This is a genomic window from Novosphingobium flavum (assembly GCF_014230315.1).
Lineage (GTDB): Bacteria > Pseudomonadota > Alphaproteobacteria > Sphingomonadales > Sphingomonadaceae > Novosphingobium > Novosphingobium flavum.
This window is the reverse complement of the sequence record NZ_JACLAW010000006.1, coordinates 165,557-223,227: the sequence shown is the minus strand read 5'-3', so window position 1 is coordinate 223,227 and position 57,671 is coordinate 165,557. Positions and strand designations below refer to the sequence as shown.

At 61.5% G+C, this 57,671-nt stretch carries 51 protein-coding genes and 1 pseudogene (2 of these 52 running past the window's edge); 19 read left to right on the top strand and 33 right to left on the bottom strand.

The annotated features are described in order from the left end of the window. A protein-coding gene (locus H7F51_RS09505; protein ID WP_185664010.1) for a Rossmann-like and DUF2520 domain-containing protein crosses the window boundary here: on the top strand, positions 1-640 show its 3' portion. The gene continues 221 nt to the left of window position 1, outside the view; 640 of the gene's 861 nt are visible here — the last part of the coding sequence; the start codon falls outside the window, past its left edge; its stop codon occupies positions 638-640. A 394-nt stretch (positions 641-1,034) separates the two neighbouring features. Here the strand turns inward: H7F51_RS09505 and H7F51_RS09500 are convergent, their stop codons facing one another. Next, positions 1,035-1,646, bottom strand: coding sequence for a GTP pyrophosphokinase (locus H7F51_RS09500; RefSeq protein ID WP_185664009.1), 612 nt, complete (start codon positions 1,644-1,646; stop codon positions 1,035-1,037). After that, positions 1,643-2,659 (bottom strand): hypothetical protein, encoded by a 1,017-nt coding sequence (locus H7F51_RS09495; RefSeq protein WP_185664008.1) that lies wholly within the window; start codon positions 2,657-2,659, stop codon positions 1,643-1,645. Before H7F51_RS09495 ends, H7F51_RS09500 begins: the two co-directional genes overlap by 4 nt. Before the next feature lie 114 nt (positions 2,660-2,773). On the opposite strand from H7F51_RS09495, the gene H7F51_RS09490 reads away from it, so the two are divergent. From H7F51_RS09490 to H7F51_RS09475, 4 genes and pseudogenes are all read left to right on the top strand, one after another. After that, entirely contained in the window at positions 2,774-3,829 is a 1,056-nt protein-coding gene (locus H7F51_RS09490; RefSeq protein ID WP_185664112.1) for a hypothetical protein, read from the top strand. 161 nt (positions 3,830-3,990) lie between these two features. Next, entirely contained in the window at positions 3,991-5,130 is a 1,140-nt protein-coding gene (locus H7F51_RS09485; protein ID WP_185664007.1) for a hypothetical protein, read from the top strand. 157 nt (positions 5,131-5,287) lie between these two features. Then, positions 5,288-5,461 (top strand): annotated as a pseudogene (locus tag H7F51_RS18810) (DUF3363 domain-containing protein); the annotation flags it as partial. Positions 5,462-5,548: 87 nt separating this feature from the next. After that, the gene (locus tag H7F51_RS09475) at positions 5,549-9,325 is read left to right on the top strand and encodes a hypothetical protein (protein ID WP_185664006.1); all 3,777 of its coding nucleotides are present in this window, start codon (positions 5,549-5,551) and stop codon (positions 9,323-9,325) included. 311 nt (positions 9,326-9,636) lie between these two features. Here the strand turns inward: H7F51_RS09475 and H7F51_RS09470 are convergent, their stop codons facing one another. Both H7F51_RS09470 and H7F51_RS09465 read right to left on the bottom strand, forming a co-directional pair. Then, positions 9,637-13,242, bottom strand: coding sequence for a YobI family P-loop NTPase (locus H7F51_RS09470; RefSeq protein ID WP_221774078.1), 3,606 nt, complete (start codon positions 13,240-13,242; stop codon positions 9,637-9,639). Between the two features lie 167 nt (positions 13,243-13,409). Beyond that, a complete protein-coding gene (locus H7F51_RS09465) occupies positions 13,410-14,516 on the bottom strand; it encodes a Fic family protein (protein WP_185664005.1) in 1,107 nt (368 codons plus the stop codon). 232 nt (positions 14,517-14,748) lie between these two features. Between H7F51_RS09465 and H7F51_RS09460 the strand changes: the two genes are divergently transcribed. Further along, entirely contained in the window at positions 14,749-15,381 is a 633-nt protein-coding gene (locus H7F51_RS09460; RefSeq protein WP_185664004.1) for a tyrosine-type recombinase/integrase, read from the top strand. Positions 15,382-15,686: 305 nt separating this feature from the next. On the opposite strand, the gene H7F51_RS09455 is transcribed toward H7F51_RS09460, so the two are convergent. Continuing rightward, a complete protein-coding gene (locus H7F51_RS09455) occupies positions 15,687-16,583 on the bottom strand; it encodes a hypothetical protein (RefSeq protein ID WP_185664003.1) in 897 nt (298 codons plus the stop codon). Between the two features lie 602 nt (positions 16,584-17,185). Here H7F51_RS09455 and H7F51_RS09450 point away from each other — a divergent pair. From H7F51_RS09450 to H7F51_RS09440, 3 genes are all read left to right on the top strand, one after another. After that, positions 17,186-18,856, top strand: a complete 1,671-nt coding sequence (locus H7F51_RS09450; protein WP_343061258.1) for a Hachiman antiphage defense system protein HamA — start codon at positions 17,186-17,188, stop codon at positions 18,854-18,856. After that, positions 18,857-21,046: a DEAD/DEAH box helicase gene (locus H7F51_RS09445; RefSeq protein WP_185664001.1), complete on the top strand. Its 2,190-nt coding sequence runs from the start codon at positions 18,857-18,859 to the stop codon at positions 21,044-21,046. Positions 21,047-21,248: 202 nt separating this feature from the next. Beyond that, a complete protein-coding gene (locus H7F51_RS09440) occupies positions 21,249-22,271 on the top strand; it encodes an IS110 family RNA-guided transposase (RefSeq protein WP_185663984.1) in 1,023 nt (340 codons plus the stop codon). Positions 22,272-22,733: 462 nt separating this feature from the next. Here the strand turns inward: H7F51_RS09440 and H7F51_RS09435 are convergent, their stop codons facing one another. Continuing rightward, positions 22,734-22,994, bottom strand: coding sequence for a hypothetical protein (locus H7F51_RS09435; RefSeq protein ID WP_185664000.1), 261 nt, complete (start codon positions 22,992-22,994; stop codon positions 22,734-22,736). Positions 22,995-23,088: 94 nt separating this feature from the next. Continuing rightward, positions 23,089-24,135 carry a glycoside hydrolase family 76 protein gene (locus H7F51_RS09430; RefSeq protein ID WP_185663999.1) on the bottom strand — a complete coding sequence of 349 codons (1,047 nt, stop codon included), beginning with the start codon at positions 24,133-24,135 and terminating at the stop codon, positions 23,089-23,091. A gap of 258 nt (positions 24,136-24,393) precedes the next feature. On the opposite strand from H7F51_RS09430, the gene H7F51_RS09425 reads away from it, so the two are divergent. Further along, positions 24,394-26,022, top strand: coding sequence for a DUF389 domain-containing protein (locus H7F51_RS09425; protein ID WP_185663998.1), 1,629 nt, complete (start codon positions 24,394-24,396; stop codon positions 26,020-26,022). Positions 26,023-26,090: 68 nt separating this feature from the next. Here the strand turns inward: H7F51_RS09425 and H7F51_RS09420 are convergent, their stop codons facing one another. From H7F51_RS09420 to H7F51_RS09395, 6 genes are all read right to left on the bottom strand, one after another. Next, positions 26,091-27,431: a DUF4118 domain-containing protein gene (locus H7F51_RS09420; RefSeq protein WP_185663997.1), complete on the bottom strand. Its 1,341-nt coding sequence runs from the start codon at positions 27,429-27,431 to the stop codon at positions 26,091-26,093. A 22-nt stretch (positions 27,432-27,453) separates the two neighbouring features. Continuing rightward, positions 27,454-28,731, bottom strand: coding sequence for a Na+/H+ antiporter NhaA (nhaA, locus tag H7F51_RS09415; RefSeq protein WP_246448112.1), 1,278 nt, complete (start codon positions 28,729-28,731; stop codon positions 27,454-27,456). A gap of 94 nt (positions 28,732-28,825) precedes the next feature. Then, entirely contained in the window at positions 28,826-30,202 is a 1,377-nt protein-coding gene (locus H7F51_RS09410) for an alpha,alpha-trehalose-phosphate synthase (UDP-forming) (RefSeq protein ID WP_185663996.1), read from the bottom strand. After that, positions 30,199-31,983 (bottom strand): glycoside hydrolase family 15 protein, encoded by a 1,785-nt coding sequence (locus H7F51_RS09405; protein WP_185663995.1) that lies wholly within the window; start codon positions 31,981-31,983, stop codon positions 30,199-30,201. Before H7F51_RS09405 ends, H7F51_RS09410 begins: the two co-directional genes overlap by 4 nt. Next, positions 31,980-32,723, bottom strand: coding sequence for a trehalose-phosphatase (otsB, locus tag H7F51_RS09400; protein ID WP_185663994.1), 744 nt, complete (start codon positions 32,721-32,723; stop codon positions 31,980-31,982). The genes H7F51_RS09405 and otsB overlap by 4 nt, the downstream gene beginning before the upstream one ends. Before the next feature lie 49 nt (positions 32,724-32,772). Beyond that, positions 32,773-33,306, bottom strand: a complete 534-nt coding sequence (locus tag H7F51_RS09395) for a hypothetical protein (RefSeq protein WP_185663993.1) — start codon at positions 33,304-33,306, stop codon at positions 32,773-32,775. Positions 33,307-33,842: 536 nt separating this feature from the next. On the opposite strand from H7F51_RS09395, the gene H7F51_RS09390 reads away from it, so the two are divergent. Further along, entirely contained in the window at positions 33,843-34,781 is a 939-nt protein-coding gene (locus tag H7F51_RS09390; protein ID WP_185663992.1) for a hydrogen peroxide-inducible genes activator, read from the top strand. Positions 34,782-34,808: 27 nt separating this feature from the next. Here H7F51_RS09390 and H7F51_RS09385 read toward each other — a convergent pair whose 3' ends face one another. After that, entirely contained in the window at positions 34,809-36,107 is a 1,299-nt protein-coding gene (locus tag H7F51_RS09385) for a chloride channel protein (RefSeq protein ID WP_185663991.1), read from the bottom strand. A 343-nt stretch (positions 36,108-36,450) separates the two neighbouring features. Here H7F51_RS09385 and H7F51_RS09380 point away from each other — a divergent pair, with 343 nt between their 5' ends. The 3 genes from H7F51_RS09380 to H7F51_RS09370 are packed head-to-tail and all read left to right on the top strand — an operon-like array spanning position 36,451 to position 37,367. Further along, the gene (locus H7F51_RS09380; RefSeq protein ID WP_185663990.1) at positions 36,451-36,825 is read left to right on the top strand and encodes a hypothetical protein; all 375 of its coding nucleotides are present in this window, start codon (positions 36,451-36,453) and stop codon (positions 36,823-36,825) included. After that, positions 36,826-37,101 carry a DUF5985 family protein gene (locus H7F51_RS09375; RefSeq protein WP_185663989.1) on the top strand — a complete coding sequence of 92 codons (276 nt, stop codon included), beginning with the start codon at positions 36,826-36,828 and terminating at the stop codon, positions 37,099-37,101. Further along, a complete protein-coding gene (locus tag H7F51_RS09370; RefSeq protein WP_221774077.1) occupies positions 37,101-37,367 on the top strand; it encodes a DUF5985 family protein in 267 nt (88 codons plus the stop codon). The genes H7F51_RS09375 and H7F51_RS09370 overlap by 1 nt, the downstream gene beginning before the upstream one ends. Before the next feature lie 50 nt (positions 37,368-37,417). On the opposite strand, the gene H7F51_RS09365 is transcribed toward H7F51_RS09370, so the two are convergent. Further along, on the bottom strand, positions 37,418-38,755 hold the full coding sequence (locus H7F51_RS09365; protein WP_185663988.1) for an SLC13 family permease: 1,338 nt from the start codon (positions 38,753-38,755) through the stop codon (positions 37,418-37,420). Between the two features lie 57 nt (positions 38,756-38,812). Here H7F51_RS09365 and H7F51_RS09360 point away from each other — a divergent pair, with 57 nt between their 5' ends. Further along, positions 38,813-39,691 (top strand): hypothetical protein, encoded by an 879-nt coding sequence (locus H7F51_RS09360; protein WP_185663987.1) that lies wholly within the window; start codon positions 38,813-38,815, stop codon positions 39,689-39,691. 50 nt (positions 39,692-39,741) lie between these two features. Here H7F51_RS09360 and H7F51_RS09355 read toward each other — a convergent pair whose 3' ends face one another. After that, positions 39,742-40,299 (bottom strand): DUF305 domain-containing protein, encoded by a 558-nt coding sequence (locus H7F51_RS09355; RefSeq protein ID WP_185663986.1) that lies wholly within the window; start codon positions 40,297-40,299, stop codon positions 39,742-39,744. Positions 40,300-41,111: 812 nt separating this feature from the next. Continuing rightward, the gene (locus H7F51_RS09345; protein WP_185663985.1) at positions 41,112-42,761 is read right to left on the bottom strand and encodes a GH35 family beta-galactosidase; all 1,650 of its coding nucleotides are present in this window, start codon (positions 42,759-42,761) and stop codon (positions 41,112-41,114) included. Positions 42,762-43,101: 340 nt separating this feature from the next. On the opposite strand from H7F51_RS09345, the gene H7F51_RS09340 reads away from it, so the two are divergent. After that, a complete protein-coding gene (locus tag H7F51_RS09340) occupies positions 43,102-44,124 on the top strand; it encodes an IS110 family RNA-guided transposase (protein ID WP_185663984.1) in 1,023 nt (340 codons plus the stop codon). A 442-nt stretch (positions 44,125-44,566) separates the two neighbouring features. On the opposite strand, the gene H7F51_RS09335 is transcribed toward H7F51_RS09340, so the two are convergent. The 7 genes from H7F51_RS09335 to H7F51_RS09305 all read right to left on the bottom strand — a co-directional run bounded on the left by H7F51_RS09335 (position 44,567) and on the right by H7F51_RS09305 (position 50,141). Next, entirely contained in the window at positions 44,567-44,995 is a 429-nt protein-coding gene (locus H7F51_RS09335; RefSeq protein WP_185663983.1) for an OsmC family protein, read from the bottom strand. A gap of 456 nt (positions 44,996-45,451) precedes the next feature. After that, positions 45,452-47,428, bottom strand: a complete 1,977-nt coding sequence (gene rlxS / locus H7F51_RS09330) for a relaxase/mobilization nuclease RlxS (protein ID WP_185663982.1) — start codon at positions 47,426-47,428, stop codon at positions 45,452-45,454. Positions 47,429-47,692: 264 nt separating this feature from the next. After that, positions 47,693-48,049 (bottom strand): hypothetical protein, encoded by a 357-nt coding sequence (locus H7F51_RS09325; protein WP_246448061.1) that lies wholly within the window; start codon positions 48,047-48,049, stop codon positions 47,693-47,695. A gap of 218 nt (positions 48,050-48,267) precedes the next feature. Continuing rightward, positions 48,268-48,867: a lytic transglycosylase domain-containing protein gene (locus tag H7F51_RS09320; RefSeq protein ID WP_425491019.1), complete on the bottom strand. Its 600-nt coding sequence runs from the start codon at positions 48,865-48,867 to the stop codon at positions 48,268-48,270. Then, a complete protein-coding gene (locus H7F51_RS09315) occupies positions 48,864-49,448 on the bottom strand; it encodes a S26 family signal peptidase (protein WP_185663980.1) in 585 nt (194 codons plus the stop codon). The genes H7F51_RS09320 and H7F51_RS09315 overlap by 4 nt, the downstream gene beginning before the upstream one ends. Continuing rightward, positions 49,435-49,674, bottom strand: coding sequence for a helix-turn-helix domain-containing protein (locus tag H7F51_RS09310; RefSeq protein WP_185663979.1), 240 nt, complete (start codon positions 49,672-49,674; stop codon positions 49,435-49,437). Before H7F51_RS09310 ends, H7F51_RS09315 begins: the two co-directional genes overlap by 14 nt. A 167-nt stretch (positions 49,675-49,841) precedes the next feature. Then, positions 49,842-50,141, bottom strand: a complete 300-nt coding sequence (locus H7F51_RS09305; protein ID WP_072597733.1) for a DUF736 domain-containing protein — start codon at positions 50,139-50,141, stop codon at positions 49,842-49,844. Between the two features lie 254 nt (positions 50,142-50,395). Between H7F51_RS09305 and H7F51_RS09300 the strand changes: the two genes are divergently transcribed. Both H7F51_RS09300 and H7F51_RS09295 read left to right on the top strand, forming a co-directional pair. After that, a complete protein-coding gene (locus H7F51_RS09300; RefSeq protein ID WP_246448060.1) occupies positions 50,396-50,881 on the top strand; it encodes a thermonuclease family protein in 486 nt (161 codons plus the stop codon). A 143-nt stretch (positions 50,882-51,024) separates the two neighbouring features. Next, positions 51,025-51,237 carry a hypothetical protein gene (locus H7F51_RS09295; RefSeq protein ID WP_185663978.1) on the top strand — a complete coding sequence of 71 codons (213 nt, stop codon included), beginning with the start codon at positions 51,025-51,027 and terminating at the stop codon, positions 51,235-51,237. Between the two features lie 21 nt (positions 51,238-51,258). On the opposite strand, the gene H7F51_RS09290 is transcribed toward H7F51_RS09295, so the two are convergent. From H7F51_RS09290 to H7F51_RS09270, 5 genes are all read right to left on the bottom strand, one after another. Next, positions 51,259-51,660 carry a hypothetical protein gene (locus H7F51_RS09290; RefSeq protein WP_221774076.1) on the bottom strand — a complete coding sequence of 134 codons (402 nt, stop codon included), beginning with the start codon at positions 51,658-51,660 and terminating at the stop codon, positions 51,259-51,261. Between the two features lie 117 nt (positions 51,661-51,777). Then, the gene (locus tag H7F51_RS09285; RefSeq protein ID WP_185663977.1) at positions 51,778-53,535 is read right to left on the bottom strand and encodes a ParB/RepB/Spo0J family partition protein; all 1,758 of its coding nucleotides are present in this window, start codon (positions 53,533-53,535) and stop codon (positions 51,778-51,780) included. Positions 53,536-53,625: 90 nt separating this feature from the next. Further along, the gene (locus H7F51_RS09280; RefSeq protein WP_185663976.1) at positions 53,626-54,060 is read right to left on the bottom strand and encodes a DUF2958 domain-containing protein; all 435 of its coding nucleotides are present in this window, start codon (positions 54,058-54,060) and stop codon (positions 53,626-53,628) included. Next, complete coding sequence (locus H7F51_RS09275; RefSeq protein WP_185663975.1) at positions 54,057-55,028, bottom strand: ArdC family protein; 972 nt, start codon at positions 55,026-55,028, stop codon at positions 54,057-54,059. The genes H7F51_RS09280 and H7F51_RS09275 overlap by 4 nt, the downstream gene beginning before the upstream one ends. Positions 55,029-55,396: 368 nt before the next feature. Further along, positions 55,397-55,627, bottom strand: coding sequence for a hypothetical protein (locus H7F51_RS09270; protein WP_343061257.1), 231 nt, complete (start codon positions 55,625-55,627; stop codon positions 55,397-55,399). Between the two features lie 116 nt (positions 55,628-55,743). Here H7F51_RS09270 and H7F51_RS09265 point away from each other — a divergent pair, with 116 nt between their 5' ends. Next, entirely contained in the window at positions 55,744-55,977 is a 234-nt protein-coding gene (locus tag H7F51_RS09265; RefSeq protein ID WP_185663973.1) for a helix-turn-helix transcriptional regulator, read from the top strand. Between the two features lie 39 nt (positions 55,978-56,016). Here the strand turns inward: H7F51_RS09265 and H7F51_RS18895 are convergent, their stop codons facing one another. The 4 genes in view from H7F51_RS18895 to H7F51_RS09245 are tightly spaced (at most 49 nt apart) and all read right to left on the bottom strand, a layout consistent with a single transcriptional unit that may run on beyond the window. Next, on the bottom strand, positions 56,017-56,511 hold the full coding sequence (locus H7F51_RS18895) for a DNA -binding domain-containing protein (RefSeq protein ID WP_185663972.1): 495 nt from the start codon (positions 56,509-56,511) through the stop codon (positions 56,017-56,019). 49 nt (positions 56,512-56,560) lie between these two features. After that, positions 56,561-56,746: a transcriptional regulator domain-containing protein gene (locus tag H7F51_RS09255; RefSeq protein ID WP_185663971.1), complete on the bottom strand. Its 186-nt coding sequence runs from the start codon at positions 56,744-56,746 to the stop codon at positions 56,561-56,563. Positions 56,747-56,756: 10 nt separating this feature from the next. Then, complete coding sequence (locus tag H7F51_RS09250; RefSeq protein WP_185663970.1) at positions 56,757-57,623, bottom strand: phytanoyl-CoA dioxygenase family protein; 867 nt, start codon at positions 57,621-57,623, stop codon at positions 56,757-56,759. Beyond that, positions 57,620-57,671, bottom strand: partial view of an acyl-homoserine-lactone synthase gene (locus H7F51_RS09245; protein ID WP_185663969.1) — the 3' portion only. Its footprint extends 554 nt past the window's final position; only the last 52 of its 606 coding nucleotides appear in the window; the start codon falls outside the window, past its right edge; its stop codon occupies positions 57,620-57,622. Before H7F51_RS09245 ends, H7F51_RS09250 begins: the two co-directional genes overlap by 4 nt.

Below are 57,671 nucleotides of genomic sequence, written 5' to 3'. Positions count from 1 at the left end.
TCCCGGCATTGTCGAAGTGATTGGGACGGCAGGGTCGCTGGCCCATGCCCCGCTGATTTTCCACGTCAGCGGCAGCACGGGCAGCGCCGTCCTTGACCCGCTATGCGCGCAAGGCGCCCGTACTGCAGCCATCCATCCGGCGATGACCTTTACTGGAGCCCCCGAAGTCGAAGTTCGCCGCATGAAAAGCGCGTGCTTTGCGATTACCGCTCCGGATGCCGCGATCAGCCACGCCCGTCAGGTTGTCGGTGGACTGGGCGGGACCGCCATCGAGATCGCCGAATACAATCGCCCGCTCTATCACGCTGCGCTGTGCCATGCGGCGAACCACCTCGTCACCCTCTTCACGGGCTCGTTGCGAATGCTGGGTGCCGCAGGCGTTGATGATGCCGCGCGCGTCATCGCGCCACTGGCTTACGCTGCCCTCGAGAACAGCATTGCGCAGGGGTTCGACGCTTTGTCCGGCCCGGTCCTGCGTGGGGATACCAAAACCGTCAGGAATCATCTGGCGGCACTTGAACACGCTTGTCCGGAAACCTTGCCCACCTATCGCGCCATGGCGCTGGCCACCCTCACGGAACTGGAACGCGAGGGCGGAGAACGCACGAGATCGGCGTTACATCGCCTGCTGGACGATTAGCGCCACGGCCCCCAAACGCCGACGTCACAGCAGCGCCTGAAATCCTTCGACAAAACCGGCCCTACAATCACCGAATTTTGGGGAACCTTGTATGACCGGCTTTGGGACTTTGCCCTCGGTCCGCTTCGGAGCGCCGAAACAGGAATCCGGACACTCGGGTCGCATCTACGTGATGACAACAGCGCCGCCTTTCCAGACATTCAAGGCTTCGCTGCCGCTCCTTGAAGCCAGCCCTTCATTCATCAACCCGGCGTATTGGCGAGAACGACCGTCTGCGGGGGAGCTAGACATTGCCTGCGCATTGCGCATCGCGAGGCGCACAAGCGCCTCGGACGGATGGTGATTGTCAGCTGGACTTTCAGGCTGCGGAAACGGGAGCAGGAACAGAAGCTAGCTAGTTTGCGTGCCTTTTCTGAAACAGCTCATTGAAAACGCGATCGGCCCCCCACGCCTGCGCGGACGTGAACGCTAGTTGACGAAGTTCGTCGCTCTCAAGCGGCTGTTGGCCAGGCTTATAACCAAGGTCATGATTGGCTTCCGACCAAGCGTGCTGAAATAGCGTCTTGATTTGCAGCTCGAAGCAAAAAGGTACGAGCCCTTGATCGAAACCCGGATCGATCAGGTCGACCGGAAATAGCAACACGTGATGATTGCCAAAATAACCAAACTCCCAGTCATTTTCGGGAAGCATGTTCTTTGACTCAATCGCGTGGAAATATCGCTGCACCTCGTCGGAAATACGCTCCACGTCGTCCTTGTAGAAGGTAATGATACGCGCGCCGATCTGATCTTGAATCTGGTGTATTGGATCTTCGTACTTAGGAATTCCAGCACTTGTTAGAGTCGTGGCCTTTCCCATGAAGCGGGCTATAGATTTCGGCCGCGTCGAAATGCGATCAATGCGTGGTTGGTCCGATAAGATGTCCTTCAAAAATTCCTCGAGCTTGTTAGCGATCGGGAACAGAACCTTATCGTAACGGGTGCGATACTGCCCCTCGATGGTCATCGCCCCTTCTCCAGCTTTTCGCTTACGACGGCTCCTACGGTGCTGAATTTAATTTTCTCTCCGTCAGCCACCGCCTCGTGCTCGAAGACCTCGTCAAACGAGCCGGCATCGGCTGTAAGCATGGCGCCATTGTCGAGCTCAACGGTTCGAAGGGGCAACTGCTTCTTGAATTCCTCTGCATTGAAAAGGAAGTTGTCGGTGGCGAGATCTGGCCGATCTAGCTGCCCGATCACCGCCGACTTGGTATTCGGTGTAAATCCAAATTTTTCGCAGAACCCTTCAACGCTGATCGGGTCCGGTCCAAGGCCACTGGCGAGCGTAGCTGCAGCGGTAATCTGCTGCTTGATCTCGAGATCGTTTGTGGCCTTGATTGCCTTTTTCAGGGCAACCGCCAATCGACGTGTGCCGAATGCGGGACTGGTAATGAAGTCGGATAGAAGGAAATCCTTCACCCAGTAGTCCGAGGAATCGAGGTCCTGGCTGTTAATCTGCTTATCGACCGCCATCCCATTCCAAAATCCGCCCTGAAACGAGGAGTGCCTGTAGACCACTGCCTTGTATGAGTGAGCGTTTTTCATAAAGACGCGGTCGATGAACTCCACCGTCAGCATGTCGGCTGCTTCGCTAACGAGCACACCATTGTTGGCGCGGAATCGTGAGATAACCACTTTGTGGTCGGTGCCTTCCATCCCCTTGATTAGGAAGAGCAGGCCCAGTCCCGAGCGACGGGTCGTAACCAAGCCCAGTTGCTCGGCGAGACTGCGCCCAAGTTCCACGCTGGGCGCCGCCCCATAGGCCGTCAGCATGTTGCGCCTCGCATTGGCCTGGCCCCCGCTGGCGTCCTTCTTGAAGGCAATGCCGATATTACATTCGGTATCAGCCTTCTCGTAGACGCTCTTCAACAGTTCAAACATTTCGCCTTCATGGGGAACCAGACTTCCCACGATGGCTGCCGGCTCCGCTTGATTTTTGTTCGGGTGAACCAGATACGTGTGCACGATCTCGATCGGCAAGTTGAGCCCCCTCCTGGCTTGGCCTTGAATTGACACTACAAAAGCAATCGCCGCGAAACAAGTATATGCAGCGGAATGACCGATTGAACATCCACCAGCAAACGGACTTGCACCATGAGCGCCTCGAGTGATCTTCATATCGAGACGATGAACCTTGCCTCAGATTGGACAAGGCTTGTCGGAAACATCCTAAACCAGCGCCAGATCGGACAGGCGGCCGCGCAGAAGCCGGATGAAGCCCCCTCTGATGAGGAGGAATGGGCGATGTTTCAATACGCTCCCGATCTTGCGTTCACGCCGATCGGAGCGACTGACGCGACGGCAGTCGAAATCAAGATGCTACGGTGGCGCAAGAATTGGCTTGGGAGGGTCGGTGGTGCGGTCGCGCATATGGAGCAAATACTCGCTCACGGCTCCTTCCCGCGCGGCATCATCCTCTTCACTGCCGCAATCTCGCCCGAATGGCTCGCTGAGTTGAACGACGGATCGAGCGATCTGGTCGAGGTCTGGGACCTCGCGAAGTTGCGCGAGATGGCCTCCCTAGACCCCGAGCTCAGCGATGCGCTCGAAGAGCTAGCCGCAGAGACGATGCTCGACGGACCGGCGCCCGAGCGAATGCCCCGACGGGAGGCGGCTCCCGGCGCGACAATCGCTGCGCGGCTACGCGACACCGAGCCGGGGACGGCAGGATGGCGGGCGTTTGAAGTCGGATGCTATGACGCGATCCGCCTCCTGTTCGGCCGCGAATTGCAGAACCTTATCACTCAACAAAAGAGTGATGACGGCTTGAGCAAAATGGATCTGATCGGACGCATACGCAGCGAACCGAATACATTCTGGTCGATAATCGCGGGCGACTTTGTAAGCCGATACGTTGTTTTTGACGCGAAAAACTATGTGGAACCAATTGGTCAGGCGCAAATCCACAGTACAGCAAAATATTTGATGCGTAACGGCCTGAGAAAGGTTGCGATTCTTTTGACCCGCCAAGGTGCCAGCGAGAGCGCAAGGCAAGCGAGCGCGGGATACTTGCGTCATGATGGCTTTCTGATGCTCACCCTCAATCTTGCTGATCTCTGCCTGATGCTTGAAGATTTTGATACCGGTACAACGCCCGAGAATCTCCTATTTGAGCGGATGGATGAAGCGCTCATGGCACTCAACCGTTAAGTCTGCGCTCGGCCATTACCAGGAACTTGGAAAACGACTTTGACGCCGAACCAAACCCGTGCCTGATGTAAGGAAGCATAGCGGCGGGGCAAGGGTGCCACCGCGCGACTGAACCATCTTCGTATCGCGATTGGTGATACGATACGGCTTGGGGGAGCGACGTGGCTAAGGAATTCAATCCCGGAAATCTCGTTATCGTCGGCGCAGGCTTCTCGCTGAATGCCGGCCTTCCCCTTGCGGGCAGCTTTACCAAGCAACTCCTCAACCTCGGGCGGGTGGCGGTCGATGGCCCGAGCGCCCGACAGATTTCCTACATCAAGAGTTTTGCCGATCGGGTCTTCGGCGAAGGTGCGCCGCGCACGGCCGATGAGTGGCCCGACTTGGAGGACATCTTCACGCTTGTCGACCTTTCGGCGAACACCGGCCACCATCTAGGCCCGCATTTCTCTGCTGCCGACCTTCGCATCGTGCGCCGCGCGATCATCGTCCGGATGATCCGCATGTTGTCGCAAGCCTATGCTCGCAAGCAGCGCAAGCCCGACGCCGGATGGCGAGCACTGGAGAGCTTCTTTGGTGGATTTCGCGCCGACATCAGCGCGGTTCTCAGCATGAACTGGGACACGGTGTTCGAGCGCGGCATGGCGCGTGCGCAGACGATCCGCCGCATTGATTACGGCTGTCATGCGCGGGCAGTGACGTTTGATGACAAAGGTCTCGTCAATCGCCCGCTCAGCGGCGAAACCCTTCATATCCTGAAGCCGCACGGCTCCGTGAACTGGCTCTATTGCGACGCCTGCCGCGAGACGTTCTGGGTTCCACCGAGCGATACCGAGATGGTGGCACAGACCCTCTTTCGCCGACAGGACTGGGCGGCCCTGCCTGCGCCCAAAACCGCCAAGATGCCTGCAATCCGAAGTCCCGGCTGCCCCCATTGCAAGACCAAAAGCCTCGGCACGCGCTTCGCGACCTTCAGCTATCGCAAGGCGCTCGATTTTCCGATGCACTCTGCAAGCTGGCGGACAGCGGAGCAGTATCTCAAGGGAACCGCCGACTGGGTGTTCATCGGCTATTCGATGCCCGCGGCCGACTTTGAGTTCAAACATCTCCTGAAGCGCGTTCAGCTCACCGAGGGCGAGCGACCCGATATAACCGTGATCACTGGCGGCGCCGATGCCGACGCCACCGTCAATCGGTTCAAGAAGTTCTTCGGCGACGTGAAGGGCAAACGCTTCTTCTTCACGAACGGCCTGGATAGCGCGGCGCTCAAGCATCTCGAGACGATTCAGGTGCTCCGCACCTAGCAGAAATCGCGCGGATTGCGGCCCAACAGCCTCTCCGCCGGATCGCGCGGGTCGGGCGCCTGGCCGTGCCTCACGACATCGGGGCGGCTGACCCGGTAAACATCACTCTGCTCATGCAGCGTGAACGCTCCGCCCGGCAGCTCGAACGCCCCGAGGTCAACGGGACGAGGGCCGGTTCACCCGCGCGATCGACGCGCCGGGCGGAGAGTTCACGCTGGTCGAGAAGACGCGCGAGTTCACGCTCGTGCCGTGGCGACCGGCGCTGGAGCGCCAGCTCGGCAAGCCCGTCGCCGGCATCATGCGTGGCGACGGGATCAACTGGCAGTTCGGTCGCGGCCGGGGCGGACCAATTATCAGTTCACCGCTCTTTGTTCTCCCGCATGCTCTCCTATATTTGACGAAAGGGGCTTGGGGGACGATGTTCGAAATTACTGGCGCACAAGTCGCCGATCTCAATGACGCCGATCTGCGGACACTCGTTGCGCGTCTCGCCTTGGCAGAATTGCGGGCGCAGGGGTGTCCCAGCGCATCAGTGACCGCGGGCGGCAATCAGGATGCGGCCGATGGCGGGCTAGATGTCCGGGTCGAATGTCCTTCCTGCCTGCCTACGCCGGATTTCGTGCCGCGCCAGCACACCGGGTTTCAGGTCAAAAAACCCGATATGCCAGCGAGCGCGGTCCGCGATGAGATGCGCCCTGGTGGAGTTCTGCGGCCGGCAATTGCAGAACTCGCCGCTCGATCGGGCGCTTATATCATCGTCAGCGCCCAAGGGTCGGTCGCCGATAAACCGCTGAGCGACCGCCGTGATGCGATCCGAACGCAGCTCGACGATCTGCCGGAGGCCGGGCAGCTGCATAGCGATTTCTACGATCGCGACCGGCTGGCGACATGGGTCAATCACTATCCCGGAATTGCAGCCTGGGTCCGCACGCGGCTCGGCATCGGCATGTCGGGCTGGAGCAGCATCGGCGACTGGTGCGGCGTCGGCTTGAGGGAGGAGACGCCTTATCTCTTCAACGAGAGGGCCTGCCTGACCGATGAGCGAACGAGCGACCGCGAGCAACTCACGATCGGCGAGGGTGTCGCCCGGCTTCGCGCGGCCTTGGGCAGGCCCGGCCAGTGCATTCGGCTAATTGGGCTCTCCGGACTGGGAAAGACCCGGCTCGTGCAGGCGCTGTTCGAGGACGGTGTCGGTGAGGCGCCGCTTGATCCCGGCCTCGCCGTCTACACGGACTATTCCGAGGAGACCAATCCGACTGCGCGGGATATGGCGCGCCAACTGGTGATCGCGAGGCAGCGCGCGATCCTGATCGTCGACAACTGCAATCCGGCTACCCACAGTGAACTTGCCCGCATCTGCTCAGAGACCGGTAGCCAAGTAAGCCTCATCACCGTCGAATATGACGTGCGAGACGACGAGCCCGAGCGTACCGAGGTGTTCCGCTTGCAATCGGCATCACCCGAAATGGTCGAACTTTGGCTGGAAAAGACCTTCCCAAATGTGACGCAGGTCGACCGGCGAACGATATCGAAGTTCAGCGACGGCAACTTCCGCGTAGCGCGCGCCCTCGCCGAAACGCTCGGGAGAGGCGAGACCCTAGGAAAGCTCAAGAGCCGCGACCTCTTCGAGCGCATTTTCCATCAGCGCAATGAGCCCGACCGGGATCTACTTTCCGCTGCCGAAGACCTTGCCCTGCTCTATTCGATCGACGGAGAAGACACGTCGAGCAACGGTGAACTTGCGCGAGTTGCAGCTATTCGCGGCGTTGCCGTTGCGACCATATATGCGGCGCTGAACACGCTTCGTCAGCGCGGGATCGCGCAGCTGCGCGGACGGTGGCGCGCGATCCTGCCGCATGCGCTCGCCATCCCCCTGGCCGGGTTTGCCCTCGAACGTATGCCGCCGGCCGATTTCGATCGGTTCTGTTCGTCGCTCACACTGCGGATGCAGAAGTCGCTCGCACGCCGCCTCGGCTATCTGCACGACAGCGCCGAGGCGCGTGCCGCGGTCGAGCGTTGGCTTCGTGCCGACGGGCCGCTGGGCGATCTCGCGGCGTCGGGCGAAGACGGCTTCCAGATCATCATTAACATCGCGCCGGTAGCACCCGACGCCGTGCTCGCGAGGATAGAGCGAGACATCGCCGGCCCGAGCGGCGCCGAGATACTTGATCCGCAGGCGACTAACCGGTGGCAATGGATACGACTGATCAAGCTCCTCGCTTACGATCCGCCGCTGTTCGACCGCGCGGCAACCTTGCTTGCCCGGTTCCTTGCCGCCGAGCCGCCCAATCACAACAACAACTCGGCATCGGACATGTTTGCCGAGCTGTTTCACCTGCACCTGTCCGGTACCAATGCATTGCCAGATCAGCGGCGAGCGCTCGTGCGCCGCCTCGCCCAATCCGGTGATCCGGCTTTGGCGCGCTGCGCCAGAGTCGCCGTGGATTCACTGCTGAAGGCGCACCATTTCAGTTCATCGAGTGACTTCGACTTTGGCGCCCGGTCAAGGGACTATGGCTGGCACCCACCGACCTATGACGACATCTGGGCTTGGTACAACGGCGCGGTCGACTTGGCGATCGAGCTTTCGCCAATCATCGAAAGCGCCCGCGACCATCTTGCCCATAGCGTAAGGGAGCTGTGGCATTTCGGAGCCTGTCACGATGCGCTCGAACGGGCAGCGACCCACTTTTCTTCCGAGCGGCCCTGGATCGAGGGGTGGATCGGCTTCCGCACAGCGCTGCGTTTCGAGGGCGACGCGATGCCGGATGAGGTGCGCGCCCGTCTCACCGCGCTCATCGAACGCCTGAAACCCACCGATCTTCTTCATCAGGCCCGTGCGGTCGTACTGGGGCGCAGCAGTTTAGGTTGGGACGTCGCTGACGGTGATGCCGACGACGGCGACGTCATGAAACCGTATGAGCGTGCTTCGCAGCTCGCTAAGGAAATCGGCACGGCGCTCACGCACGATCCGGAGACGCGCGCTGCCTTCATCGCCGAACTGCTCGTCGAACAACATCCGCAGCGCGCCTACGAGTGCGGCATCGGTCTGTCGGATGGCTCCGCCGACCTTGATGTGATGTGGCGGGAACTGCTGGGTCTCTTCTCTACCGCCGATGCGGACAACCGGAATGCGACGGTGCTGGGCGGGTTTATCCATGGCGCGCACGCCAAGGATTCGGCCTTTGCCAACGCTGCGCTAGAGGATGTGATCCAGAATCCAGATCTCGCCGCGAGTCTGCCGTATCTTCAGGCGCGTGTTGCTATCGATGCTCAAGGCATAGCGCGGCTTCGCCGTGCGATCGAACGTGGCGTCCTTTCGGCGCGGACTTTTCAAAGCATCGCCAATGGCAGTGTCGGGGAGTCTCCACCCGACGCGCTTGGCCCTCTGCTCACCGACATCGGCAATCTGGCCGACGGCGTCGAGATCGCGCTCGATATATTGCACATGCACTTCTACCGCGATCGGGAAGAAGGGCACCAACGTGCGCCATCCTTGATCGCCGTTGGCCGTGAGCTGCTACTGCGCGCCGACTTCGGAAAGAAGCAGTCCTTGCGCGATTTTGGGCTGCATACCGTTATTCGGGTCTGCTGCGCCGGACCCGATGGAGAGGCGACATTGCGGGAAATCTGCGCTCGCGTCCGGGCCGGGCTGGAGACCGTCTATCTCTCGTCCTACGATCTTGGTTATGTCCTGAAGGCGCTCTTCGAGACGCATCCCCTGATCGCACTCGACGAATTCCTGCTCCCCGAACTCAGGCCGAGAAATCGGGGGCTGTTTGAGGGGGACTTCGGGTCTGGCACGCCGGTGGAAGATGTCGGCGCCGAGACCCTTGTTCAGTGGGCGAATATCGATCCGGATCGGCGCTATCCGCTGCTTGGCAAAAGCATCCCCCTGTTCAAGCGGCAGCAGCGCGAAGAGGAGAATGGTGTCTCCACGCTTTTCCTGGAAATATTGGGCCACGCGCCAGACAAGCGGGCGTTCCTCGGTGATATCTGGTCGCGGCTGCATCCGCGCAGCTGGAGTGGCTCGCTCGCCGATATCCTGGTTCGGCGTCGCGCGGCTATCACGACGCTGGGTGACGATGCTGGAGGCGAGGTCCGGCAATGGGTCACCGACATGCTGCCCGAACTCGAACGCTGGATCGAACATGAGAGCAAGCGTGATCGGGAAGGCGAGCAGAGTTTCGAATAGCTGCTGATCCGTGCGTCCCCAGCGAGGCTCTGACGCCGATCGCGGCTTTCGCGGAGTCTTAGGCCAGGCCCGCCGCCCTTTGCATTTCTGCCAGACGGCTCCGCGCTGGGCGAATGGCCGGTTTTGTTCATTTTCAGCCACAATGTGCCATGAGTAATGAACTCCTTTCTGTTCGTGAAGGAGCGAGGGAAGGATTTTAGAACGTCGGCAACAATGTGGTCAGGTCATGACAGAGGAAGCAGCATCGCTGCACCAAAGGATGCGCCCCAGGCGGGCGATGGTTTTTCTGCAAACTCTCGACCCCGCGCGCATCAGGAATTGCTGTCACGCCGATAGAGGTTGATACGGATTGCATCTCCAAAAAGTGTTTCGCTCCAGGACGAAATGATGTCGCGGCGATCAAGCCACTTCACCAGAGCCAGATTGGTATCGCTTTTTTCAATCCTCGGCGTGGAATAGCCCGTCTTGATTTCCGAGAACGGCGCGGGGAGCATGGTGAGAATTTCGCGTACATCATCGTCGCTCAGGGCACTCTGGCATTTGTTGAGCAACGAGATCTGGACGCCAATGGGACCGGAATTCAGGATAACTGCGCGTGCGGATGCAGCATCGAGCGCGCTCGTATCTGCTCGTGTCCTGTCGAGAATTCGTCCCACCACGCCTGCACGTGATGGAACTCCGGGGAGAAGCGCCAGATCCATGGACCGGATGATCGCCAGTTTCTGCTGATCGCTGATGTCCTGCCCGAGCAGTCCTTCGTTAAATTCGTCACCGAGGGAAAACGCACTCTGATCAGCCAGATACTGCTCGATGTTTCTGACGACGAAGCGTACCTGAAGGTGACGGTGATCCTCCAGGAAATCCAAACTCTCCTTCGAGAAGGTAATTTTCCCTTCGTCGATGAGTATCGTGAGTTTTTCTGGGCCGAGGGCGTCCGGAAACTTTGAGAAGTTCCTTGGCAACCTTTGAACGTAGGTTCGGTATATGCCGTGTTCTAGGTCATTGTTGTCGACAAGGAACCTGCGCAGGACATGTGCTTCGTCACCATTGGGAATGTCCTGCTTCGAGAGCGCCGTCGCCACCGGAGCCAGATCAAGGAACGCGGTGAGGCTTTCGGCATCGAAGGTTTCTCTGCCGAGAAAACCAAGACAGTTCTTCCATGTCGGATCGATCCTGCCGAGCCGGAAGACGAGAGCGTGAAACCGGTCGGGTACTTCGTCAATGGCAGGAAGGAGCACCGTTTGCTGGCGGAGGAAGGCGCTCCGGTCGTCGAAGTCCACTTCCTCCCGTCCTATGATGGACTGCACGGCAGCGACGCTCTCCTGCGTATTATGCGGCAGTTCCAGGAGGACGTCGCTCAGGTAGTCAGCGAAGCCGCTTTCGATCCTTGAGCTAAGTGCGTCGTCAGCTGTCTCGAGCACAGTCGTATAGTGCCGTGTGCGCAGGGCGTCGAGATTGCTGGCGCTCAGCACGGTCTGGAATATGAATTCCAGATTTTCGACGCTGAGCTTGTAGAGGCCTTCCTCGAAGAGCATGCGGGCGATACCGGGGAAACGTTCGATGCTCTGAAGGTTCGGCATCTGTATCTCGAGGATCTTGAGCCGCGATGGATCGAAGTCGATGCCCAATGCCAGTATCTGTGGCAAATGTTCCGAAAGGAACCGCGAAATCTCGGGATATGTCTCGGGTAGCGTTGCTAGAGTGCGATCCGGCAGGTGTGCGATGACCTGAGCCACATGGGAGAGGTGTTTGGGGCCGGCGATGGTGGCGGGTATGAAACCTGGCCACGTCTGCACGAGGCCGGCGACCAGCGCGGGGACGTGCGTTCCTGTGGCGTAATAGGACAAAAAGAATTGGTCGCAGCTTTCAAATTGGGAGGAAATATACTCGAGCATCTTCGAAATTTGCGGTGAATAGACTGATGGATCGCTGAGCAGGCAGTCGACGATCTTGACATTGAGGACGTAATTCTGACGAAAATCCTCGTCCCGCATCGCGGCCACGACTTCCTTGGGATTATCGATCTGGAATCCAGGTTCTGGATTCACAAACCCGCGGATCTGGATGAGGTACTTGTTGTCGTTGGGTGACAGGCGGCCGGAATGGAAGAGCGAGGTGTACTGGTAGTAGGTGTCATCGAGATGCCCCTCGAGGATAAGGAACCGCGCGAGTGCGGCGCTTTCCCCGAATGCCGTGAACCATTCGCCGGCCCCGTCCGCGTTCAGCCGAATTAGATCGTTGAACTTGGCTGTTCGCAGGGCTGCGCGCTTTATCCTGATTTCACGAAGGCTGCGGGCGGTGGCGGCCTTGAACTCGACGGCCCTGTGTTCGATTTCTTTCTCGCGCTGCTTATATGTCCTCAGCGCATCCACCTCGACCTGAAGGTTGGGAATAGTGATGCTGCCTTGATGACCTTGGTAATACTGGTATCTGATATTTGAGTTGCTGATGATCTTTTCGAACGCATCACTCTTTGGCAGTGATGTTATCTCAACCCAGGATTGCGAATTGATGCTCACGTGCGTAGCCTGTGATGGCAGCTTTTCGACGAGTGCCATCGCGTAAATTCTTCGCAGCTCCATCAAGTCGGCAGGAACCTGTCCTTCGGCGACATCCAGCAACTGCTCGAGGCGTTCTATCTCCGCCTTGCATGCCGTTTCACCGTTAGCGATCAATTCCTCGTGGCGGCTAAGAATTTGCGCGAGGTTGCCCTTACCCCGGTGCAGGTCTTCAAAATCTCGAGGGAACACGTTCTTGTAGATAAGGACAGCCAGAAGCTTGTTGGCATCCAGCACATTGTCTCCGTCGGTCTCTAGGTTGGCGACGTAGATCGCGTATTCATTGAAGATGTTATGGATGAGCCTGAGGTCATTGAGATATCGCGACACCTCCCGCAGGAACTGGCGATCGAGCCGACCGTCGAGGGAAAGCCGCTTTCCCTGTTCTAACATCATGTCGATGGAATTCGACCTGTTGATGATGGGGATGACGGGAATGATAAACTCGAAGAATTTTGTCCGGTCAGTATTTACGAACATATCGTCGCGCAATGCGTATAGAAATCTGATGGTCCGCTTCACCCCGGAATTTTCATTTATTAGGCTGTTTATTTCTCTGAGGGTAACAAAAATATCTGTGTTATTGAATCTGTCGAGGTCTTCGATGACCACCAGATCATATTTCGTGGATTGGAAAAAATAGATGATCTCGTCGAGGTGGCGGTTGAGGATCGACTCCTGAATGACCGCCGTCGGCATGATCTGGATGTCCTTCAGAGAAATGCTTTTCAGGGATACGCCGAAACTTGCCTTGTAGAGGTGATGGACGGTCACCCAGAGAAAGGACGCCCCCACTGCGAACCATACGAAATTTGGCCAGTTGCCTGGCGCGAGAGGAAGGAAATACCTGCCATTGAGGATGCCATCCCGGTTCTGAAACAGATGCCAGCATGCGGTCAGCCCGATAATAGCGTACAGAGACAGTAACGCAGACCAGCGACCCGGCGATTTGATTCTCTGAAATCGCGAGTGGGGCAGCTGGTTCGCATCGGCACCATAAAGCATCTGCTGGAGAATGCTTCTCTCGATCTCCTGTTTGGTGACCTGCCCGCCGGTGGCAGTCGCTTCAGGAAGAAACGATGCGAGCGAGATTTGCAGGACGTGGGGTTTGTGCTTCTTGAGAAACGACTTGATGATGCTGCTTTTGCCGGAACCGTAAGGTCCCGTCAGAGCGATGTTCGAGACGTTGGAATTACGCGTCGCATATAGTAGGGCGTCGGAATATACCCCTGCAGTGTCGGCATCATCAGTTGGGGCGAGGTCGATGAACTTCGATGGTGTTTCAGCTACCTCGGTCTGACGTCCAATCCGATCAGCGATCCATGTGATGATTTGCCGCAAGCTTCTATGAAATACCATGAAATGCCCCCACTGCTTCAATGGCTAACACGCTTGCGGGGGAAGCTAAAGCCGGTTCGGATGGCAGCGTCAGGCCGGCTTCTGCGGAAATCCATTCCCCCACCGAGGCTGCTCGGGAAAGAGGTTCCTACGTAGCCGTAACTCGCGCTTCGCGGACCAATCGTCCGCTATTTGCCCAGATCGAGATAGTAGCGGGTCGATTTCAGCGTGCCGGTCTGCAGCAATGCGCCCATGCTGACCAACTCCTGCAAATCGCGGGTGGCGGTCGCACGAGAGGTGCCCGTGATGGTGATGTAATTGGCCGCGCTCAGCCCCCCTGTGAAGCCGTCCAACCCCTCGCGGAACATCCGGGCGATGACGCGGGCCTGCCGCTCGTTCAATCGGTCTCGGAAACGGTCGTAGTATTGCGTCTTGGTGATGAGAAAGTCGATCAGGGCAAGGCTATGTGTCTGGGCCTCCAGCACGGTTTCGGCGAAATAGGTTAGCCAAGCGGTGATTTCGTTTTGCTTGTTGGCGGCTTCCAGCGCGTCATAATAGGCGGCACGCTTGCGCTGGATGACATGCGAAAGGGCGATCAGGCTGGGTTGGCCGATTGCCTGTGACAGCGCCTTTTCCGCGAGCGCACGGGCCACACGGCCGTTGCCGTCCTCGAACGGATGGATCGACACGAAATAGAGGTGAGCAATGCCGGCCCGGGTCAACCCTGGCAAGGGTCTTGGACCCTCGGGAGACGTGGCCGCGAACCATGCAAGGAAACTCTGCATTTCCTGTGGCACATCCTTTGAGGGCGGGGCCTCGAAATGCACTTTTGGCTTGTGGATGAGGCCGGAAACGACCTGCATGGCATCCGCATGTTCGCGATAGCGGCCGACGGCCTCGATATCGTGCCGCCCACTGACGACCATGCGGTGCCAGGCGAACAGGGTCTCATCCGTGAGCGGCTCGGCAAAGTCGCGATAGAGCGCGATCATCATTTCAGCGATGCCGCGCTCGGCGGGAGGGATGCGGCGGCCACCGACTTCAAGACCGAACTGGCGGCGCAGCGAACTTTGCACGCTGTCGCGGTTGAGCAACTCGCCTTCGATCTCGGAAGTTTTGAGCGCTTCGCCAGTCATGATATCGATGGTGACGGCGGCGCGGTCATCGTCGGCGAGGTGCTTGACTGAACCGATGAGAATGCCGGATTGTTGCAGGAATTGGGCTTCAGGCGCCACCAGAGGGGCCCTGTCCCACCGAAATTCCGGCCAGTCTGGCTGCTGCCAATTCCACTTCATGAGCTATAAATATCCGCTTTATAGCTCATTGAACACCATTTTATGAGGCAAAACCCTGCGATTTCTGCCTCATCAAGCCCTCACTCGCTCGCTTAGATCCCGGCGGCCCTTCGCCACATGTGGAACTGGCCGCGCCCAGCAAGCTGCTGCCCGCGGATGATAGAGATCACTCATGGGGCGACCAGCTCTGAGGCGTTCTACCTTTGGCCGTCATGGCCAAAGGAGATGTGTCATGGGATTGTCAGAATTTGATCCCGCCGCTCGCGAGCGAGTTTCTTGGAACACCGGGCGCAAGGTGGGTGCGAAGCGCGCGCTCAAGCCCCGCCAGATCTGGGCTGTCCGCTTCTTCCTCGACCAACACGGACGAATTCGGGATCGGGCCCTCTTCGATCTGGCCATCGATAGCAAGCTACGCGGCTGCGATCTGGTGAAGATCAAGATCAGCGACATCGTTAGTGATCGGAGAATTCGAACGCGGGCCACCGTGGTTCAGCAAAAGACCGGACGGCCCGTCCAGTTTGAGCTGATGGACGATGCTCGCGCCAGCCTCCTCAAATGGCTTGAACTCCGGGGTGGATCCCTCGAGGATTATGCCTTCCCCAGCCGCACCGACCACGCTGCCCACATCAGCACGCGGCAATATGCCCGCCTTGTCGACGAATGGGTCACGGGAATTGGCTTACCGAGCGAGGATTACGGTACCCATTCCCTGCGGCGAACGAAGGCGTCGATCATTTACAAAGCCACGGGAAATCTCCGCGCGGTCCAGATCCTGCTCGGGCACACGAAGATTGAAAGCACGGTCAGATACCTCGGGGTCGATGTGGAGGATGCATTGAATTTGGCAGAGGGCACGGAAATCTAAGGCTATCTGGCTCCCCGCCATAGCGGGGAGCCAAAACCTATTCACGACTGCGACGCGCCCATCTTCGCGTGCGGAATGGAAAACCCGTCGGTCCGCATTTGGGAAATGGGAACGGCGGCTCAGCGACCGACAAGGTCGAACATTGGTAAGCGGCAGCTGGGACAATCCCGCCGTTCGGGCCAACCGCGGCGAATGACCGCTGCTGTCAGAAACAGACGTTTACCGTGCGGGCTTCGGGCGGCCGCAGATGCGTAAATTACGGCGTTGAAGGTTGACGGCTTCCGTGAACGGTCGCCGCGAGCTTTTCAGACAGCATCCTCGCTAGGCGTCTCGCCGGCGTCGGAAGTGCCTTCGACCTTCTGCAGAAATGCACGCAGACCCCCTGTTGCCGGAGCAATGACACGGACTTGGCGCTGAGCGCCTGAAAGCCGCTCCAGCGTCTCCGGAGAAATGCGGTTAAAGAGCCGGTCAACCCATTCGATTGACTGCTGGGCTGGTGAATAGCTGATTGGAGAACCGTGAACATATCGCTGCCCGTCAGCGACAAAGCCAAAGATTTTGCCCTCTGATTTGCGATCCAGAGAGACGATCTGCGGAACACCTCCCGTCAGAGGGTCGGCACCCAACTCAAGGGCGTCGCAAAACGCGCTAAACAGTGACCGCGCCGTGCCACCCTGCGGGGAATTTCTCCAGTTCTCCAGTTCCCGATTGAGTGGCTCGCTACCACTACCGAGCGTAACGACGACCCGCGATTTACCGTGATCCGCAGTATCGAGGCGCACATCCCTCCATCCTCGGCCACCAGGAGCGTAGTCTATACGCCAAGCCATAAACTCGCCTTTCATTTCAGACCCTCGCCTGGTCGCGTGCACCACCGTAAAGGCTTGGTCTGGTGCGTTCTGCCGGCGGCCGTAGGCCGTCTGAAGGTACTTAAAGAGTATCACGTGGCGCTCTTCTGGATCTGTCTCAGAAGTCCAAAGCAGGCCTCGGCTGACCAGGTCGATTATCTGCCCGAGAACCAGCGATGGGAACAGCACATCGCCACAGTATCCAAACACGTCTGGCGTAGGTGCAGCGAACACTTTCCGACCGCTATCCCAGCGGTGTGCCTGCGAGCCCCAAGTGATGCGACTGTCAGCCACCACGTAAATCGCGCTTGGCCCGCGGCTATCAACTGACATCCAGGAAATCAGCGTCGTCACTTGAATGCTCTCCGATACTGACGTACGATTACCTATCGGTTCACGATGGGCAACTCCCAGACGCTCCACCAAATGCGGGGCGTGACGGTCGAGGACCTGCGCCAGTTCGGCTTCGCCGGACTGGCGCGGCTGGGTCACCGTACTAGCGTGGTCTATTATTGGTGATCAATCGCTGTGACGCACGTAGTATCGTCCGGTCTGGTGTGTACTGGAAGTATCAGCCGAGGCGGCGACAGCGGCCAGTGACCTTGGAAGTGGTCGATGGCAAGCGCGGTCGATCTGCACACGCCGGTCCTTCGACACCATCGCCTGAACTCGTCATTGGGCGCCTTCGAAGGTCGACTAAGACATAGCTCGATGTACTAGGCCGTTTGCTCGCATCCCTACTTACCAGCCGTCCCTATTACACGGGATTCCAGTGGTTTTTGGACTGGTGCAACACGAGCAATTGCTGCATTCATCCAAACGGTTTTGATCTCACGCCGGGGGTACTCTTCTGATAAAGGCCGCTGCTCGACCGGACGTCATCGCACCTGACCTTCGTAACGTTTTCCCTGCTTTCGAGTCGCACGGATCCTATACCTGCGGTTCCGCTTCCCGCGATGACGCGTCCACCGCGCTTTCGCCTGCGAGGGCTCGTTCCGCCGGGGATCCGCATGCATGACCCTCTGATTAGTCCTGCTGCCTCCGACGCCGGCGGCATAGCCGCGAGGCGAGGCTTTCGCGTGCAGGACCACGTCGCCGCGCGGCTCGCCCTCGAGATGCTCCAAGCCCCGGGCATCGAACAACTCGAATGCGAAACCGGGGACGACATCATCCTTCGCCGCACAGACAAGGCGATGTCTGTCAACGAGTACATCCAGGTGAAGACCACGGAAGCGGAAGGCAAGTGGAACATCACGGAACTTACAACACGCGATAAGTCTCGCAAGGGTAGTTCTGTTTGCGAGAAATCCCTGCTCAGCGATCGGTTCGGGGGGACGGCTTGGTTCCGGTTTGTCACGACGCGCGCGATATCAACGAAGCTGGCGCCGTTCCTGCGCGCCCGAGCCAATCGCAACGGGTTTGCGGCGTTCGACGATCTGGTCGCGGCATTCAGGAAGCGTTACCCAGACGTCAAATCGGGATCGGGGCTCGGGCTCGGCGAGTGGGCGGAGCGAATGTTATGGGAAGTGGAAGGCGAGGAACGGTCCCTGCTTGCCCGTAACGTGAACGAGATGCTGCGCCTTGCGGCCGGTCGTGGTCCGACGCCCGCCTACCACCTCATGCTGGACACTTACGCCGCGCTCGTCAGCAAGGTCCGGGCCATGGGCGATGCATCGGTTGCCGAGCCAGAGAAGAAGATTTGGTCGCGCGGCGACTGCATCATCTGGTGGGACGAGCGGCTGAAAGCGATGCGGGAGTTAGCCTCCTCCGCCGTCAAGGTATACCAGATGGCGAGGCCGACACCTTTCTTCTCGGAACTCGCGCGCATCGACGAAGTCGAGCTCAAGAGAGCACTGTACGCCTTTGATGTGGAATACGACGACGAAAAATGGCGCAGAGGCGAGTTGATCGAACACCTGCTCGACTGGCTGCCTGAGATGGCGCTGCCGGCGAGTACGCTTGCGAGCTTCAACCATCTTACCGCTCGGCGTCTGCCCGTCGCTGCCCTTAAGGCGCTGGAGCGGCATGGCGCCGTCGACATGCCTCAGGTGGTCGCGGCGCTCATGCTCCACGCTATCCTGCGTCATCACTTTGATGCTGAGCCGATCGCATGCCGCATCTTCTTCCGGATTGCTGGCGGGATGCGTTCCACGAGCGCGCACATAGTGCAGAAGCCGGAAGGCGACGAGATCTGGCTTGGGCGCTCGAAGCTCATCACGGCGGAGACCCACCGAGAGGTGGTGGACGAGGTGCTCGGAGAGCTGCGGACGGCGTTGAACCGCGATGTGCTCGTCGAAGAGCGCGACATCATCGTGCAGTTGCGCGAGCCGCATCACCTCAGAGCGGACTGCCTCGGCCCTGTGCTGGACTCGATGGCAAAGACCTCGGACCTGCTCCGCGTGCTGCGACTTCCCGTGCTGATCGCCTACGACAGCGCCACGCTGTCCCCCGGCTTCGCCCCCGGATACGTCGAGCGTCTCCGCAAAGAAGTCGACGTTGAATACGCACGGATAAAGACGCAGCTGGGACACGAGCTCGACAGGGTCGAGGTGGCGATGTTCCTCGTTCCTGTCGAGTGTGCCGACACGCTCGCCATAGAGTTCGAGAAGCGGCTGAGGCGAGCGTAGATGGACGCAGAAGCGATCCGCCGTCATCTGGGCGACCGGGACACGTTCGCCGAACACCGTTTCGCCATCCTTCGCGCGCTGGTCGGGATGGCGAACGACGAGAGGAGCGTGGTCGCCGCCCGTGAGCTTATCATAAGAATGCTGGCGCTGGGGGCAGCGCTGAACGACGGCTACGACGAACTTCTAGACTCGCTTGTTCGCCAAGTTGGCCTCTACCCCTACGTCGATCAGAATAGGCCACGCGGTTTCGAGGACCAGATCGTCATCGAAGCGCATCGAGTGCCCGGTCTGAAAGACAATCGTCTCTTCCACAGTCTGCAGCTCTCCGTTTTCCAGGAACTCGTCAGCGGCCGGAACGTGGTCCTGAGCGCACCGACGAGCGTCGGGAAGAGCCTCGTCATCGACGCCGTCCTAGCTACCCGACAGCACAAGCGGGCTGTGATCATAGTGCCGACGATCGCGCTCATCGACGAGACGCGTCGCCGCGTCGGCCAGTCCTTGGGACACTCCCACGATATCATCACCCATCCCAGTCAGAAGCGTCTCGATGACGGTCGTCCCACCGTTTACGTCCTCACCCAAGAGCGTGCGCTGAGCCGCACCGACCTCGACGACGTCGACTTCTTCGTGATCGACGAGTTCTACAAGCTCGACCTGCGCGGAGGCGAGACCGACGAGCGGGCAGTGGATCTCAATCTCTGCTTCCATCGCTTCGCAAGCCAAGGCGCCCAGTTCTACCTCATCGGCCCCAACATCGCCGACGTTCGGGGACTTGCATCGGAGTACCGGCATGTCTTCTTGCCTTCGCCCTTCTCGACGGTAGCGCTGGACGTCATCCACTTCGATCTGAAGAAGGACGGTCCTGAGCGGGCTGACAAACTGGTGGAGCTCTGCCGCAGCTTCACATCTCCGACGCTCGTATACTGCCAGTCGCCGCGCAGCGCGAGGGAAGCCGCGAGGTTGATGTACTCGGCATGCGACTTATCGCTCGTCGAGACGACGAGCGACGCCGTAGAGTGGCTAGAGCAAAACTTCCCGTCGGAATGGGAAGTGACCCAGGCGCTGCGGAGGGGTGTCGGCATCCATCACGGCAACGTGCCTCGTGCGCTGCAGCAGTACATGGTGCGAGCTTTCGAGGAGGGCCACATCAAGTTCCTCGTCTGCACGTCGACCATGATCGAGGGCGTCAACACGGTCGCCGAGAACGTCGTCATCTTCGATCGACGCCGAGGCAACAACAAGACGATCGACGACTTCACGTTCAGGAACATCGCCGGGCGAGCCGGCCGGATGAACCGCTATTTCATCGGCAAGGTATTCGTCCTCGAAGCTGCGGTCGAGGAGGGAGACCACGTCGTCGACCTGCCGATCGAGCGGCAGGATGATACCACCCCCCTATCACTGCTCCTCGACCTTCCAGCAGGAAGTCTGACGCGCCAGTCGCAAGAGCGGCTGATTGAGGTGTTCTCGAACTCGAAACTGAGCGAAGCTACGATCCGGCAGAACCGATACCTGCCAATGTCCGCGCAGAACGCGGTTTTCGACGCGATCTCCGAGCTGCATGATGCGCAGCCGAGGCTTCTTTCGTGGCGGGGGATGCCCGACTCGGACCAGCTGCTCGCGGTCTGCAACATCATCTTCGACCATGTCGATCAGGGGGCGGGTCTGCGTAGACACGGCATCTTCAAAGGGAGCCAGCTCCAGGCTGTGCTGACTGGGCTGATGGCCGCCCCGGACTTCGGGAGCTTCATCCGCCGAAGGGTCGAGGAGCGTTGGAAGGACCAGTCGATCAGCGATGCGGTTGAGGGCGCCCTCGCGTTCCTGCGAAACTACGTCGGCTACACGTTCGGCAGGCAGCTGATGGCCGTGAGTCGCATCCAGGCCGACGTGCTCACCCGCTTCAAGGGGACGCGACCGGGCGACTACAGCCTACTTGCCGCGCGTGCTGAGTCACTCTTCCTGCCGGCAGGCCTATACGCCTTGGACGAGTACGGCGTCCCGGCGGAGATCGCGGTCAAGCTCATGCGATCAACCGGACCAATCGAGGACGTCGACCAGGGACTGAGGATGCTCGCCTCCATCCCGCTCCACGATATAGATTTACTACCCTTCGAGCGCGACCTCATCGCGAATGTGCGACGTTCGCTTCCGCCCCGCGCCTTCGTAACGGCAGACCCTGCAGGCGCGTGAAACCTTCGAACGGCGGCCTATGGTGGCAGCGGACATTCGCGCCCCGTTGGCGACCGTCGTAAAGTGGTCGCGAGCAGCCGGAATCGGACGGTCTGCACCTGCGGCGCAAAAATTGTCCGCTGAGCGTCTGACAATGATGACGTGGACGGCTCTCCAACCCTTCCGCAGGATGACCTGCGGATGAGCCGGAAGGAGAGCCACGATGGGAACAGTCACGACGATTGGTTTGGACCTCGCGAAGAACGTGTTCCAGGTGCACGGTGTGGATGCCGATGGTGCGGCGGTATTGCGCCAGCGATTGACGCGCGGTCGCATGCTGAAGTTCTTCGCGAAGCTGCCGCCTTGCTTGATCGGGATCGAGGCCTGCGCCTCATCACATTTCTGGGCGCGTCAGCTCATGGCGCTGGGTCATGATGTAAAGCTGATGCCGGCGCAGTATGTGAAGCCGTACGTCAAACGCGGCAAGAATGATGCTGCCGATGCCGAAGCGATCTGCGAAGCGGTGACGCGCCCGACCATGCGTTTCGTCGGGATCAAGTCACCGGAACAGCAAAGCGCGATGATGTTGCATCGTGTTCGCCTTATTCTCAACCGCCAACGGACACAGCTATCCAACGCCCTGCGAGCGCATATCGCAGAGTTTGGTATCGTCGCGCCAATCGGCAGGAATGGAATCGACCAACTTCTCGATATTGTGGCTGACACGGAAGACGCTCGTTTACCCACCGATGTCCGGACCTGCCTGGACATGCTGGCAGCCCAACTGCGCATTGTGAAAGAGCAGATCCTCGAGAATGATCGCCGGATCATGGCAAGTGCGCGGGAAACGGAAATCGGCCGGCGGCTGATGGAGATACCAGGCGTTGGACCATTATTGGCAAGCGCGATCGTTGCGACTGTCCCTGATCCCTCAATCTTTCGCTCAGGCCGCGACCTAGCGGCTTGGATCGGGCTGGTGCCTCGACAAAACTCCAGCGGCGGGAAGGAACGCCTTGGTGGCATCACGAAGGCAGGACATCGCTATTTGCGGCAGATGCTCATCGTCGGTGCTGTGGCGGTCATTCGCTTTGCTGAGCGCCATAAGTCGAAGCGGCCCTGGCTCGTGCAGTTGCTGGCGCGCAAGAAGGTCAAGGTTGCCGCCGTGGCGCTCGCCAACAAGAATGCCCGCATGATCTGGGCGATGATGAGCAACGGCGAACGGTACCGCGAGCCGCAGATTGCATAGAATATAGCGCTCAGCGCTGACGATGTTGGGAAGGGCGGACAGGAGCTAATGCACAAAGTCGGTTGAAACCGCCGGATCGGGAAAACCCATGTTTCGACCCAGCACCTCGAGTGCGCGACAATGGTCGGGACCCGAGCCGCGCTAATGGCATTACGACCAGCAGCACATATGCTGCACCAACAGGTCGGACACATGGCCGCACCAACCAACGACGCAAAGCTCAATATGCCACTTGCCAACGGAGAGCCGTCCACACAGGGTCGGCCTTAGCCTTGATGGCTTGGGCGGTCCGGAATGGCAGGCTTCAGGCGCTGAATAGCAGAACCAGAACTTCGCTCAGGTCAACCCATTGAGCAAAACCAGCTTATTTCAGTCAGATTTGATAAAAATAAAACACAGTACAGATGACGTGCCGCACAAACAAATCATCAATATACACAAAAATGGCAACGCATCTAGATTTCATTGATTCCCAGATAGAAGATCTGTCAAGCGCTTGCGGAGGCGATTCTCGTATTCCCTGTCACCAATAAGTGAGAGCGGAAGGTTTTCGAGAAGTTCGTCTAGCATTGCCTCACGAATCCGCTCGATTGAGCTATCGTCTATCAAGCCGTTTGACCTGAGTTCCCGAGTAAGCTGCAAAAAACCTGCAGCGGTGGCATGCGCTCGAAACCCTGCCAGTTTAAGGTCCAGATGTGTTTTCTGGGCGTCACTTTGATCCATCTGGCTTCTCCCGAGCACCGCTTCATTTTGTCGGCCCAACTTACCAGACGCACACGCGCAGCGCGACATGCAAAGCGAATGGGGCAAGGTCAGTTCATCGAGCTGCGGCGAGGAGGATTTCGATACCCGATGCCTGCGCGGCTGGGCCGGAAGGGGAGGCTTGTTCAGACCACCGGCTCGTGATGGCTTGTGAGCCTCGCGCGCTCCCAAGCCACACCGCGTGGGCGTTCAGTTGCGCCCAAGCAGAAAGCTCGCTGCGTTCCGGGCTCGTGGGCATGCTGTCCAGCAGGCGCCCGAGATGGCCCGCAAAGACACCCTTGAACACGACACCGTCGAGGCCAAGCTCGTCGACCGGCTCGCGCAGGATCTCCTCAGGCGTGGTCAGGGTCCGCTTAGTGGCCAAGGCAAGCTTCACCGCGATCGCGAGATATTGCGGATCGCCCGTGATTTTGGTGAGGTCGTTCAAGGCGCCGATGAGCACGCCCTGGTTGTATGTGTACCGTGGCTGCCCGTTGTTATGGCAATCGGCATCGAGTCCATCGTTAACAAGCCCGTCGGCTCCGATCATCTTGGATGCAGAGAGCCATGACCAACCGCGCAGTGCCCAAGTGCGATAATGGTCCGCGCCGGTGGCATGGAACATCTGGGTTGCCGCGTAAATGAGCAGTTCGTTGGTGATTGCATTCTTGTAGGTGCGCGCTTGATCCCACCACAGGCCGCCGCCGCAATGGTCATCCCAATAGTCGCCGACTATCCGATCAAAGGTCATTTGGGCATAGGTGAGCAGTTCAAGGTCACCTTCCCGCTGCCAGACATGGATACTGGCGATAGCCGCCCACAAGAAATCATCGTTCAGGGTCAGTCCCGAGCGATTGCGGACAAAGGCAGAGACGACATTGTGGTATTGGCGATCTCGGCTGAGGCTTTCGTAGTCGAGCAAGGCATCGACGATTACGAAGCGTTGCCACGGCTCTGCTCCCTGCCAGGTTTCGTCACCTCGCCATTGCTGATCAAGGTAGCTGGCGGCAACTCCGGCACGCCCCAGCCAGTGGTCTTGGCCGGCGCGCAAAGAAGTCGAGCCGCCAACCGTAAGGACGGCAACAAGTAGGCCATGAAGGGCCGCTTGTCGCAGTGAAACCATGCCATTCCTCCGGACGTTCCTAGTCTAGATGGATCTGCGACGATCATCGAGGCCAGAACCAGAATCAAGAGAACAGACTAACCGTCAACAATGGCCAATTCATGCCGATGACCCCTATGCTATTTCGTTTGCGAAGGCGCCACGCAGAGCTTTCCAGCGGCCTTTCATGGCTTGGCCCAAAAGGCTAGGCTCTGTTCGCCGATCAGCGGAAGCGTTCGATGTTGCGAACGACCCTCAGCGGCCAGGGGAGGAACGGCATTGCAGGAACGGATGCGCATTGCGTTGAAGGGCGCGCGGCGCCGATTGATCGCGACGACGCGGTCGTTTCGCCGTCAGGTCGACAAGACAGGCCTGTTTCCCGACCTGACCGGGGAAAATGGCATGGCTTTGCGCCAGTCCGTTCGAACCGAAGGCGAACTTTCCAAGTCCTACATGCTGATGTGCGGACTGTCGGCGGGGATCGCTTCACTGGGCCTGCTGCAGTCGTCCACGGCGGTGGTCATCGGGGCCATGTTGATTTCACCCCTCATGAGCCCGATCGCTTCGATGGGCTTCGGTTTCGCCTCGCTTGACGGAAGGCAGATCCGCGAAGCGGCCAAGGTCGTAGCGATCGGGGCGGCCATCGGCATCCTGACAAGCGTAGTGCTGACATGGCTCAGCCCGATCAAGAACGCGACCTCCGAGATCATAGCCAGGACCGAACCCACCCTGCTCGACTTGGCGATAGCGACCCTGTCGGGAATGGCAGGTGCTTTCGCCACGGTCTGGCAGCGCGGTGCCACGGCGATCGGGGTGGCGATCGCCACGGCCCTGATGCCGCCTTTGGCAACGGTAGGCTATGGCCTGGCCATCGGCGATCTGGCCTTTATGGGGGGCGCCTTCCTGCTGTTCCTGACCAACCTGGCAGCAATCGCCTTCGCGTTCGCCTGCGTGGCGCGGATCAGCGGTTCTGCGCGGCCTTTGGCCCGGGTGGAGTTGACCCCGCGCTACATCATTGCCGGCATGGCCGCCTTTCTCATTCTTGCTACTCCGCTGGCGCTGACGCTTTACCGGGTCACTCGCGAAGCCAAGGCCGCATCCTTTGCCCGGCGCGCCTTTGCAAGCGAACTGCACTTGACCCGATCCAATATCGCCCAGCTTGAAGTGCGCTGGCCGATCAAGAGCGAGCCTTCGATCGATGCGGTGTTGATCACGCCGAGCTATCGCAGCGATGCCGAAAAGGTGATTGCGGCAAGGCTCCAAAACGATCTTGGCGCTCCGCCGCAGGTCAGCATCCAGCAGGTGGTCGCGTCGGACCTACTTTCCAAGACCGAGGCGATTGTCGATTCTGCCGTGCAGCGCACGGCTGCCGGGATTACCCGCGACGTGCCGCCGCTGCTGGCCATTCGTACGAAACTGGGGATGCCGGCCCAAGCACTTTGGGTGAACCGGACCGAACGCACGGTGCAAGTCGTTCCGATCGAGGCGCCGGGCTGGACGCTGGCGGACTACCGCATGCTGGAAGGCAAGGTTCAGACCGCTGGCGGTCGATGGCAAGTTCATATCCTGCCGCCCGCTCCAGCCAATCTCTTCATCCCGATTGCCAGCCAGGACGGTTCGCTCAGTTCGCCGGAAGGAAGTCTCGATGTCGCAGTTTGGGCTTTGGACCGTTGGGGCATGCAGAACATCGGCATTGCCGGCTTTGCACAGCGCAAAACTGACGATGAAGCGAATCAGGAGGCGCGCACGAACGCCGAGTTCGCTGCTGCTGCGCTGACCAGCCATGGGATCGCCAGCACGATCCAGATCGTCGAACCTGGTTCCAGCCTTTTTCGGCAGGCCGTGAAAGAGACTGGCGGTGAAAGCGGCGTTGTGATCCGGATCGTGCCGCCGCCGCCGCCGCGGTGACGGTGCCATGATCAGTCCTGCATCCGGCGCTATCGCGCCATGCAGGACAGCTTGGGTTTAGAAAGCCGTCAAGCACTGCCGTCCCGCGTTTGGAGGCGACAGGATATCTCGCGTTGCGCGTCTTCCAGCCGCAGTCTTTCGTGCGCAAGTGCGGCTTGGGCGACGATGGTTCCCAGAAGGATTTCGCGTTCAGGCGGGATGGGATTGCGGCCGTCATCGCGCGCGAGACCCAGCACGGCCAGTACACCCAATGATGTCATGAGCGGCTGGAATTGCCAGCTTGCTTCTGACACGATCAGCGTGCCGCTCCCGGTTGGCTTACCGGTTTGCCAGGCCCAATCGAGCGCCGCCTTGTCGAGCGGATCGAGTTGCACGCCTTCAGGAAGAGAACTGACCACATGCAGTTCGCCGCCGATTTCCCGCACCACCAGCGTTTGCACGTTCAGGATATCGGCGACTTCGCGGCAAACGGCGTCCGCCGTGGAACCCCAGTCGGCAACGCGGGTCAAGGTCTGGGCAAAGGCGGCCAAGGCGGCGCTTTCCCGGGCGCTGCGATCGCTCAGGGCGAGCCTGCCGCGCAGGGTTGAAGTCAGCCACGAGGTGTAGGCGGCAACGGCGGCCAGGACCGTGAACATCAGCCAGGTTTGAACGGCCCAAGGATTGAAGGATCGCGCCGGGTTCAGGATCAGCACGTTGAAACCAGTCGATGATATCACCGCCGCGACCAAGGCGGGGCCCAGGCCCAGCGATGCGGCGGCGGCGATGACCGGGAAAAGAAACAAAACGCTCAGGTAGCTCGTGCCGGTCACAAGCTTCAGGATCAGGACCAGCGCCAGAGTTGCCAACGACCCGATCGCCGCCAGGACATAGCTTCTGGCGGCGGCCCGTTCAGACAGACCAATGGCTCTTCCTGCAGGTCTTGCCGCCGCAACGGCATGGAACACGATCGACGAATTCCGGCGGGTTAGCTCTGCCATAAGCGAAGGGCTTTGCAGACGCTCAGCCAAAGTCCTTGGTGTGGTGGTCAGGACGACATGAGGGGCAGCGCTGGCCTGGATGTGCTCGCAGATTGCATCTGCTTCCGTGGCCCCGGGAAGGCGAAACACCATTGCGCCCAGGCCCGCTGCCAAAGTCAGGGCTTCGCCGGCGCGGGTCAGCGACAATTCATCTCGCGCCTTCGGTGTTTCGGCGAAAATCGCCTCCCAGGGCACCACATATCGATCGGCCAATTGCTTGCCGAGTTCGACAGAACTCGCAGCGCTCTCGGTGCCGTCAACAACTACGAAAATGCGATCGCAGCCCGGCTCTTCACGGCCATCAAACGGCCCGCCGGTAGCCCTGAGCGGCGCGGGAGACGAATGTTTCATGCCGCGCTTGTCCTTGCGTTTGCGGTTCCGGGCAAGGTCCAAGATGACAGTAGCCCACCTTCCGTCACGAGATCCTGCGATCTTCGATGGCCGCAATGTCTCCATCTTCGGCGATTTCGCGTGCAATCTCTGCCTCGGTCAGCACGGCATCACCGGCCGGTCCTGCAACGCGCAGGATCAGGAAACCGAGGAAGCCCGACAGCAGCGACCCCAAAATCACGCCCAACTTGGCTTCCTCAATCAGCTCCGGCGATGTGGCAAAGGCCAGCATCCCGATGAACAGGCTCATCGTAAAGCCGATGCCGCACAGGACGGCCAGGCCATAGACCTGCAGCCAGGTCGAGCCACGTGGGCGCTGCGCCAGGCCCAGCCTCACCGACAGCCAGACCGACGAAAAGATCCCGAGTTGCTTGCCGAGGAAAAGCCCCGCGGCAATGCCGAGTGGCAAGGGTCGCACCAAGGTGGAAAGGCCGGTCCCGGTCAACGAAATGCCGGCATTGGCAAAGCCGAACAACGGAACGATCGCAAAGGCAGACCATGGATGCAGAATATGCTCGAGCCTGTGCAGGGGCGAATCCGAGGCATCGGGGCGGCCCGGGCTTCCAATGACGGGTATCGTGAAAGCCGCCAGAACCCCGGCGATCGTGGCGTGGACCCCTGAGGTGAGCACCGCGAACCAGAGCAGGACGAAACCCGCAAGATAGGGCGCGAGGTTCCGCACGCCCGCCCGGTTGAGCATCATCATTGCGCCCAGGATTGCCGCCGCGGCCAGCAGCGCCGCGCCCTTGATGCTGGCGGTATAGGCCAGGGCGATGATCACCACGGCGCCCATGTCGTCGACGATGGCAACCGTCATCAGGAACAGCTTGAGCGCCGTGGGAACGCGGCTTCCCAACAGGGCCATGACTCCGATGGCAAAGGCGATGTCGGTCGCCGCCGGTATCGCCCACCCCTGGGCCAGGCCGGGGTTGCTGCGCGTTACGGACAGGAACAGCAGCGCGGGGGCCGCCATTCCGCCGAGCGCGGCAATGAACGGCAGCCGTCGCTGCTGCCAGGTGACAAGGCGTCCATCGACGAACTCTCGCTTCATTTCGAGGCCGACAAGGAGGAAGAAGACCGCCATCAAGCCATCGTTGATCCACAAGTGCACGGTCATCGGGCCGAGCTTGTTGCTCAGCACCGGGCCAGTTTCGGCGTGGAGGAAGTGAAAATAGGCCTCCGAGAGGGGACTGTTGGCGATGACCATCGCGAGGACGGCCACAACCATCAGGATGATCCCGCCGGCGGCTTCGCCGGCCAGGAATTCGCGCAAGGCCGAACGTTGCATGGTCTTGCTGCCCATCATCTATTCTGAATTCCGAAGGTCAATGTGGCCGCTTGGCAGTAAGCCAGTCCGGTTCTGGAAACGGAGGCGGTATGCACGAGTGGGCTCACGGTCAATCGACGGAGGCGGGAATTTGCCGCAGGGCATCGGTAAAGCGCTGTAGCCACCACATGATGTCATTTTGCTCTACGCCGTGCATCAGCCGTTCCCAGCGGCGGATCCGCTCCGGGCGCGGCATAGAGAGGGCCTGGCGCAGGGCATCGGAAATCTCTTCTGCACTGTGCGGGTTGACCAACAAGGCGTCGGTCATCTGCTCGGCAGCGCCGGCAAAGCGGGACAGGATGATGACGCCGGGATCGTCCGGATCCTGGGCGGCGACATATTCCTTGGCGACGAGGTTCATACCGTCGCGCAGCGGGGTCACGAGACCGATCTTGCTCGCGCGGTAGACCCCAGCCAGCATGTCGCGCGGGTAGCCTTGGTTGACATAGCGGATGGGAACCCAGTCCAGCCCGGCATGGGCCCCGTTGATCCGGCCGGCCAGCCCTTCGAGCGCGCTGCGAATGCGCTGGTAGCTATCGACAGTGCCGCGTGATGGCGGGGCGATCTGGAGCAGGACGACTTCCTTGCGCTCTTCGGGATGCTCGGTGAGGAAGCGCTCATAGCCGAGGAAGCGTTCTTCCAAGCCCTTGGAATAGTCGAGCCGGTCAACGCCCACGATGAGCGTGCGCCCAACGGCGCTTTCCCGGACCCGTTCGAAGGTCTCTCGCGCCTTCTGGCTCGCCGCGAGGGCGGCAAATTCCTTTGCGTCGATGCCCGCGGGGCAAGCGATCAGCCGGACGCGGCGGCCAAGCGCGGTGAGCACGCCGTCCTGGCTCACAGTCCCGCCCAGTTCTTCCTGCGCATAGTCGCAGAAAGACTGCAGCCATTCCTTGGTGTGAAAGCCGATCAGGTCATAGTCGAGCAAGCCTTCGACCAGTTGCGATGCTTCCGGCAAGGTGGCGAGCAGGCGTCGCGGCGGCCAGGGAATGTGGAGGAAGAAACCGATCGGGTTAGTGATGCCGCGCCGGCGCAATTCCTTGCCGAGCGGAAACATGTGGTAGTCCTGCACCCAGACCAGATCATCGGGCTCGATCAGTGGCCTGACCGTGTCGGCGAAGCGCTCGTTGGCGCGCTGATAGCCTTCTGCATAGCTGCGCTCGTACTCGGCGAGGTCGATGCGGTAATGGAACAGGGGCCACAAGGTACGGTTGGCGTAGCCGTTGTAATACTCGTCGATGTCCTGCTCTTCGAGGTCGACCGTGGCCGTGGTGACGCCGTCGACGCGCTGGAAGTTTATGTGCCCGGTGAACTCGCTGGTTTCGTTGCCCGACCAGCCGAACCAGATCCCGCCGTGCTCGCGCAGCGCGGCGGAAAGGGCCACGGCCAGCCCGCCTTGAGCACCGCCGCCCGCGCTGACGCGGTTGGATATGACGATCAATCGGCTCATCGCACGCTGTTCCAGGGCTTGCTCAACAGGACGGCGCAGTTGATCAAGCCGACGAGTGAGTAGGTTTGCGGGTAATTGCCCCAGAGTTCACCGCTGACCGGGTCGATGTCTTCCGAGAGCAGGCCGGCCTGGGTGCGCCGGCTGAGCATTTCCTCGTAGAGCGCGCGGGCCTCGGCGGTGCGGCCGGTCAGGTAAAGCGCCTCGATCAGCCAGAAGGTACAGACGTTGAAGGCAGTCTCGGGCAGGCCGAAATCGTCCTCGATGGCATAGCGCAACATGTGCGAACCGCGGCGCAGGCCTGCCTCTATCGCGGCAAGGGTGCTGATGAAGCGCGGGTCGTCCGGGGCCAGAAAACGCAGGTCCAGCAATTGGAGTACGCTGGCGTCGAGGTCGTCTCCCGAAAATGTCGCCGACATGCGCTGCGTGTCGGGACGCCAGGCCGTTGTCTCAATCCTTGCGCGGATCCGGTCGGCCCGCTCGGCCCAGACCGCCTTGCGCTCGCTCAGCCCGAGCGCTTCGGCGGCATTGGCCAGCCGGTCGCAAGCCGCCCAGCACATGGCTACCGAATATGTATGGACAGACTGGCGGGTGCGCAATTCCCAAAGGCCCGCATCGGCCTGGTCATGCAGGGCCCAGGCTCGCTCTCCGACTTTCTCCATCGCCTCGAAGTCGGTCGGCCCCGACATGCGCAGAAGGCGCTGGTCGATGAAGGCGTGAGTGTTGGACAGAACGATCTGGCCGTAGGCATCGTGCTGGACCTGTGAATAGGCGGCGTTACCCACCCGGACGGGACCCATGCCGCGGTATCCCGCGAGACTGGTTGCAACGGCTTCGTGGAGGGTCGGTTCACCCAGAACGCCGTAAAGCGGCTGGACATGGCCGCCCCGGGCGTCGTCAACGATATTGCGCAGATAGGCTAGGTAGCTTTCGAGGACGTCCAGTGCGCCGAGACGGTTGAGGGCCTGGACCGTGTAGTAGGCATCTCGAATCCAGCAGTAGCGATAGTCCCAGTTACGCTGCGAACCAGCATGTTCGGGGATCGAGGTGGTCAGGGCGGCAACGATCGCGCCTGTTTCTTCGTGTTGGCACAGCTTCAGGGTGATGGCCGAGCGAATGACGACGTCCTGCCATTCCACCGGAGTGGCAAGACCGCGCACCCATTCCTGCCATTCGGTGGTTGTGGCTACCACCATCTGGTCAAGCGTCGCCGCGATCTCGCCGACGAAGCTCTCGTCGGGGCCGAGGAAGAAATGGAGTGCTCGCTCGACGCGGAACGGGCGCTCTTCGGCGACAAGCCCGATGGGAGCGGTGGTCGTCAGCCGCATGGTCATCGCGCCTGACAAGTAACGGATGTGGTTCGAGCCGCCGATGCGGAAGCCGCAAGTGCCTCCCCAGTCGCAACTGGGGCGCAGGCGGACGCGGATGCGCGGAGAACCAGAAACCGGACGCACGATCCGTGCAAAGGCAACCGGCCGATAGCTGCGGCTTAGGCGCCTGTAATAGGGGCAAAAGTCGAGGATCTCGATCTCACCGCCGCTGGCGTCGCGATGGCGTGTGACCAGGATCGGCGTGTTGCGCAAATAGGCCTGGCTGGTCTCGATGCAGTCCTCGAGGTCGATTGCCCAGAACCCCGATTCCGGCTCCTCGCCGCCGAGCAGCGCGGAAAACAGCGGGTCGCCGTCGACCCGGGGGACACAGGCCCAGACCATGCGTCCACCCGTGTCGACCAAGGCCGAAACCTGGCAGTTGCCGATGGGCCAGAGATCGAGCGTGGCTTTCATCGCAACGTCTCCTCCAGCCATGCGCGCAAAGCCATCGGCGAGGGGAGCGCAAAATCTGAGGCGCTGGGTCGGGGCTGGCCAATCAGGATCGCGTGGCCGCCGAGAGCGCGCGCCATCACGAAGCCAGGTTCATCAGTGACGTCGTCGCCCGCGAAAACGGGCTTGGTCCCCTTCATTGGCGAGCGGTCCATGAGACGCTGAATTGCCAGCCCCTTGTCACCGCCGGCCACACGCAACTCGACCATCATCTTGCCATGCTGGAGGCCGAGTTCCAGTTCGGCCGACAGCGCGATTGCGACCGCCTGCGCTTCGGCGGCCTCGCCCGGGACCATTCGGTAATGCAGGGCAACGCCGAAACTCTTTTCTTCGACAATAAGGCCGTGGCGACCTTGCGCAAAAAGGCGCAGCCGGTCGGCGGCCTCGTCGAGAGCGGGGGGGCGGTTTGGCCGCGCAAGGATGCCATTCCAGCGATGCTCGCATCCATGGCTGCCCGAAATGGCCAGGTCGGCTGCAAATTCGCCGAAGATCTCGTCAAGCTGCTGCAGTGATCGGCCGCTGATGATGGCCAGGCGCCCCTTCAGCTTCTGCTTGAGCCTGACGAGGAGTTCCCGCAGCCTGTCATCGACGCGGACAGCATCTGGGCGGTCAACGAGTTCGAGCAGGGTACCGTCCAGATCGAGGAAGAGCGTAGCCTCGTCGAGCAGATCAGTGGGCGGGGCGTGGCGCTGGGTACAGTTCAAACCGATTGAAGATCTCCTGTAGTGGATGAGTGGACCTTCGCCCACTTGATCACGATTGAGGCGTGGCGGCTTTCGCGGCAACGTCCAGTTCGGCGGCGGTCAGCGAAATGACCAGGCCCTGCGGGCCTTTGGCAAAGGCTCGCTTCGGCAGGCCGACGGGACCGGAAGCGCGATCAACAACGACTTGGTCGCCGTTCAATTCCTTGATGGTTCCGATCAGTGCGCCTGACTTGCCCCGAACCTCGGCACCAGGCACGAGCGCGGCACTCAGTTCGGCGTCGGCCTTGTCGAGGGCGGCCTGGATCTGGGCGTCAATCTGGGCCTTGGTCACCGAAACGGTCGGCCCCTTGGCGCTGGAACCAAGTGCGCTTCGGGGAAGCGTGGCCTTGTGCGTTCCCGTGTCAATCACGATCGTGTCGCTTGCCACGCTGTCGATCTTGCCGACCTCGCTTCCTTGCGGACCGTAGATGACGGCCCCAATCTTGAGGTCAGCCGATGCGGCAGTCGGCGCCGTTTGGGCCGTGGCCGCACCGGGAGCGATGAGGACGAACGTTGCAGCGGCAAAAATACTGAACAGTTTCAATTTCTTTCTCCTGTTGCCTGGTGCACGCACGCCTTGCTGCAGGTGCCCATCAGAGTTTTCGGTTTCCGGCGGGCGGGAACCTGGCGTGCTGCCTGGATCATTAATGTCGGGCCAACTCCGAGCCTCGATTGGCGATGACCCATGTGCCCATCCGTTCCGAGTACGTGAGGCCGCAAACCCTGCGGCCTTCCTCCCACAGTTCTGCAGGAAAGGGGGACGCATGCTGATTGGAGTAATCCAGGGCTCCCGCCACATCCGCGGCGATAAACTGCAAAATCTCGGGTTCGGAAAACCCCGCTGAATGCATGACAAGCTGGAAAATCGGCATCGGTTTTGCCTGGATCACCTTCACTTCATGACGGGCTGGGCGAAGCCGCTCGACCGGCCTGCGTCGACGCGCCCTCACGGCTGCGCGCGTGCGAGGAATTCCGGAGGGGCGGCGTCGCTTGCATGCTTTCCGGGATGCCCGAGCCTTCGCGATAGGTCCAATTGAAACGATACCTAGAATTTGATAGATTAAATCTATCGGAGGTCTGATGCTGTCGTTCCGCCAGTTGCAATATCTCGTGACGGTTGCCGACCAACGGCATTTTCGCCGTGCGGCAAGCTACCTCAATGTTTCGCAGCCGACACTGAGCCTGCAACTGCAAAAGCTGGAGGATCAGTTGGGGGTCAAACTGGTCGAACGCGGCAATGGACCCGTTCACCTGACGCCGATCGGACGGGAAATCGTCTCCCGCGCGCGTCAACTCCTGCTCGATGCAAATGACCTCGAGGCATGCGCCCGGCGGGGCGTGGGCGATCTGGTCGGAACGATCAGCCTCGGCATATCACCTACCATCGGTCCCTATCTGCTGCCTGGCATCGTTGGGGTGCTCAAACAGGCGATGCCCGAACTGAGACTGCATATCCGAGAAGGCATTCCGAGTGAGCAGGCCCAGGAACTACGCCGCGGGACACTCGACATGATGCTGACCCCAGTGGCAACTGTCGGAAACGACCTCCACGTCGAGCCTCTGTTCCATGAGCAATTGTATCTTGTCGCCCCGCCGGAGCACCGACTGAGCCGGCTTCCCGAATTGACCCGTGCGGACCTGCGAGGCAGCCAGGTGCTCAGCATTGATCCGCGCTATCCGTTTCATCAGCAGACCCAGGATATCTGCGCTGAACTCGGATTGGAATTGCTCAGCAACTACGAAGGAACCAGCCTCGACAGTCTGTGCCAAATGTGTGCATCCGGCCTCGGGTTGGCCATCTTGCCTGAGCTATACCTTAGGTCCGACGTTGGCGGAAAAAACGTGGTCGCTCCGCTTGAGATAATGGACTGGTCAGGGTCGAGATCGGTCGCCGCGCTGTGGCGCAGGAATTCTGTTTACAGTGAGAATTATCGCAAAATTGCCGAGGTAATCGATCGCGAAGCGTCGTTGCTTCTCAAGGCTCCGCAATCGATCGTTGCCCCAACGTTGCGAGTTTAGCGGACAGCCTGGGCCATCTGGCTAACGTTAAGTCCCCTTGTCCGCCGAACCTGCTCGAAATCCTTGCGAGAGCACATGGTAAAGCTTGGCGTGGCAAACCTTGCTGCTCACCCAATCGGCAATGATTGCCGTGATGAACAGGGGGATGATCATTGAACGGTCGGCCGTCATCTCCATGACGATGATGACAGCGGTCAGCGGTGCCCTGACTACGCCGGTAAAATAGGCCGCCACGCCAAGCAGGACGAGCGCCCCGGAAGGTTCACCTTTCGCAAAGAAAGCCACGATCTGGCCAAGCCCAGCCCCCACTGACAACGAAGGCGCGAAGATACCGCCTGGTGCACCGCTCAGCGCGGTCGCAAGGGAAGCGACAAACTTTGCCGGACCAAACGCCAGAGATGCTTCCCCTCCGCTCAGCAACTGCCGGGTTGTTTCATATCCGGTGCCCCAGCTCGCCCCGCCACTGGCAAGGCCGGCAGCCGCCACCAGAAGGCCGCAAGCAAATGCAAGGGCCAGAGGATGTGAACGGGCGAACACAAACGGGCGGCTAGTCGAAGTTGCCATCGCCACGAGAAGGCGCGCGAACGTGCCACCTGCCAGCCCTCCCAGCACGCCCATGACAGGTGCGAGGACCAGGATGTCGCGGATAGCGAGGTGCCGGGTCACGGCGCCGAAGTAAACATAGTCGCCCGCAATCCCGAGGCTGACGAGCCCCGAGATCATTACCGCAGCCATGACCAGAACCGCGACTTTCTGTTCGAACGCGGCGGCCAGTTCTTCGATCGCGAAGGCTACCCCGGCCAAGGGCGTGTTAAAGGCAGCTGCAACGCCGGCCGCACCACCCGCGATGATCACGCCGGCATTGATCGGAACCCGCAGCCAGCGATGCACTGCAACCATCAGCGCGGCGCTGATCTGCACGGTGGGGCCCTCACGTCCGACGGCACCGCCGCCCAGCAACATTGCCAGCGTGCCAATGAACTTGGCCGAAGCGGTACGCAGCGAAATCAACGTCCCCTGCGCGCTGACAGCCGGATTGTGTCCTGCCGCCATGACCTGTGGAATTCCTGATCCGCGCGCGTCTGGAAACCAATGCCGCGTAATCCCAACCACCGCGACGAACACAACAGGTGTTCCGGCAGCGGCGAGCCAAGGTGAGGCGGCAAACGCGCGATCAAATATCTGCTGCGCGGCTTCGCCGCTCTTTGCGAACGCAATCGCGACAAGTCCGAGCAGCACCGCCCCGATTACCGCTGCAGCCCGGCGCAATAGAGCGGTGGGATCCAGCCGATAGTTCTGCGGCCAGCATTTTTCGAACAAATCCATGGCGGGTCGCTTAGGGTAGCCGGGTCAAGGAGGCAACGGATCGCAGATGGCGCGCCACTGAGCCTACATTCGCGAGCCATCGCAACTGGAAAGATGTGCCATCATGACGCCAACAAGTTGCCACCTCGTTCGATCAGGGCGGGCTGGCCACTCACCCCCGAGGGGAGTTCCCGTCGAAAGATGTCCAATTCCGGCGGCATGATCCCGGAGGACGACGCGCCCCAAGCGCTGAGCCCTTCTCCGGATCTATCTGCCATGTCCTGAAATGAGCGGGCGGGTTGACGCATTTCGATTCGCCGCCCAGAGTCGGGCAACCGGCAGGCAAAGAGGAGCACGCGGCGAGGTGTCTATCCCCGCGCAGGACGTTCAGACATTTATCGCCGCCAGTTTTCGTTCCGTTTGGGCGCTAGAAGTTCTATGTCATCTGAGGGCACAACGGGACCGCTGGGTTTCGGCACAGGCACTCGTTGAGGCCCTACGCGCGAGCAGCTTGGTGGTGGAGCAGAGCTTTTCCAACCTTATCGCAGCCGGCCTGCTGATCCGCGACGAGGCCGGTCGCGTGCAATACGCCCCCGCAAATGCAGAGTTGGACACTCTCGTTGAAGCTTGTGAGCAGCTTTATCAAAAATCTCCCAGCTCAGTGCGACGGCAGATCGTTGCGGCCGCCAACCCGGGCATTGCCGCCTTCGCCAACGCGTTCCGGCTCAAGGATCAGTAGATGGACGAGCTTTTTCCCACGATCGTCTACCTGCTTTGTTTCATCACGAGCGCAATCTGCGCGGGCTTGCTCGGGCGCGCCTTCCGCCGAACCACTGCCAGAGTGCTGCTATGGAGCGCGATCTGCTTCGCGTTCCTCGCTCTCAACAATCTGGTTGTCGTGATCGACCTGGTGCTTCTCCCGGATGCCGTGACACTCACCCTGCCTCGCCATCTGCTCTCGATCGCCGCGGTCAGCACGTTGATCTTCGGCTTTATCTGGGACCTGGAACGCTGATGCTGAACTCCTTTCTGGCCGGCACGATCACGATGGGGTTCGCGATTTGCGCGCTGTTCTTCCTGCGCTTCTGGCGTACCACCCGCGACCACCTGTTCCTCGGATTTGCGCTGGCGTTCTTTTTGCTGGGGGTTGGCCAGGCGCTGCTTGGCCTGTCAATTGTTCCTGAGGAGGAGCGCAGTTTTCTGTATCTTTTCCGCCTCGTTGCGTTCGTGATTATCATCGTCAGCATATGGCGGAAGAACGGGGAAACCGGCCGAGGCTAGCGCTGATCCGGGTGGCTCGCTATCAGCTCCACTGGACCCCGCACGGGGGCTCAGAACGGAAAGAAGTGGTGGATCGCAATCACCGCGACAGCCCATGTCAGGAGGTTCAGCGGCAAGCCCACCCGCACGAAGTCGGTGTAGCGGTACCCACCCATCTGGTAAACCAGCACGTTGGTCTGATACCCGAACGGCGTGGCGAACGCCGCGCTTGCCGCCATCATGATCGTCACCAGGAAAGGCCGGGGGCTGACCGCGAGACTTTCTGCCAAAGCCACCGCGACCGGCGTCAGCAGCACGGCCACCGTGGCGTTTGAGAGTAATTCGGTGAGGAGTAGCGTGACTCCGTAAAGGAGGATGAGGGCCGCGAGAGGCCCGACCCCATTGACGGAGGCGACCATCCACCCGGTTGCCTCGGCGGCAAGTCCGGTTTGCTCCATGGCGATGCCGATGACGACCATGCCAGCGATCAGCAGCAGGATTTCCGGGCGCAGGCCTGCATATGCCTGGTCGGGCGAAATGACCCGCAGGAGTATCAGGAGTATTGCTCCGGCAAAGGAAGCGGCAGCGATGGGCACGAGGTCGAGCGCTGCTACCGCGATCACGCCTATGAAAACTGCCACTGAAACCATCGCGACGCCCGGTCGGAAGGGGTGGACCGCGGCATAGACCCGCGTGTCCTCGAGCGAATCCCCGGTGAGGTCGACATGGCTGACGGGGCGCCGCTCAATGTCGGATGCGCCATCGGCGTCCGCAGACCCGGGTTCTGCCGGGCAGCTGCCGCCGCTTACCAATTTCCCGGTGAACAGCATGAGGTAAAGGCCGCCTGCGAGAGCCATGGCCAAGCCCACCGGAGTAACCTCGAAAATGCCGAAGGGGGCCTGTCCTGACGAACGTGCCATGTCATCGACCAGCAGGTTCGTCGAGGTGCCGATCAGTGTGCAGCACCCGCCGAGCACTGCGACGTAGGACAGCGGCATCAGGAAACGGCGCGGATCCAGGCCAATTGATTTCGCCACGTCGCGGATGACCGGGGCGGCCACGACGACGATCGGCGTGTTATTGAGGAATGCCGAACCCACCCCCGACAGGGAGATCAGCCCCCAGAGGCCGGCCGCGCCGGTGCGTCGGCACAGCACGACCGCCTTTTCGATGGCCTTGTCGAGCAGGCCTGAAAGTTCCAGCGCGTGAGCAATCACGAACAGGGATGCTAGCGTGAGGATTGCGGGGCTGGCGAATGCGCCCTGAACTTCGCTAGGGCGCACCGCCCCTGTCACCAGCAGAATGGCCGCGCCGGTCAGCGCTACGACGTCTGCGCGCATCTTGTCGGCAATGAGAACCGCGACGACGCCTGCCAGGACGACAAGGGTTATGATCTGTTCGAGCGTCATGAGTTGTCCGGCTTACCGGCAGATGACGCTGCGGACAATCGATGCTAGGTTTCAAGGATGAAGGATACGTCCGGAACGCAATCAAGGCTTCGACAAAGTGTCATCGCCGGGCTTTCACTTGCATTCCTGGCGTCGTTTGCCGCCGGTTGTCGTGGTGGAACTGAGCCGACAGCAAAAGAAACGGTGCCCGCGAAAACTTCCAATTTGCCCACCCCACAGGCGCTGCCAGCGGCAACGATTGCGCCGGTCGGACGTGCAGAACTGTTGGCGGCTGTAGCCTTGGCCGCAGACGAGATCGCTGCCGGCAGTGGTCTGCCCAAGGCAAATACGGAGCTCGTCGGCCGGACCTTCGACGTGCGGCTGCCGTTTGGCTGCAACGGAGCCGTGTCTCCGGATTGGGGCGAATGGAGCATCGATCCCAGGACCAGGGTTCTTCGTATAAGCGTCCGCCCGGAGCTGACGGGCGATAATCAAACAATCAAGGCCCTTGGGGCGGGACTTGCCTACGATGCCGCCGAAGGCTTTTGGGTGGCGCGTCCTTGGACGCGTTCGGAAAATTGCCCAACGCCTTTGCCCCCTGAGGCTGGGCCCGCTTTGCCTGTCGAAGGTCGAGTGCCAGTCCCGGCCCCCGATGCGTCGCCAATGCGCACGTTTGCCATTGTCCAATATTTTTCACCAGAGGCGCCCCGGACACTCAGGCGCGGTTCAAGGCCCTATGCCTACACCGGCAAAGTACCGGAAACCCAGACCATCGGAACAAGGGGTTTCCGCCTGAAGCTGACCGGCCGTATTCGCGGTTACGGCGACGGACAGCCGATACATTGCGTCGTGACCACACTATCGAGGCCTCCGGTATGCGCCGCCTCAGTCGAATTCGCGCGAGTGGTGCTGGAGAACGCAGATACGGGCGAGAGCCTGGCTGAATGGGGGGGCTAGGCGTTCTCCCTGCCTGCGGGACGCGATAAGAAAGCGTTCTTGAGCGGAGCCTATTGAACGCTTTGCGCAATTTCTGCACTCATCGCAGGCGTTACGGTCGCGGGGATTGGAGGAAGCGGCGCGGAGCCGCGGGGGCCATGACGCTTGATGTCGGCCGTCAGTATTTTCATTTCCTCGATCTCTCGAACCTGCCCCGCAATGATTTCATCTGCCAGCTTGCGTACCCGTGGGTCTGATATGCTTGCTTTGCGAGCGTTGTTGATGGCGATGGAATGATGCGGAATCATGGCGTTCATGAAGGCCGTGTCGTCGACCAAAGCTTGTGTGCGGTTCAATACCAAAAGGATGGCCGCGACCGCTATCCCGCTCCAAAGTACTGCAACCTTGATGGCGCGCGGGTGGTACATGTCCCACATGAATCCGAGCATGATGGCAGTCATGACGCCGCCCATGATCAGCGCCGACAGGAACCGGTTCAGGCTGAAGTAGGCGTGGTCTGTGCTGTAGACGAGCTGGTACATCAGGATAAACATGACAGCAGTAGAGACAACGATCATCGCTGCAAGACGACTCCACCCCATCGACCCGGGTTGATCTGTGGTTGGCATTAACATTCTCCAAGCTGTCTCAATCCAACGCTTGAAGCTCGGCTTTGTTCTGGCGTTAAGCCCTCATCGCACGGCATCACGTGCTGCGTGGGCATATTTGGTGAATGCCAAATCGATGTCAGTGGCCGGCTGCCATTTCGGCGCCGAACGGCAAATCGGCCGGCTCGCCTGGCCGGGCTCAAGCGGCTCGATCACATTGCGTTGATAGGCAGCTTCAGGAAGCGGTGCCCCTTTGCGGTTGGCGGGGGCATGGCTCCGGCGCGGATATTCACCTGCAAGGACGGCAGGATGAACTGCGGTGCTTCCAGCTTGGCGTCGCGTGCCTGCCTCATGGCGACAAAGTCAACCTCGGCGTGGACATCGATGATGCGCTCACCCTGTCGGAGCGCACCGAAATCTAAGCCAGCGCCGGCTCCCCGATCCCTTCGAGGAGCCGGTCTCACCGCGTGAACGGCCGGCAGCCAACAGGGAGCTGATCCGAGGGCTCGAACGACGGCTTCGTTGAGGCGACCTGCCGTAACCGGACCATCCGCACCTAGGCATCGGCTTTTGGCGTCCGAACGGCAAAAATGGGTCGAACATTGGTAAGCGGCAGCTGGGACAAAACTGCCGTTATCGCTCGAGTCAATGAATGGCGGCTGTAGGTGAGAAAGTGGTCACTCGTTGCAAATTACGGTTGGCTGATTCACGGCTTTCGGCACCTCCTTCTGAGGCCCGAAAGGTCGGCAATATAAGGTGGCGCAATGGCATCGTCGAATTGATGCCATTGCGCTGGCTTGCCAAAGTCAGACGCTGACGGACAAACCAAATATTCACCCTGTCTTTCGCAACAGTCGGATGCGAACAAGTCCAATGCGGTCCATGGGAATGATGGTCAGTCGCTCGTCCCCATTGATGACACGCCCTGCCTTCCAGCCATCTTCGGTGAAGCGGCCTTCCTCGACCCGGTCGATTTCGGCTAGGCCTGCCCTGTCAGCAAAATCTACCGAGAACCCGCGCCCCATGACCAGAAAGCTGTCATTGCCCTCATCGATGACAAGGCCGAATGGACGGCTGTCACCCGGCGCTGGCTGGCCATGCTCGGTCTCGCTAGGCAAAGGCGGGGGCGCAAGGGGCGCCTGAAGCCCAGCATCCAACAGCATTTGTTTGAGCAATACCTGCGTCTCGCGCAAAGTGATTGTGTAACCGCCCAGATGGACTTCGGCTGGTTTCCCGTCGTCGATCAGAATTCCGGCAATACGCTTTTCCGCCTGCGCCCGCGTGATGACTCCATCCATATTGGCCAGCAGCGCATAGGCCTGCGCCAACTGGCTGTCTGGCTTGCCATCCTCGATGCCAAAGATGGAATAGCCCAGCGCGCCATGCTGGCCCAAGGCCCAGAACAGATTGCCGGTGCGGAATTGCGCCTCGGGCACAAAGAGTGGATTGCCCGCGTGGTCATAATCGGCCAGCGGCACTTTGGCATCGGGTACGTAAATGTCAGGCGAGAGCATGTCGAGCGATGGGGCCGCAGCCTTCCATATGTCCAGCACCCGCTTGGCCGGACCACCGCTGGGATATTGTCCCGCGATCGGCTGCCCTTCCTGCGGCCCCAACCAGCCATTGACATACATGGGCAGAGGCAGGGCCTTTTTGCCCTCTGCCGCCAGCGCCTCCATATAGCGGGCGAAATGCCACGCCATGAAGACCTCTTCGGCCTGCCAGTCCGTGCCGAAGACCTGCGCCCAGGTTCCACTGGTGCGGCGCCCCTGACGCGCCCAAGACTCCGCCAGTTCGGGGCGCAAAGCCTGCCGATGTGCGTTGAGATATTGCAGTAGGGATGAGGGTACTTGCTGCCCCCATGCCGCATTGGCCAGTGATGAGTGGTCCCGGCTGTCATGCAACATCCCGGTTTCGTTGTTGACCTGCACCATGATGACGCGATGATCGGGATCCGCCTGCGCCAGGTGTTTCATGAAAGCGGTAAAAGCGCGGCGGTCGGCATTCAGAAGTTCCGGCGAGAAAACCGACAGCACCGGCTTGGGCATGGCGCCGGGATAGGTGAAGGCCTCTGCGAACTGCCCCTTTGCAACGGCGCGGGGGAAACGGGCAGGATTGGCGCGTACCCAAGTCGGCGCGTAGGTCGAACTGGCATTCTTGAATGCACCAAACCAGATCAGAACCAGTCGCATATCGTGCTTTCGGGCCTGTGCAATCTGGGCATCGATCAGCGTATAATCATAGCGGCCTTCCTGCGGTTCGAAATCCTCCCAACTGGCCGGGCTGACCACCGTGCGGACATGCATTGCTTTCAATTTGTCCCACACCGGCTGCATATAGTCGGAGTTGGAGGCGCTGGAATTGTGCAATTCGCCGCCTAGGGCGAGGTATGGCTTGCCATCTACAAGCAGTTGGCGGTTCCTGATGACCGGCAATTCCTCGGCATGGGCAGTAGGAAGGAGTGCGCCCGTCGCCACGGCCATCAACATGCTCCGCAAAATCCTATTCACAATGCAGCCCCTCTTTGATGTCCGCTCAGTGGCGCATAAGGCAAAAGTAGAACTAATGTTCTGATATGGCAATGGGGGCTCTTGCCGAGTGCCATCCAATTTGTGGGACGACTGATTGTACGGCAGCTTTCGATACAAGCGATCGTTCGAGTGCCTAATGCCTACCGGCTTGAGCTGGTCGCGAGTTGCCGGAATCGGAAAGTCTGCACCTGAGGCGCAAAAATTGTCCGCTGAGCGTCTGGCAATGATGACGTGGACGGCTCTCCAACCCTTCCGCAGGATGACCTGCGGATGAGCCGGAAGGAGAGCCACGATGGGAACAGTCACGACGATTGGTTTGGACCTCGCGAAGAACGTGTTCCAGGTGCACGGTGTGGATGCCGATGGTGCGGCGGTATTGCGCCAGCGATTGACGCGCGGTCGCATGCTGAAGTTCTTCGCGAAGCTGCCGCCTTGCTTGATCGGGATCGAGGCCTGCGCCTCATCACATTTCTGGGCGCGTCAGCTCATGGCGCTGGGTCATGATGTAAAGCTGATGCCGGCGCAGTATGTGAAGCCGTACGTCAAACGCGGCAAGAATGATGCTGCCGATGCCGAAGCGATCTGCGAAGCGGTGACGCGCCCGACCATGCGTTTCGTCGGGATCAAGTCACCGGAACAGCAAAGCGCGATGATGTTGCATCGTGTTCGCCTTATTCTCAACCGCCAACGGACACAGCTATCCAACGCCCTGCGAGCGCATATCGCAGAGTTTGGTATCGTCGCGCCAATCGGCAGGAATGGAATCGACCAACTTCTCGATATTGTGGCTGACACGGAAGACGCTCGTTTACCCACCGATGTCCGGACCTGCCTGGACATGCTGGCAGCCCAACTGCGCATTGTGAAAGAGCAGATCCTCGAGAATGATCGCCGGATCATGGCAAGTGCGCGGGAAACGGAAATCGGCCGGCGGCTGATGGAGATACCAGGCGTTGGACCATTATTGGCAAGCGCGATCGTTGCGACTGTCCCTGATCCCTCAATCTTTCGCTCAGGCCGCGACCTAGCGGCTTGGATCGGGCTGGTGCCTCGACAAAACTCCAGCGGCGGGAAGGAACGCCTTGGTGGCATCACGAAGGCAGGACATCGCTATTTGCGGCAGATGCTCATCGTCGGTGCTGTGGCGGTCATTCGCTTTGCTGAGCGCCATAAGTCGAAGCGGCCCTGGCTCGTGCAGTTGCTGGCGCGCAAGAAGGTCAAGGTTGCCGCCGTGGCGCTCGCCAACAAGAATGCCCGCATGATCTGGGCGATGATGAGCAACGGCGAACGGTACCGCGAGCCGCAGATTGCATAGAATATAGCGCTCAGCGCTGACGATGTTGGGAAGGGCGGACAGGAGCTAATGCACAAAGTCGGTTGAAACCGCCGGATCGGGAAAACCCATGTTTCGACCCAGCACCTCGAGTGCGCGACAATGGTCGGGACCCGAGCCGCGCTAATGGCATTACGACCAGCAGCACATATGCTGCACCAACAGGTCGGACACATGGCCGCACCAACCAACGACGCAAAGCTCAATATGCCACTTGCCAACGGAGAGCCGTCCACACAGGGTCGGACGCGGGAGCCGACAACGCCGCATGCTAACGTCAGCTTCCGGCCTCGCCAGTTCGAAAGGAGCCATTCCGGATCGCCCAACCTTTCAGGCATCGGGGCCCAAGATCACCTGATCGGCAAGTGGATCCATGAGAAGGGCGCTACCGCCCGAGAATTCTAAAGGCGATGCGCCCCGTCAGTCAGTCCCCAACCTGAACTTCGAGGCTCATCTCGGCGTTCAGGAGTTTCGAGATCGGACAATTCGCCTTCGCCCCTTCAGCAAGCGAGCGAAACTCTTCGTCCGCAATCCCGTCCACCTTGGCTGACAGAACGAGATCGGACCGGCTGACCCGGAACCCCTCACCGTCCTGCTCGAGCTTGACGCGCGCGGTCGTCTCAAGGACGCCGTCCGTGATGCCGCGCGCCGCCAGGGCGAACGACAGGGCCATGGTGAAACAGCTGGCATGAGCAGCGGCGATCAACTCTTCCGGATTGGTGCCGGGCTCGTTCTCGAACCTCGTCCCGAACCCGTAGCGCTGCTCGGACAACACGCCCGACTGGGTCGACACCCACCCTTTGCCGGCCTTGCCCATCCCCTCGTAGCGAGCCTTCGCAGTGCGGGTAATCATGATCGGCCTCCACATCTCTGAACCTGACTGTGCCCAGAACCGGTATCAGACGATTTGGTTTCGGAGGAGTGACTCCAGGCAGGCTGTGAGAGTGACCCTACCGATGTCGGCCTGGGGGCTGTTTGCAACAGAAGCGAAGCCGTGCCAACGTCGGCTCGCCTCACCCAACGTCGGCACGACCGGGACGTGCTTTTGCCGCTCCGGCCTCAGGTAATCAAAGTCCCCCTGACCCATAACGATGAAACGAACCGGCAGGGTGCATCGCCTAACCTGCCGAACTGGCGCCGTTCGATGCTTGGCCCTGCCCCAGAACCGCAACCGCCGCAATCCGAGTCGCAGCATCCGCAATCACCCGCTTAATTGCCTCGATGCTGCCAGGACCGCCCGACAACGGTGTCGAAAAATGATGGACACAAGAACTCCCCCGGAAACCTGATGGCCTGCAAACATTGGGCACTAATATGGAATTTCCGGCCCGGCTCGACCCCGCCCGAATTTCCAACTGACGCCATCTGCGCGCATGATTCCGGCGACCGCCTTGCCAAGCTGGTTCTCCAGCACAGGTCGCCAGGGGACCAGTGTAAATTCCCGGCTATTTTCGATGACCGCGAAGCGCCCGCTCGTTAGGTCGATCTGGCGCATCAAGCGGCCCTCGATGGCGGTGCCGCTCCGCGCCTCGACAAACGGCTTGCCCAGCTCGCTTTCCAATTCGCCGGCCGCGCGCAACAACTCGCGCCGCTGAAGCATCATGATCGAGTTGGCGCGAAGCCGAATGCGATCGCCATCGACGTCCGCGAGTTGTCGTTCAAGCAGCCATTGCTGTCGGCTCGCCATCGCCGCCCGAACTTCGCGCCCAAAACCGGCGTCACGGATCGCAAGCGGCGACTGGGACGCCAGCTCCCGGTCGACCCAGGTTGCCGCGTCGGCTTCACGAAGCTGGTCCAGTGGCCGCGCCGACAAGGTTTCCACCTCGACCGGCCGATCCCGATGGCGGCGTACCTCATAGGCGGCGGCACGATCGACATGGTCTCCCAGGATCGCCCATGTTCCGTCGGCCTCCCGCTCGACATCCGCGCCAGCCCGTCGCATCGCTTCGAGCCGGCGTACATGGGTTTCGGCAAACGCCTGGGTTGCCGAGGGGTCATGTCGCAGATGCAGGTCGGTCGAATATCGTCCGCCGTTCGCTGCCGCCACCTCGGCGACAATGCGATCGGCATCCCGAACCTCCAGGCTTCGCGCCGACACCCGGACGATCGCGCCCTCCGGGATCGGTGCCACAGCGTCGCCGCGTCCGATCTCGACATAATGGGCATGACCATCGACGCCATCGACCAGCAGATAGTGGCGGTCACGATGCTCGTCGGCGAGGCCGCGCGCGATCACCCGGCCGACGACGGACTCCGGATCCGTCTTCCCGGCCCCGAACAGGGTCCGACCGATCCACGACCGCTGGAGATTCCGGGCCGTCAGTTCGCGCTGCATGGTGCGGATGATGTCGCCCCGCTCACCAAGTGCGCGCAGCGTCCCTTCCAGATCGTCGGCGAGCTGCCAGCGACCACCACCGACATTCTCGGCCAATCCCATGTTCGCAAGCTTCTGCAACCGGCCGGCTCGCAGCGACTGCTGGAAGGGATCGCGGTCGGCGGATGTAACCAAGCGATCAGCATCCATCGACCGAAGCAGGCGCCGGTCAATCGCGGTCATCCGCTCCTCACCGATATCGTGGCGAAGCCTCGCCTCGATTTCCTGGTCGGTGCGCGGCCCGAGATCGAGCGTCACCAACTCGGCCGCCCGCTCGCGAATGCCATGCGAGATATACTCGCGGGCGATGATCAGATTCTGGCCGGTGTCATCGACGCCCCGCAGCATGATGTGGGTGTGCGGATGGGCGGTGTTGAAGTGATCGACCGCAACCCAGTCGAGCCTGGTGCCGAGGTCGGCCTCCATCTGCGTCATCAGCCGACGGATATAGGGCTTGAGGTCGGGATACTCCGCGCCGTCCTCGGCCGAGACGATGAAGCGGAACTGATGGCGATCGCCGTCGCACCGTTGGAGGAATGCCTTGCCATCGGCCGTGTCGTACTCGGCGGAATACAGCTCGCCCGGCGCGCCGTCGCGGGTGACGCCGTCCCGCTGGATATAGCGCAGATGCGCTCGCGCGGCGGGCATCCCCTTGCTGCCGATGCGGACTAGGCGCGTTTTCACCACCACGCGACGTGCGCGCATGCCGCCGAACCGATCGCGGCTGGAAAGAAGGCGTCCCATGCTAGCGCCACGGCCGATCCGGCTGCCGTCGAACCGACGATTCCTGACCGCGCCCTTCTCGGCTGATCGTACCGCCGCGCCGACCACGCGGCCGAGGTAGCAGCGGGCTCGTTTCCCACCCTGCTGGCGCTGCCGACCGAGGCGTGGCTTGAACTCGTCTTCGCTCATCGCGCGCCACCGCCATGGGCAGATAGCTCGTGATTTAGCGCCTGAAATGGCGAATTTGCGCCACTTTCACCGACTATATCTCGCGCGATGCGCGCGCTATCTCCAAGAAAAACAATGTGCAGACAATCACTTGGCACCTGTCGCGAGACAGTGCCTTTCTCTTGCTTTCGCCTTTTCCCTTCTCCCCCCCACCCCCGGCTCAAAACAAAGGCCGAGACACGATGCCAACGCGGCACCGCATCCCGGCCCGAAATGCGCAGTTCCTCACGCATCCGCAAATGCCGCCAGCGCTTGTTGGCGCCGCCCGAACTCGCGCTTGCCCATCACCCCGTGCGCGTTTCCATCGCCATCGACGATCATCACCGCGACGAACCACCGGCCGTCCAGTCGCCCCAATATCCGAACCCGATCCGGGTCGATTTCCTCATCGTCGCTGCTCTCATAGGTACCGATCCAGCGTTCCTGATCGCGCGCATCCCAGAGAAAGTCGGCCTCCTCGGCCTCTAGGAACCGATGCGCCAGAGCCTCCCCAGCACCGTGGCCGAACTCGATCTCCAGCCCCGAAACTAGCGCTGCCATCACGCGATCCGACGCCACCGAAATGGGTTGAAACATGCCCATGATCATCTCCTTCGCTTCTGTTCTCCTCATCGAGAACAACTGTCCGGAGACGGGTGACGGAGCGGCTGTCAGGGCCGCAGAGCGAAGCGAAGCGCCGCGAAGCGGACGTGGGGGGAACCGATTTTCGCAGAAAATTGGGGGGCACCCACGGGCCTTGAGAGCCGCTCCGTCACCCGTCATGCTGGGCCTGTCGAGACGAGGCCCTCCCCCGCCCGCGATCATGGCGCGACATTCCGGACCGCGAACAGCGACGCCTGCGGCTCACTTGCCGTGGGCGAGGAGCGGTCCTCGGATACGGTTCGCCGGACAACGAACAGCGGGGGTGGAGCCGCAGATTGGGTGGTCAGCGACATCGGCTGCGATGTACTGCCCACCGTATCGAGATAGGCCACCGTCTCGCCGGGAAGCCGCCGGGTGCCGGCCAGCCAGGCGGCATAGGCGGCCGGTCCCGCATTGTAGGCGCCGAACAATCCCGGATAGCCGAAACGGTCGTACATCAGCCGCAAGAAGAAGGTGCCGGCGAGGATATTGTCGCGCGGATCGTCGGGATTGGTGCCCAATCCGAGGCGCATGCGCATGTCCATCCAGGTCGCGGGCATGAGTTGCATGAGGCCCATTGCGCCGGCGCGGCTGCGGATCGGGCGGCCGTTCAGCGTTGTGTAGCCCCGGCTTTCAGCCTGCATCACGCGCTCGATCCAACTGGCTTGGATGCCGAACCGGGTCGACGCCTCTTCGATCATCGGCCGCCAGCGGTAGACCTCCTCGGCGCGCGCGGGGGTAGCGGCCAGCAGTACGATGGCCGGGAGCAACCGGATCAGCGGGTCCACAGCAAATGCGCCTTGCCGACGACCAGTCCACCCTCTGTCACGCCGAAATAGCGGCCATCGAAGGACGCTGGGCTGTCCGGCATGAGCAGGAAGATCTGACGTCCGCGAAGTCTTACGCACCCGCTCCACGAGGGCATCGGCCGGCCTGCGGCATCGGCGACGCGTCGATTCGCCAGCCACTTCCCGTTGATGAATATCTGTGCTCCGAGCGCACAGACCTCGTCACCCGCCGCCGCCGCGACGCGCTTCACCAGCGGCACATTGGCGGGAATGTAGCGGCGCCGCGCGGCCAGCATCCGCCACGGATCGGGCACCCGCGCGATGACCATATCGCCGGGATCGATGGGCGCACCGGGGGCCACGGAATAGAGGCCGATCGGCGCGCTGGCGCTGGCATTCCAGACCAGGCGCGGGGCCGGCGGAAAGGCAATCGTCAGCCCGAGGAGGGCGATGCCGCCACCGATGATTGCGATCTGGCAACCAAGGATTCGGCGCCGCTGCTTGCCGGCGCGAAGCTGATCGCCCCAGTCCAGCAGCGGCGTGGCAGACCCGCGATTGTCACGCCGGGGCATGGTCACTGCCTCCCACCGACCGGGCCTTCGACCATGCGTCGAGATCGTCGATATGATATTGAACAAAGCGGCTGTGCAGCCGGAAGACCGGCCCCTTGCCGGCGCGCCGCAGACGCTTCAGCAGCCGGCTGGAGAGCTTCAAATAGGCCGCCGCCTGATCGGTATTGAGGTATGGGGAGCCACGTTTGGCGCGGTTCGCGCGGGAAATGTCATCGTCGCTGTCCATACTGACCGTCCGAGTCCGAAAGTGACGGCGATCTGCCGTCGCTGACACCGGGCATGGCGGGCGGGACACTGGCCGGGGAGTGTCGGAATCGCGGCCCCCGTTTCCGACACTCCGTCGCAGGGCGGTCACGACATGCCCCGCGCGTGGTGGCGCGCGGGGCTCGGGGTTCAGCGCGACCAAATGAGCTTGTGCTCGCCGTCATCGCCCTGGCTGAGGGTCGCGTAGATCGGTGCCGGGAACGACGGATCGTCGAGCTTGAGGCTCAGATATTCCGCGCCGGTCTCGCGCGCCGCCTTGGTCCAGGCCGCCCCGAATTCGACGCCCGAAGCGCTGACCCGGTGGTCGGGCGACTTCTCGTTGTCGCGCTCGCAGGGGCGGATGCTCGCCTTGACGCGAAGCGTCAGAGTCCGGATTTCGCCGGTGTAGATGCCGTTTTCTCCGCGGGTGAAGCTGCCAATCTGTGCCATGATAACCTCCTTCAAGTGATGCGATGCCGCCCGATGCCGCCCGATGCGGCCTCGACAGGCGGTCGATCAGGCGGGCGGAGGCAGGTTCCGCACCCGAAGGGCCGAAGCACAGCGGAGGGCGGCCAAAGCCGGGCTTCTTGCCTCGCGAGGAAGGCGCGGGACGCGCCGGGGAAGAAGGTCGGCGACGCCGTTGCGGGACCGGCGGACCCCGCCAGACCCGCCGAGAGAGAGGCCCGTTCAGGGCGGCAGTCGACATGCAGGAGGTCTCGCATAGTGCGGATGACGCTCGACAATCGGCCCCCGACACCGCGATAACCCTGTCCATGCTTCGTGCCCTTGCGCTCTCCGTCCTCATCGCCGCGACACCGATGCCGGCGCCCGCCGGCGCAGCGGACGGCCGTGAGTCCGGCCGCGTGGCTTGGGTGACCGACGGCGACACGTTCCGGCTGGAAAGCGGCGAACGGATCAGGATCGCGGGGATCGACGCCCCGGAAACGCACCGCGACCAGGCCAAATGCGCAGGCGAAACACTAGTGGGATTGCGGGCAAAGGACCGCGCCACGGCGCTGCTCGCGGGGCGCCAAGTGACCTTCCGCCGCGTCGGCCGCAGCTACAACCGGACCGTCGCCACCGTTGCCCTCGACGGCCATGATCTCGGCACCGAGCTGGTGCAAATCGGCGTCGCAGCGTGGTGGCCGCGCGGCCGGCCGAAGCCGGACTGGTGCCGCCGCGCATACTGATTTCGGATTTGATCAGGGATGGTCGGAAATTATGATAACGGGGCGTGCAGCGCCGCCAATTTGTCACGCCATTGGCGGCTCCCACGCCCCACTGACTGCCGGAGCAGCGATCCGCGCTCCTCTGCCGAGAGGTTCATCAGGCGATGAAAACGATCGAACGGGCTGCCCGGGCGCTCTGCAAATTCGACGGACAGCCTGAGAATATCAGGTTCGAGGGCGCGCCGATGTGGCGAAGCTATGTGCCGCAAGTGCGTGCGCTGTTCGATTCGGTTCGCACGGCAGCACCGACGGGCACGGACGTCGAGGGGTGGCGGATGATGATCGAGGCAGCTCTCGCCGAGGGCGATGACATCTAGGCTCCCGGCGGGCCATCAGGATTAATCTTTCCACTCACTCCGGCGGGCAGGCAATCGCATCTGCGCCGTCCTAAGCTTCGGCTTCGAACCTCTGTTGCCGCGCACGACCGGCACACCGTTTTTGTCCAAGGTCCGAATGCTATCCTTGACGATATTTCGGTATTTTCTCGAAGCATCCCACGCCCAATCGAAGGCGACGGTATCGGACGCAAAGACCCACTTTTGTGCGCCAAGCGCGAGGAAGCTGTACCAGGCATCGCCGATCTTGATGCTGTGCCCGTGCAGCGCAGCGGTGTTGCCGCCTTTGCTGGGAGGCCTGCTCGGTTCACGAAGGGCGGTCCGATAGTCGCCGATCGCGCTCCAATCGACAGTTAGAACCTGGCTCTCAATATCGGTGTCTTTATCGGGCATGGCATCATGCATAGCCGATCGCATGGACTGCTGGCACAAGAAAAGCCGCGCGCCGACGCCGGGACGGCGGAGGCGCGCGGCCGGATTTTGAGGGTCCGGGTGCGGGCGGGGTTTCCCCGCCCGCACGGATCATGCCGCCTGCGCGAAAGGTTCCGTCTGGGCGTCGGGGTCCGGCTCGGGGGTCCGGGCCGCCTCTACCTTGGCGTGGGCGACGACGGTGCCGACACCGCCGCGCGTGGTGTAGGCGGAGGCCGGGAATGCCAGCCATTTCGGCACCCAGCGCTCGACCTTGGTCCGCCCATCCGCGCCGTCGAGATGGTCGCGGACAATGCGCTTCAAGGTCTTGGTCTTCTCGCCCGCATTGGCCGTGGCGACCGTCTCGCCCGCCACTTCGGCGACGATCCGGGTCAAGACTTCTCTGTCGCGGATCAGCTCGAAGAACGCCGCGTCCGCCTGCCACCAGTCGGCCATGTCGACGTCGATCTGCAATCCTACTGCCGCGACGGCTGCGCTGCCGCTCGCCAGTGTCTCGCCCATGACGACCGTGATGATCTCCATGACGATGGGATCGGGAAGGTCGATAAGGCGCAGGAAGATGCCCGCCACGCCAAAGTCGTCACCGTTGCCGCCAGTGACGGTCGGCTCCTCGGACGAGAAGTCGAGCACGGCCAGCACCGCGCGGCGGCGCTCGTCGAAGGCGATCTCGCCGCGACAGGTTTCGATGCTCTCGCGTACCTCGTCGTTGCGGGTCGTCTGCGGTTCGGGCGACACGCGCCACAGATGCGATCCGCCGATGGCATGGGCGACCATCAGCCGCAATGCGATGCCGGGTGCCCCGAGCAGCGCGGCGCGGACGGCGGCATGACGGTGCAGGTCAAGATAGGTCTGCATCGTCGATGTGACCTCGGGCCGGGCGAGCTTCGCGGGTTCCGGGCCATCTCCGCGCGCGGCGCGGCGGGCTTCCTTGGCGGAGAGATAGCCCTCGTAAAAGGTGACCTCGCCGGTCGAACGGACATCGACATAGACGCGCCCGCCCTTGCGCTTCGGTGCCTTCTCATATTCCCACGAATGGAAATGGTCAGACGCGGGCACAATGACGACATCGCTCCAGCCTTCCCCCAGATAGGCTGCGCGGCGCTCCTCGATGGCCTCGTTCTGGGCAGTCCAGAAGGCATCGGCGTCCGCGAAATAGCGGTCGTCGCCGAACAGGTCGGCCACGGTCGCGCCCTTGAAACCGTCCAGATCGAACAGCGCGAACCGCGCCGGGATCGACTGTCCGCCAAACAACCACGCCTTGAGCTGATGGCCGGTCGGCACATAGCTGTCGGCATCGTCGAACAGCGCCAGCCACGCGCGTTGCTGGCTCTTGCTGGCGAGGGTCAGGTGGCGGACGGTCGCGCGGTCGATCTTCTCCGCCGCATAGAGGCTACGGATGCGCGGCAGCAGATTGCCGAGCGCCAGCACCCGCGCGATGGTCAGGTCGGGAAGCCCGAAGGTCGCGGCGATGTCGGCAACGTCGCGGCCCTCCTTCACCAGCCGGGTGAACGTCTCCCACTGTGTCACCTCGTCGGCATCGAGCCGGGCGAGGTTCTCGATCATCGACGCCTCAATGGCGGCGGCATCGTCGGTTTCCGAGAGGATGCGGCAGGGCAGCGGCTCGGCCTCGCCGGTTTCCTGCGCGACGATCTGCGCGGCATGAAAGCGCCGCGCCCCTGCAACGATCTCGAAATGACCGTCCTGACAATTGGGGCGCACGAGCAGCGTCTGGATGACGCCGCGCTTGCGCACGGTCGGCAGAATGTCGGTCACATCGGGGGCTTTTTTCCCGTAGCGCATGTTGGTCTTGCTGACGGACAGCTTGTCTTGATCGATGAAAACGAGTGTCATGGTCGGGCTCCTTGTGAGTGCCGGTCCGTCGCTCTTTCCGGGGTTGTCGGACCGGTTTTCGGATTGGCGGCGAAGCGCGCCGCCCGCGCTTCAACCGCCGTCCGGGTTGCCGGAACGGTGCGGAAGATCAGGGTCCGAGCCGGTCTGGACGGCACGGCGAAGCAAGGTTTCCGCCCACAGGATCGAACCGGCGCGCCGCGCCCATTCGGCCCAGACGGTCAGCGGAAAGCTGCTCTCGAACGAGAGGTCGCGCTCGATGAACAGGCCGTAGGGCAGACGCACGGCGGCAATCTCGGACAGGCTGAAATAGCCGAGTTCCGGGCAGCCGAAGCCGAGGTCGGCCAGTCCGAACAGGGTGTCGCCATCTTCGTCCAATTCGGTCGCCAGCCATGTCGCCGCGCCGATGGGATTGAACAGTTTGACCACGGGCAGCGGGTCGAAGCCTCCGCCCTTCCCCTCGCTGTCATGCCGGGAAATGGCGTTGGCGCGGAGTGCGGAGCGCAAGGCCGGGGGCAGAAGGATCATGCCGCGATCCTCCCTTCGGCGCGGGTCTCCTGCGCCTCACGCTGGCGGGCGAGCAGCCAGTCGGCGGCGCGGCAAGCGGCGCTGGCGGCGCGGAAAATCGCGCGATTGTCCTCGCGCAAGACCTCCAGCCAAGCGCCCAGATAGTCGGCATGACGGACGGTCGGCACGATGCCAAGCGCGGCGCAGAGGAAGGCCGATCCCATCTCGGCGACCAGTTCCTCGCGGGCATAGTCCTTGCTGCCGAAGGGATTGCGAAGGTCGCGCCCCAGTCTCCTGGGGTGCCCGGTCGCATGGGTCAGTTCGTGCAGGCAGGTCCGGTAGTAGTTGATCTGATCGAAGAATGCGGGCTGCGGCGGCACCTGCACGAAATCGGGGTCCGGGGCGTAGAAGGCCTTTTCGCCGCCGACGCGGAACTCGACGCCCGAGGCGGCAATGACCTCCTCGGCAAGGGGCACGATCTCACGCTCGGGAAGCGGGACAGGATCGGATGCCAGCCCGGCGCGCAGGCCCTCGCACTGGGCGACATTGAAGACAGTGAACCGCTTGAGGAACGGCACCGCCTTGGCTTCGTCGCCATCGCGCGAGGCGCGTTCCTTTTCGGTCTCGGGGGTGAAGCGGTCGGCATAGACGACGGTCACCCCGTGCTCGCCCTTGCGGACACAGCCGCCCGCTTCCAGAGCCTGCCGGAAGGTCAGCCACGATTGCGACGGCCAGCCGTGCTCGATGACCGCGCCCCACAGGATCAGGACGTTGACGCCCGAATAATTGCGCGTGGTGAGGGCGTTGCGCGGCAGGCCGGGTCCGGCGCTGCCGGTCGATCCCCACGGCTGAACCCACGGCAAGCGCCCGGCCTCAAGCTCGGTGATGATACGGGCGGTCACCTCGTCATAGAGGCTCGTCCGGTTTTCGGTCTGACGATCTTCGCTTGCACCCTTGCGGGGGGCACGACGGCTGGCGGCTTCTGGCATCGCTATCCTCCATCGCCACCCAAAAGCAACAAACCTCCCCGGAAGGCGGGGGTGGGCGGCGAAGAGCGACCAAAAGGCCCGGCTCCAGTGGCCGGCGGCACCGTCTGGGCGGAACGAAGTGGAGCACCCCGAGCGCAGCGGAGGGGTTGCCGCAGGCCACGACGGGCCTAGCCGGGAGCGCCGCCCGCACCCGCCGTACCGGGAGAGGCACCAGAAACGCCGCCGCGCACCGGCGCGGCGTCCGCAGGCACGCCAGCGATCGTCACCGGGAGGCCGAGACCCGCCCAATGGCGGGGCTCGGGGGCGAGCAAATTGCGAGCCGTAGAGCGCGGTCGGGGCGAAGCCGCGAGGCGCCTTTCGCTGCAGATCTACCGGGTCAGTTTGGAAGTCCGGCCAAAAGCCTCGAGGGCCGCTCCAAGCCCTTCGCCAATGATCCAGCGAGCACGCTCAAGGTGTGACCGCCAGCAACCGTGCGCACCAGCATCAGCAATGTCGATGCGCATGATCGTTGCCGCGGCCTCATGCCATGCCATCCCCGCTTCCTCGGCGTCGAGCAACGCTGCATACAGGGCTAAGTGACCACGATCATAGGCGGTCACAGGACCAGTCGTCGCTACGTTTCGCAGCATATCTCACCATAATTGACCAGTATACAGGTTAATTTGACCTGCATAGGCTATGGGCAAATTTGTCGCAAGCGGGCTCATGTTTCGGCATGTCGAGCCGAGAAACATTGTCCCGCAACTTACGCTTGCTGAGAGTTGCGAGAGGCCTGTCCCAAGAGGCTCTGGCTGACTCCGCTTCAATTGCACGCAGCTATGTCAGCGCGCTTGAGCGAGGTCGCTACAGCGCTAGCGTAGATCGGTTGGACAAGCTGGCTGCCGAATTGGGCGTCGAAACCTACGTGCTGCTGATGAAAGAGCTGCCGACGGAAGTGCTGAATAGCTGAGGCTTAGGCAAGGCCGCGCAAATCCTCAGCTTGCGCATGTCACATGTTTAGGATCGGCAACGGTCCGTCCAGGACAAGCCTTTCGCCCATGGCCACCAGCCGCCGGGCGGCCGACTTGCGGCACTCCCCCGGCCCCGGCCAATCGCCGGGTCCCAGCAGGTCCATAGCAATGTCTCTCAGCGACGCGCCGGCCATGCGGGCATCCCGCGCGCGCAGCGCAGTCGCCATACGCAGTATGCGGAAACCGGCCTGAGGTCGTTTGGGCACGCAGCCGGAAAACCACGCATCCAATCGCCGGATGGTTTCGATCTGTTTCGCCAACCGCCCATCCGGCATGAGTAGATATGTCAATTGGACCGGCCCGACTGTCACGGTTCCATCGATCACATCGAGACGGAATGCCTCTCCGCCTACGACCAATCGCACGTGCTCACGGGCGGTGCCCTGAACGCTTCGTGCGTCGAATTGCCGAAGGTCGATGGAAAACGGCGCGGATGCGACGCTGGCAATGACCGTCAAGACGCGTGCATCCACGTCCACGCTCCACATGGGCGCGGCGTGGATACAGTCCAGCTCCGGATCCTCAGGGAAAGTGAAGCCCCCAGTGCGCCGCGAAGTCGGCATCGGCTGCAGCGCCGGTCAGCGGCAAGCCCGGCAGACTGGCATAGGCCGCACGGTAGGCAGGATCGCGACGCAGCACCTCCCATGCCAGCGCGCCGCGCCCTCGCCGCACGATGGCCTCGTGGTCGCCGGAATCGGGCGCGATCAATGCAACGTCCTCAGCCCATCTCGCCCATCTGGGTCCGGATAAACAAGTTCGCAGCCTCGGTCTGGTCGGGGCGAAGCGCATCGATGGCCTGCAGATGGTCCGGAACGTGCTCGCGGAGGAGGACCGAAGGACATTGTCCCTCGACGTTGCCGAGGTTGGGGCGATGCTGGGCATAGCCGACCAGCGACGCCAGTTCCGGCGAAAAATGGCGCGCCACGTGTGGCGGATAGACCAGCCATTGCAGTTCGAAGGGTTTGAGCCAGCCGAGGCAGTAGCTGATCACGATGCCGCGCCGCGGTGCGAAACTCGCGTTGGCGCCGCCACCGTGAAGCGTCGAACCCAGAAAGACTAGGGCGTCGCCGGGCACAATCGCCGGCACGATGGCATCGTCTTCGGGAAGCACGGGGATGTCCGGGTCGAGGTGGCTCCCCGTCCATAGCCGCGTGCCGCCATTCAGCCGTGTGAACCTGGTCAGCGGCCACATGACGTTGACGAGATATTCGACCCTGCCCTTGGGGCCCTGCCACATGTCCTGGTCACGATGCGGCAGCTGGGGCAAGGCGCCGGGCTGGATCTCGATCGCCTGGGTCAGGTTGAGCGCGATCCGCTCACACCATGGCAGCAGCATCTGCTCGGCGATCTCGATGATCAGCGGGTGCATGACCAGTCGCTCGATTCCCACCGCGCGTGACAGCAGCGACCCGAAACGCCTGGTCCGCTCGCCGTAGAAGGCACCCTGGCACAAGGGTGTGGCTGCAAAGCGGGCCTCAAGGTCCGCTTCGATCCCGGCGATCAGTTCCGGCTCGACCGCGCGCTCGAACTGGCACCAGCCATCGCGCGCGAGGCCGGCAACGTGGCGATCGACCGCCGCGCTCATGCCGCCACCTGATCGGTTGCGGTGGAATAGACCCCGGTCCAAGAAAGG

What these genes read in the sequence shown, in the direction of transcription:
- H7F51_RS09500 (WP_185664009.1), bottom strand. Translation starts at nt 1,646, where the DNA reads ATGACCATCGAGGGGCAGTATCGCACCCGTTACGATAAGGTTCTGTTC.
- rlxS (WP_185663982.1), bottom strand. Translation starts at nt 47,428, where the DNA reads ATGAGCGAAGACGAGTTCAAGCCACGCCTCGGTCGGCAGCGCCAGCAG.
- H7F51_RS09430 (WP_185663999.1), bottom strand. Translation starts at nt 24,135, where the DNA reads ATGGTTTCACTGCGACAAGCGGCCCTTCATGGCCTACTTGTTGCCGTC.
- H7F51_RS09300 (WP_246448060.1), top strand. Translation starts at nt 50,396, where the DNA reads ATGCAGGAGGTCTCGCATAGTGCGGATGACGCTCGACAATCGGCCCCC.
- H7F51_RS09335 (WP_185663983.1), bottom strand. Translation starts at nt 44,995, where the DNA reads ATGATTACCCGCACTGCGAAGGCTCGCTACGAGGGGATGGGCAAGGCC.
- H7F51_RS09390 (WP_185663992.1), top strand. Translation starts at nt 33,843, where the DNA reads ATGCTGTCGTTCCGCCAGTTGCAATATCTCGTGACGGTTGCCGACCAA.
- H7F51_RS09410 (WP_185663996.1), bottom strand. Translation starts at nt 30,202, where the DNA reads ATGAGCCGATTGATCGTCATATCCAACCGCGTCAGCGCGGGCGGCGGT.
- H7F51_RS09325 (WP_246448061.1), bottom strand. Translation starts at nt 48,049, where the DNA reads ATGGGCATGTTTCAACCCATTTCGGTGGCGTCGGATCGCGTGATGGCA.
- H7F51_RS09295 (WP_185663978.1), top strand. Translation starts at nt 51,025, where the DNA reads ATGAAAACGATCGAACGGGCTGCCCGGGCGCTCTGCAAATTCGACGGA.
- H7F51_RS09375 (WP_185663989.1), top strand. Translation starts at nt 36,826, where the DNA reads ATGGACGAGCTTTTTCCCACGATCGTCTACCTGCTTTGTTTCATCACG.
- H7F51_RS09315 (WP_185663980.1), bottom strand. Translation starts at nt 49,448, where the DNA reads ATGCCCCGGCGTGACAATCGCGGGTCTGCCACGCCGCTGCTGGACTGG.
- H7F51_RS09470 (WP_221774078.1), bottom strand. Translation starts at nt 13,242, where the DNA reads ATGGTATTTCATAGAAGCTTGCGGCAAATCATCACATGGATCGCTGAT.
- H7F51_RS09265 (WP_185663973.1), top strand. Translation starts at nt 55,744, where the DNA reads ATGTCGAGCCGAGAAACATTGTCCCGCAACTTACGCTTGCTGAGAGTT.
- H7F51_RS09465 (WP_185664005.1), bottom strand. Translation starts at nt 14,516, where the DNA reads ATGAAGTGGAATTGGCAGCAGCCAGACTGGCCGGAATTTCGGTGGGAC.
- H7F51_RS09370 (WP_221774077.1), top strand. Translation starts at nt 37,101, where the DNA reads ATGCTGAACTCCTTTCTGGCCGGCACGATCACGATGGGGTTCGCGATT.
- nhaA (WP_246448112.1), bottom strand. Translation starts at nt 28,731, where the DNA reads ATGGGCAGCAAGACCATGCAACGTTCGGCCTTGCGCGAATTCCTGGCC.
- H7F51_RS09450 (WP_343061258.1), top strand. Translation starts at nt 17,186, where the DNA reads ATGACGCGTCCACCGCGCTTTCGCCTGCGAGGGCTCGTTCCGCCGGGG.
- H7F51_RS09460 (WP_185664004.1), top strand. Translation starts at nt 14,749, where the DNA reads ATGGGATTGTCAGAATTTGATCCCGCCGCTCGCGAGCGAGTTTCTTGG.
- H7F51_RS09285 (WP_185663977.1), bottom strand. Translation starts at nt 53,535, where the DNA reads ATGACACTCGTTTTCATCGATCAAGACAAGCTGTCCGTCAGCAAGACC.
- H7F51_RS09440 (WP_185663984.1), top strand. Translation starts at nt 21,249, where the DNA reads ATGGGAACAGTCACGACGATTGGTTTGGACCTCGCGAAGAACGTGTTC.
- H7F51_RS09445 (WP_185664001.1), top strand. Translation starts at nt 18,857, where the DNA reads ATGGACGCAGAAGCGATCCGCCGTCATCTGGGCGACCGGGACACGTTC.
- H7F51_RS09435 (WP_185664000.1), bottom strand. Translation starts at nt 22,994, where the DNA reads ATGGATCAAAGTGACGCCCAGAAAACACATCTGGACCTTAAACTGGCA.
- H7F51_RS09475 (WP_185664006.1), top strand. Translation starts at nt 5,549, where the DNA reads ATGTTCGAAATTACTGGCGCACAAGTCGCCGATCTCAATGACGCCGAT.
- H7F51_RS09345 (WP_185663985.1), bottom strand. Translation starts at nt 42,761, where the DNA reads ATGGCCGTGGCGACGGGCGCACTCCTTCCTACTGCCCATGCCGAGGAA.
- H7F51_RS09310 (WP_185663979.1), bottom strand. Translation starts at nt 49,674, where the DNA reads ATGGACAGCGACGATGACATTTCCCGCGCGAACCGCGCCAAACGTGGC.
- H7F51_RS09250 (WP_185663970.1), bottom strand. Translation starts at nt 57,623, where the DNA reads ATGAGCGCGGCGGTCGATCGCCACGTTGCCGGCCTCGCGCGCGATGGC.
- H7F51_RS09360 (WP_185663987.1), top strand. Translation starts at nt 38,813, where the DNA reads ATGAAGGATACGTCCGGAACGCAATCAAGGCTTCGACAAAGTGTCATC.
- H7F51_RS09290 (WP_221774076.1), bottom strand. Translation starts at nt 51,660, where the DNA reads ATGCATGATGCCATGCCCGATAAAGACACCGATATTGAGAGCCAGGTT.
- H7F51_RS09275 (WP_185663975.1), bottom strand. Translation starts at nt 55,028, where the DNA reads ATGCCAGAAGCCGCCAGCCGTCGTGCCCCCCGCAAGGGTGCAAGCGAA.
- H7F51_RS09490 (WP_185664112.1), top strand. Translation starts at nt 2,774, where the DNA reads ATGAGCGCCTCGAGTGATCTTCATATCGAGACGATGAACCTTGCCTCA.
- H7F51_RS09405 (WP_185663995.1), bottom strand. Translation starts at nt 31,983, where the DNA reads ATGAAAGCCACGCTCGATCTCTGGCCCATCGGCAACTGCCAGGTTTCG.
- H7F51_RS09305 (WP_072597733.1), bottom strand. Translation starts at nt 50,141, where the DNA reads ATGGCACAGATTGGCAGCTTCACCCGCGGAGAAAACGGCATCTACACC.
- H7F51_RS09340 (WP_185663984.1), top strand. Translation starts at nt 43,102, where the DNA reads ATGGGAACAGTCACGACGATTGGTTTGGACCTCGCGAAGAACGTGTTC.
- H7F51_RS09385 (WP_185663991.1), bottom strand. Translation starts at nt 36,107, where the DNA reads ATGGATTTGTTCGAAAAATGCTGGCCGCAGAACTATCGGCTGGATCCC.
- H7F51_RS09365 (WP_185663988.1), bottom strand. Translation starts at nt 38,755, where the DNA reads ATGACGCTCGAACAGATCATAACCCTTGTCGTCCTGGCAGGCGTCGTC.
- H7F51_RS09280 (WP_185663976.1), bottom strand. Translation starts at nt 54,060, where the DNA reads ATGATCCTTCTGCCCCCGGCCTTGCGCTCCGCACTCCGCGCCAACGCC.
- H7F51_RS09355 (WP_185663986.1), bottom strand. Translation starts at nt 40,299, where the DNA reads ATGCCAACCACAGATCAACCCGGGTCGATGGGGTGGAGTCGTCTTGCA.